This is a genomic window from Methanosphaerula palustris E1-9c, from assembly GCF_000021965.1.
Taxonomy (GTDB): Archaea; Halobacteriota; Methanomicrobia; order Methanomicrobiales; family Methanospirillaceae; genus Methanosphaerula; species Methanosphaerula palustris.
Map to the genome: position 1 here is coordinate 2,292,673 of NC_011832.1, position 57,671 is coordinate 2,350,343.

49 protein-coding genes and 1 pseudogene (2 of these 50 only partly in view) are annotated in these 57,671 nt (G+C 53.0%); 27 read left to right on the forward strand and 23 right to left on the reverse strand.

Annotated elements, in window-relative coordinates; genetic code table 11:
- The 7 genes from MPAL_RS10800 to cas1 all read left to right on the forward strand — a co-directional run.
- Window positions 1-36, forward strand: the 3' portion of a protein-coding gene (locus MPAL_RS10800; protein ID WP_048145343.1) for a DNA-directed RNA polymerase subunit B''. It extends 1,524 nt beyond the left edge of the window; only the last 36 of its 1,560 coding nucleotides appear in the window; its start codon lies off the left edge, out of view; it ends in the stop codon at window positions 34-36.
- Window positions 33-1,847, forward strand: coding sequence for a DNA-directed RNA polymerase subunit B (rpoB, locus tag MPAL_RS10805; RefSeq protein WP_012618777.1), 1,815 nt, complete (start codon window positions 33-35; stop codon window positions 1,845-1,847). Before MPAL_RS10800 ends, rpoB begins: the two co-directional genes overlap by 4 nt.
- A 13-nt stretch (window positions 1,848-1,860) precedes the next feature.
- Window positions 1,861-4,503: a DNA-directed RNA polymerase subunit A' gene (locus MPAL_RS10810; protein WP_012618778.1), complete on the forward strand. Its 2,643-nt coding sequence runs from the start codon at window positions 1,861-1,863 to the stop codon at window positions 4,501-4,503.
- Window positions 4,504-4,517: 14 nt separating this feature from the next.
- A complete protein-coding gene (rpoA2, locus tag MPAL_RS10815) occupies window positions 4,518-5,690 on the forward strand; it encodes a DNA-directed RNA polymerase subunit A'' (RefSeq protein ID WP_394295849.1) in 1,173 nt (390 codons plus the stop codon).
- On the forward strand, window positions 5,680-5,970 hold the full coding sequence (locus tag MPAL_RS10820; protein ID WP_012618780.1) for a 50S ribosomal protein L30e: 291 nt from the start codon (window positions 5,680-5,682) through the stop codon (window positions 5,968-5,970). The genes rpoA2 and MPAL_RS10820 overlap by 11 nt, the downstream gene beginning before the upstream one ends.
- Window positions 5,971-5,972: 2 nt before the next feature.
- The gene (locus tag MPAL_RS10825; protein WP_012618781.1) at window positions 5,973-6,419 is read left to right on the forward strand and encodes a NusA-like transcription termination signal-binding factor; all 447 of its coding nucleotides are present in this window, start codon (window positions 5,973-5,975) and stop codon (window positions 6,417-6,419) included.
- Window positions 6,420-6,553: 134 nt separating this feature from the next.
- Complete coding sequence (gene cas1 / locus MPAL_RS10830; protein ID WP_158303672.1) at window positions 6,554-7,498, forward strand: CRISPR-associated endonuclease Cas1; 945 nt, start codon at window positions 6,554-6,556, stop codon at window positions 7,496-7,498.
- Here cas1 and MPAL_RS10835 read toward each other — a convergent pair.
- Together MPAL_RS10835 and MPAL_RS10840 are read right to left on the reverse strand one after the other, a co-directional pair.
- A complete protein-coding gene (locus tag MPAL_RS10835; RefSeq protein WP_012618783.1) occupies window positions 7,495-7,767 on the reverse strand; it encodes an acylphosphatase in 273 nt (90 codons plus the stop codon). The genes cas1 and MPAL_RS10835 overlap by 4 nt on opposite strands.
- On the reverse strand, window positions 7,767-11,336 hold the full coding sequence (locus MPAL_RS10840) for a hypothetical protein (protein WP_048145344.1): 3,570 nt from the start codon (window positions 11,334-11,336) through the stop codon (window positions 7,767-7,769). The genes MPAL_RS10835 and MPAL_RS10840 overlap by 1 nt, the downstream gene beginning before the upstream one ends.
- A 245-nt stretch (window positions 11,337-11,581) precedes the next feature.
- Between MPAL_RS10840 and MPAL_RS10845 the strand changes: the two genes are divergently transcribed.
- The gene (locus tag MPAL_RS10845) at window positions 11,582-12,760 is read left to right on the forward strand and encodes a nucleotidyltransferase family protein (protein WP_048145345.1); all 1,179 of its coding nucleotides are present in this window, start codon (window positions 11,582-11,584) and stop codon (window positions 12,758-12,760) included.
- A gap of 43 nt (window positions 12,761-12,803) precedes the next feature.
- Here MPAL_RS10845 and MPAL_RS10850 read toward each other — a convergent pair whose 3' ends face one another.
- From MPAL_RS10850 to MPAL_RS10860, 3 genes are all read right to left on the reverse strand, one after another.
- Complete coding sequence (locus MPAL_RS10850) at window positions 12,804-13,589, reverse strand: CBS pair associated ParBc domain-containing protein (RefSeq protein WP_012618786.1); 786 nt, start codon at window positions 13,587-13,589, stop codon at window positions 12,804-12,806.
- Window positions 13,590-13,668: 79 nt separating this feature from the next.
- Window positions 13,669-14,562, reverse strand: coding sequence for an HhH-GPD family protein (locus MPAL_RS10855; protein WP_012618787.1), 894 nt, complete (start codon window positions 14,560-14,562; stop codon window positions 13,669-13,671).
- 213 nt (window positions 14,563-14,775) lie between these two features.
- Window positions 14,776-15,636, reverse strand: coding sequence for an alpha/beta fold hydrolase (locus MPAL_RS10860; protein WP_330217429.1), 861 nt, complete (start codon window positions 15,634-15,636; stop codon window positions 14,776-14,778).
- Between the two features lie 165 nt (window positions 15,637-15,801).
- Between MPAL_RS10860 and MPAL_RS10865 the strand changes: the two genes are divergently transcribed.
- From MPAL_RS10865 to MPAL_RS10875, 3 genes are all read left to right on the forward strand, one after another.
- Window positions 15,802-17,901, forward strand: coding sequence for a thioredoxin domain-containing protein (locus MPAL_RS10865; protein ID WP_048145346.1), 2,100 nt, complete (start codon window positions 15,802-15,804; stop codon window positions 17,899-17,901).
- A 68-nt stretch (window positions 17,902-17,969) separates the two neighbouring features.
- Window positions 17,970-18,815 (forward strand): ABC transporter permease, encoded by an 846-nt coding sequence (locus MPAL_RS10870; RefSeq protein WP_012618790.1) that lies wholly within the window; start codon window positions 17,970-17,972, stop codon window positions 18,813-18,815.
- A gap of 13 nt (window positions 18,816-18,828) precedes the next feature.
- The gene (locus tag MPAL_RS10875; protein WP_012618791.1) at window positions 18,829-20,091 is read left to right on the forward strand and encodes an ABC transporter ATP-binding protein; all 1,263 of its coding nucleotides are present in this window, start codon (window positions 18,829-18,831) and stop codon (window positions 20,089-20,091) included.
- Window positions 20,092-20,202: 111 nt separating this feature from the next.
- On the opposite strand, the gene MPAL_RS10880 is transcribed toward MPAL_RS10875, so the two are convergent.
- Window positions 20,203-20,868 (reverse strand): class I SAM-dependent methyltransferase, encoded by a 666-nt coding sequence (locus MPAL_RS10880; RefSeq protein ID WP_012618792.1) that lies wholly within the window; start codon window positions 20,866-20,868, stop codon window positions 20,203-20,205.
- Between the two features lie 470 nt (window positions 20,869-21,338).
- On the opposite strand from MPAL_RS10880, the gene MPAL_RS10885 reads away from it, so the two are divergent.
- The 4 genes from MPAL_RS10885 (at window position 21,339) to MPAL_RS17625 (ending at window position 25,802) form a co-directional block, all read left to right on the forward strand.
- Window positions 21,339-23,525, forward strand: coding sequence for a YfhO family protein (locus MPAL_RS10885; protein WP_012618793.1), 2,187 nt, complete (start codon window positions 21,339-21,341; stop codon window positions 23,523-23,525).
- Window positions 23,526-23,989: 464 nt separating this feature from the next.
- A complete protein-coding gene (locus MPAL_RS14690) occupies window positions 23,990-24,316 on the forward strand; it encodes a hypothetical protein (protein ID WP_052292258.1) in 327 nt (108 codons plus the stop codon).
- Window positions 24,317-25,012: 696 nt separating this feature from the next.
- On the forward strand, window positions 25,013-25,222 hold the full coding sequence (locus MPAL_RS15520) for a transposase (protein ID WP_394295850.1): 210 nt from the start codon (window positions 25,013-25,015) through the stop codon (window positions 25,220-25,222).
- Window positions 25,223-25,256: 34 nt separating this feature from the next.
- Window positions 25,257-25,802, forward strand: coding sequence for an IS5/IS1182 family transposase (locus MPAL_RS17625; protein WP_012618795.1), 546 nt, complete (start codon window positions 25,257-25,259; stop codon window positions 25,800-25,802).
- Here the strand turns inward: MPAL_RS17625 and MPAL_RS17030 are convergent.
- Window positions 25,799-25,988, reverse strand: a pseudogene (locus MPAL_RS17030) (IS1634 family transposase); the annotation flags it as partial. The gene MPAL_RS17625 and the pseudogene MPAL_RS17030 sit on opposite strands and share 4 nt — an antisense overlap.
- Before the next feature lie 64 nt (window positions 25,989-26,052).
- Here MPAL_RS17030 and MPAL_RS10900 point away from each other — a divergent pair.
- The gene (locus MPAL_RS10900; RefSeq protein ID WP_012618796.1) at window positions 26,053-26,811 is read left to right on the forward strand and encodes a class I SAM-dependent methyltransferase; all 759 of its coding nucleotides are present in this window, start codon (window positions 26,053-26,055) and stop codon (window positions 26,809-26,811) included.
- Window positions 26,812-26,814: 3 nt separating this feature from the next.
- Here the strand turns inward: MPAL_RS10900 and MPAL_RS10905 are convergent, their stop codons facing one another.
- Window positions 26,815-28,008 (reverse strand): glycosyltransferase family protein, encoded by a 1,194-nt coding sequence (locus tag MPAL_RS10905; protein WP_048145349.1) that lies wholly within the window; start codon window positions 28,006-28,008, stop codon window positions 26,815-26,817.
- Between the two features lie 340 nt (window positions 28,009-28,348).
- Between MPAL_RS10905 and MPAL_RS10910 the strand changes: the two genes are divergently transcribed.
- The 4 genes from MPAL_RS10910 (at window position 28,349) to MPAL_RS10925 (ending at window position 32,783) form a co-directional block, all read left to right on the forward strand.
- On the forward strand, window positions 28,349-29,461 hold the full coding sequence (locus MPAL_RS10910) for a glycosyltransferase family 4 protein (RefSeq protein WP_012618798.1): 1,113 nt from the start codon (window positions 28,349-28,351) through the stop codon (window positions 29,459-29,461).
- Complete coding sequence (locus tag MPAL_RS10915; protein ID WP_012618799.1) at window positions 29,458-30,420, forward strand: GDP-mannose 4,6-dehydratase; 963 nt, start codon at window positions 29,458-29,460, stop codon at window positions 30,418-30,420. The genes MPAL_RS10910 and MPAL_RS10915 overlap by 4 nt, the downstream gene beginning before the upstream one ends.
- A 288-nt stretch (window positions 30,421-30,708) precedes the next feature.
- Entirely contained in the window at window positions 30,709-31,593 is an 885-nt protein-coding gene (locus MPAL_RS10920) for a glycosyltransferase family 2 protein (protein WP_236610479.1), read from the forward strand.
- Window positions 31,594-31,649: 56 nt separating this feature from the next.
- The gene (locus MPAL_RS10925) at window positions 31,650-32,783 is read left to right on the forward strand and encodes a glycosyltransferase family protein (RefSeq protein ID WP_012618801.1); all 1,134 of its coding nucleotides are present in this window, start codon (window positions 31,650-31,652) and stop codon (window positions 32,781-32,783) included.
- Window positions 32,784-32,976: 193 nt separating this feature from the next.
- Here MPAL_RS10925 and MPAL_RS10930 read toward each other — a convergent pair whose 3' ends face one another.
- From MPAL_RS10930 to rfbF, 6 genes are all read right to left on the reverse strand, one after another.
- Window positions 32,977-34,008, reverse strand: coding sequence for a glycosyltransferase (locus tag MPAL_RS10930; protein ID WP_012618802.1), 1,032 nt, complete (start codon window positions 34,006-34,008; stop codon window positions 32,977-32,979).
- Window positions 34,009-34,076: 68 nt separating this feature from the next.
- Window positions 34,077-35,387, reverse strand: coding sequence for a lipopolysaccharide biosynthesis protein RfbH (gene rfbH / locus MPAL_RS10935; RefSeq protein ID WP_012618803.1), 1,311 nt, complete (start codon window positions 35,385-35,387; stop codon window positions 34,077-34,079).
- The gene (locus MPAL_RS10940) at window positions 35,384-37,141 is read right to left on the reverse strand and encodes a thiamine pyrophosphate-binding protein (protein ID WP_012618804.1); all 1,758 of its coding nucleotides are present in this window, start codon (window positions 37,139-37,141) and stop codon (window positions 35,384-35,386) included. Before MPAL_RS10940 ends, rfbH begins: the two co-directional genes overlap by 4 nt.
- A gap of 15 nt (window positions 37,142-37,156) precedes the next feature.
- Window positions 37,157-38,107, reverse strand: coding sequence for an NAD-dependent epimerase/dehydratase family protein (locus tag MPAL_RS10945; protein ID WP_012618805.1), 951 nt, complete (start codon window positions 38,105-38,107; stop codon window positions 37,157-37,159).
- A 50-nt stretch (window positions 38,108-38,157) separates the two neighbouring features.
- The gene (rfbG, locus tag MPAL_RS10950) at window positions 38,158-39,264 is read right to left on the reverse strand and encodes a CDP-glucose 4,6-dehydratase (RefSeq protein ID WP_330217430.1); all 1,107 of its coding nucleotides are present in this window, start codon (window positions 39,262-39,264) and stop codon (window positions 38,158-38,160) included.
- Window positions 39,255-40,025: a glucose-1-phosphate cytidylyltransferase gene (rfbF, locus tag MPAL_RS10955; protein WP_012618807.1), complete on the reverse strand. Its 771-nt coding sequence runs from the start codon at window positions 40,023-40,025 to the stop codon at window positions 39,255-39,257. The genes rfbG and rfbF overlap by 10 nt, the downstream gene beginning before the upstream one ends.
- A gap of 492 nt (window positions 40,026-40,517) precedes the next feature.
- Between rfbF and MPAL_RS10960 the strand changes: the two genes are divergently transcribed.
- From MPAL_RS10960 to MPAL_RS14700, 3 genes are all read left to right on the forward strand, one after another.
- The gene (locus tag MPAL_RS10960) at window positions 40,518-41,690 is read left to right on the forward strand and encodes a glycosyltransferase family 4 protein (protein WP_012618808.1); all 1,173 of its coding nucleotides are present in this window, start codon (window positions 40,518-40,520) and stop codon (window positions 41,688-41,690) included.
- A gap of 300 nt (window positions 41,691-41,990) precedes the next feature.
- Window positions 41,991-42,608: an alpha-1,2-fucosyltransferase gene (locus tag MPAL_RS10965; RefSeq protein ID WP_158303673.1), complete on the forward strand. Its 618-nt coding sequence runs from the start codon at window positions 41,991-41,993 to the stop codon at window positions 42,606-42,608.
- Between the two features lie 42 nt (window positions 42,609-42,650).
- Window positions 42,651-43,706, forward strand: coding sequence for a glycosyltransferase family 2 protein (locus MPAL_RS14700; RefSeq protein ID WP_012618810.1), 1,056 nt, complete (start codon window positions 42,651-42,653; stop codon window positions 43,704-43,706).
- A gap of 9 nt (window positions 43,707-43,715) precedes the next feature.
- Here the strand turns inward: MPAL_RS14700 and MPAL_RS10975 are convergent, their stop codons facing one another.
- The 4 genes from MPAL_RS10975 to MPAL_RS10990 are packed head-to-tail and all read right to left on the reverse strand — an operon-like array spanning window position 43,716 to window position 48,164.
- Window positions 43,716-44,804, reverse strand: a complete 1,089-nt coding sequence (locus MPAL_RS10975; protein WP_012618811.1) for a DNA topoisomerase IV subunit A — start codon at window positions 44,802-44,804, stop codon at window positions 43,716-43,718.
- Window positions 44,797-46,599, reverse strand: a complete 1,803-nt coding sequence (locus MPAL_RS10980; RefSeq protein WP_012618812.1) for a DNA topoisomerase VI subunit B — start codon at window positions 46,597-46,599, stop codon at window positions 44,797-44,799. Before MPAL_RS10980 ends, MPAL_RS10975 begins: the two co-directional genes overlap by 8 nt.
- Window positions 46,586-47,815: a histidine--tRNA ligase gene (gene hisS, locus MPAL_RS10985; RefSeq protein WP_012618813.1), complete on the reverse strand. Its 1,230-nt coding sequence runs from the start codon at window positions 47,813-47,815 to the stop codon at window positions 46,586-46,588. The genes MPAL_RS10980 and hisS overlap by 14 nt, the downstream gene beginning before the upstream one ends.
- Window positions 47,816-47,852: 37 nt before the next feature.
- Window positions 47,853-48,164: a hypothetical protein gene (locus MPAL_RS10990; protein WP_012618814.1), complete on the reverse strand. Its 312-nt coding sequence runs from the start codon at window positions 48,162-48,164 to the stop codon at window positions 47,853-47,855.
- Between the two features lie 47 nt (window positions 48,165-48,211).
- On the opposite strand from MPAL_RS10990, the gene larB reads away from it, so the two are divergent.
- Genes larB through MPAL_RS11010 form a run of 4 tightly spaced genes read left to right on the forward strand, consistent with a single transcriptional unit; the run spans window position 48,212 to window position 51,220 of the window.
- Entirely contained in the window at window positions 48,212-49,000 is a 789-nt protein-coding gene (larB, locus tag MPAL_RS10995) for a nickel pincer cofactor biosynthesis protein LarB (protein WP_012618815.1), read from the forward strand.
- On the forward strand, window positions 49,000-49,506 hold the full coding sequence (locus MPAL_RS11000) for a nicotinamide-nucleotide adenylyltransferase (RefSeq protein WP_012618816.1): 507 nt from the start codon (window positions 49,000-49,002) through the stop codon (window positions 49,504-49,506). Before larB ends, MPAL_RS11000 begins: the two co-directional genes overlap by 1 nt.
- 13 nt (window positions 49,507-49,519) lie before the next feature.
- The gene (locus tag MPAL_RS11005) at window positions 49,520-50,773 is read left to right on the forward strand and encodes a coiled-coil domain-containing protein (RefSeq protein WP_012618817.1); all 1,254 of its coding nucleotides are present in this window, start codon (window positions 49,520-49,522) and stop codon (window positions 50,771-50,773) included.
- A gap of 60 nt (window positions 50,774-50,833) precedes the next feature.
- Entirely contained in the window at window positions 50,834-51,220 is a 387-nt protein-coding gene (locus MPAL_RS11010; RefSeq protein ID WP_012618818.1) for a hypothetical protein, read from the forward strand.
- A gap of 111 nt (window positions 51,221-51,331) precedes the next feature.
- Here MPAL_RS11010 and MPAL_RS15350 read toward each other — a convergent pair whose 3' ends face one another.
- The 5 genes from MPAL_RS15350 to MPAL_RS11030 all read right to left on the reverse strand — a co-directional run.
- Window positions 51,332-51,499, reverse strand: a complete 168-nt coding sequence (locus tag MPAL_RS15350; RefSeq protein WP_083767042.1) for a CxxC-x17-CxxC domain-containing protein — start codon at window positions 51,497-51,499, stop codon at window positions 51,332-51,334.
- A 348-nt stretch (window positions 51,500-51,847) separates the two neighbouring features.
- Window positions 51,848-54,364, reverse strand: a complete 2,517-nt coding sequence (locus MPAL_RS17035; RefSeq protein ID WP_012618819.1) for a PKD domain-containing protein — start codon at window positions 54,362-54,364, stop codon at window positions 51,848-51,850.
- A 67-nt stretch (window positions 54,365-54,431) separates the two neighbouring features.
- Window positions 54,432-55,832, reverse strand: coding sequence for a PAS domain-containing sensor histidine kinase (locus MPAL_RS14710; protein ID WP_012618820.1), 1,401 nt, complete (start codon window positions 55,830-55,832; stop codon window positions 54,432-54,434).
- A 170-nt stretch (window positions 55,833-56,002) separates the two neighbouring features.
- On the reverse strand, window positions 56,003-57,253 hold the full coding sequence (hisD, locus tag MPAL_RS11025; protein ID WP_012618821.1) for a histidinol dehydrogenase: 1,251 nt from the start codon (window positions 57,251-57,253) through the stop codon (window positions 56,003-56,005).
- Between the two features lie 71 nt (window positions 57,254-57,324).
- Window positions 57,325-57,671 carry the final stretch of a DHH family phosphoesterase gene (locus MPAL_RS11030; RefSeq protein ID WP_012618822.1) on the reverse strand. 619 nt of this gene lie beyond the right edge of the window, so 347 of the gene's 966 nt are visible here — the last part of the coding sequence; its start codon lies off the right edge, out of view — the gene reads right to left on this strand; it ends in the stop codon at window positions 57,325-57,327.

The window sequence follows — 57,671 nt, forward strand, 5'->3', positions numbered from 1 at the left end:
CTTGGCGTTGAAGCGCTGAAGGGTGAGATGAGATGAAGAAGTCGAGAGTATTCGTCGACGGCGCGTTGATCGGCCTGGCAGATGATCCGGAAGCCCTGATCGCCGATATCAGAAAGATGCGCAGGTCCGGCACAGTCTCGACAGAGGTCAATGCCAGTTACAAGCAGTATAATGGCGATGTGATCATTCACACCGACCGGGGGCGGGCTCGCCGGCCTTTGATCGTGTTACAGAACGGCAAGCCCCTCATCTCCAACGAAGATCTGGAACGGCTGAAGAAGAAGGAGATCACCTTCCAGGATCTGGTCACCCGTGGCCTGATCGAGATGATCGATGCAGAGGAAGAGGAGGATCTCTATATTGCAATCAACGAGGATCAGGTGACCCCTGAACATACCCATCTCGAGGTCGATCCCTCCCTGATCCTCGGTATCGGGGCGGCCCATGTTCCATTCCCGGAGCACAATGCAAGTCCCCGTGTCACGATGGGTGCAGGGATGGTCAAGCAGGCCCTTGGGTTCTGCTCGGCCAATATGAAACTCCGTCCGGACACCCGTGGCCACCTGCTTCACTATGTCCAGAAGTCCCTGACCCGCACCCAGACATCTGAACTGATCGGTTCAGACGATCGGCCGGCCGGGCAGAACTTCGTCGTGGCCATCCTCAGTTATGAAGGGTTCAACATTGAAGATGCGCTGATCTTCAACCGTGCCTCGATCGACCGCGGTCTCGGACGATCTCACTTCCTCCGGACCTACGAGGGCGAGGAGCGGCGGTACCCCGGCGGTCAGGTCGACCGGATCGAGATCCCCGACACTGAAGTGACCGGCGCCCATGGGGAAGAATACTACAAGAACCTGGACGATGACGGTATCATCAACCCGGAGACGACCGTCTCTGAGAAGGATGTGCTGATCGGAAAGACCTCGCCGCCCCGGTTCCTGGAGGAGCCAAGCAGCGACCTGATCACCGTCGAGAAACGGCGTGACACATCAGTCACGATGCGATCCAACGAGCATGGTATCGTCGATACTGTAATCATCACCGAAGGGGAGAACAGTTCCCGCCTGGTCAAGGTCAGGACCAGAGATCCCAGGATCCCCGAGATCGGAGACAAGTTCGCATCCAGGCACGGGCAGAAGGGAGTCATCGGTCTGATCGCCCCCCAGGAGGATATGCCCTTCACCGAGAGCGGCATGGTTCCTGATATCGTGATCAACCCGCACGCAATTCCGAGCCGGATGACGATCGGACATATGCTTGAGATGATCGGAGGGAAGGTCGGTTCGCTCGAAGGACGCCGAATCAACGGAACCGCCTTCAGCGGAGAACTTGAAGCTGACCTCCGGTCCTCACTGAAGAAGTTCGGGTTCTCACCGACAGGCCGTGAGGTCATGTACGATGGACTCACCGGCAAGCGGTTCACCGCCGATATCTATGTTGGTGTGATCTACTATCAGAAGCTCTACCACATGGTCTCAAGCAAGATGCACGCACGGTCCCGCGGACCGGTGCAGGTGCTGACCCGGCAGCCGACAGAAGGTCGTGCCAGGGAAGGAGGTCTCCGGTTTGGTGAGATGGAGCGGGATGTGATGATCGGTCACGGTGCCGCGATGGCACTCAAGGAGCGGTTGCTCGATGAATCCGACAAGGTGCAGCAGTATGTCTGCGCCAAGTGCGGAATGGTCGCGATGCTCGACCGAAAACGGAACACCACCCGCTGTCTGGTCTGCGGAAGCGAGACAGACATCTACTATGTCGAGATGAGTTATGCGTTCAAACTCCTCCTTGATGAGATGAAGAGCATGGGGATCGCCCCGCGCATGATCCTCGAGGATATGGTATAAGAGGTACTACTCCATGCCAAGCCCAAAACGAATAGGAAAGATAGAGTTCGGTTTACTATCCCCAAAAGAGATCCGCACGATGAGTGTGCGGAAGATCATCTGGGCAGACACCTATGATGATGACGGTTTCCCCTACCCCCAGGGGTTGATGGACCTCTCCCTCGGGGTGATCGACCCGGGACTCAGGTGCAAGACCTGTGACCAGAAGGCAGCGGACTGTCCAGGCCACTTCGGCCATATCGAACTCGCCAAGCCGGTGATTCATGTCGGCTACACCCGACTGATCCGGAAACTGCTGCGGGTCACCTGCAGAGAGTGCGGCAGACTGCTGCTCAGTTCCAGCGAGATCGAGAAGGTCACGATCACCTCTGAGGAAGACCTCACCGGGGATGTCCTCTCTGAGAAAGACATCAAGAAGGAACGAACCTGTCCGCACTGCGATGAGCAGCAGTTGAAGATCAACTTTGAGAAACCAACGACCTTCTCAGAGGTGCTGCTTGAGGACGGGAAGAAGGTCGAGCACAAACTGACCCCTGCAGACATCAGGGCCAGGCTCGAAAAGATCCCCGACTCCGACCTGCGGCTGCTCGGGATCAATCCCGATGTGGCCAGACCAGAGTGGACGATCCTGACCGTGCTGCCAGTGCCGCCGGTCACGATGCGCCCCTCAATCATCCTCGAAAACGGACAGCGATCAGAGGATGACCTGACCCATAAACTGGTCGACATCATTAGGATCAACCAGCGGTTCAAAGAGAACCAGGATGCCGGCGCCCCCCAGTTGATCATTGAGGATCTCTGGGAACTGCTCCAGTACCATGTGACCACCTACCTGGACAACGAGGTGGCCGGATGCCCGCCTGCCCGCCATAGAAGCGGCAGGCCATTAAAGACGCTCTCGCAGCGGTTGAAGGGGAAGGACGGACGGTTCAGAGGATCCTTGAGCGGAAAACGTGTGAATTTCTCTGCTCGAACGGTCATCTCGCCAAACCCGAACCTCTCGATCAGCGAGGTTGGGATCCCGATCGGGATTGCAAACGAGATGTCGGTCCCGGTCCGGGTGACCCCCTATAATATTGAAGAACTCAGGGTCTATGTCAGAAAAGGGCCGAACAGAGAGGGTTTGAAGGACATCTGTGGAGCCAACTATGTGATCCGACCTGACAATCGCCGGCTCAGACTCGCCGATGGAAACCTGGAGACGATCGCAGAGCAGATCGAACCGGGCTGGACCGTCGAACGGCAGCTTCGCGACGGGGATATCGTCCTCTTCAACCGTCAACCATCTCTACACCGCATGAGTATCATGGCTCACCGGATCAAAGTGATGGAGGGAAGAACCTTCAGGTTGAACCCGGCTGTCTGTCCTCCTTACAACGCCGACTTCGATGGCGACGAGATGAACCTGCACGTGCCGCAGACTGAGGAAGCGAGGGCAGAAGCTTCGATCCTCGTCGCAGTCCAGCAGAATATTCTCTCGCCCCGGTTCGGAGGCCCGATCATCGGAGGGATCCATGATCACATCTCTGGGATCTTCATGCTGACGCATGACCTCCGCTGGTTCGCCAAGGATGACTTCCTGTACCTGCTGAAGTATTACGACTTCGATCACATGCCAGAGCCTGGCAAGATCGAGAATGGAATCCCGTACTGGTCCAACAAGCAGGTCTTCAGCATGATCCTGCCGAACGAACTGAACATGGTCTTCAAGGCCAGTTCCTGTGCGAACTGTGATGTCTGTGTCAAGGACCAGTGCGAGCGGGACGCCTTCGTCCGGATCCTTGAAGGTCAACTGATCACCGGGACGATCGACAAGAAATCGATCGGTGCGTTCGATGGTGAAATCCTGAACAGGATCATCCGGCAGTACGGTATGGAGCGGGCGGCCAAGTTCATCGACGATATGACGAAACTCTCGATCAAGGGTATCATGATCGACGGATTCTCGTTCGGTATCGACGATGAAGATCTCTCCAAGACCGAGTACGGCCAGATCGATGAGGTGCTCGACAATGCGACCACCGATGTGAACAGGCGAATTCGGATCTACGAGGACGGACAGCTCGAACCAATGCCAGGACGGACACCTGAAGAGACGCTTGAGATGCAGATCATGCAGGTGCTCGGCAAGAGCCGAGACCGGACTGGTGAGATTGCTGGGGCCCACCTCGGGCTCGGGAACAGCGCGGTGCTGATGGCTGTATCAGGAGCCAGAGGGTCGATGCTGAACCTGACCCAGATGGCCGGCTGTATCGGCCAGCAGTCCGTTCGTGGTGAGCGGATCGTGAGAGGATACTTCGGAAGGACTCTGCCGCACTTCAAACGGGGAGACCGCGGAGCAGATGCCCACGGATTCGTCAAGCACAGTTATAAAAGCGGGCTGAACCCGACCGAATTCTTCTTCCATGCCATCGGTGGCAGGGAAGGGCTGGTGGACACTGCAGTCAGAACGTCGCAGAGCGGGTATCTGCAGCGGCGGCTGATCAATGCGTTGCAGGATCTGAAGGTCGAGTATGACGGAACGGTTCGAACCACAGGGAGACGGATCATCCAGTTCAGATACGGAGAGGACGGAACAGACCCCATGCGGGGATCGTTCGGGGACCCGGTCGATGTGAAAGGTATCATCGAGAGCGTGCTCAAGGAGGAGGTCTGATGTTACCACCGGAAATGGAATCTGCCATCGATGCAGCGGCGCTCCCTGATCTAACCAAGAAACAGATTAGAGACACCCTGGATGGGAAAACAGTCACCGAGGAGGAGTTTGCAAAAATTCTGAGACTCGTCGAAGGTGAGTTCAAGAGCACCAGAATCGAACCGCTCGAAGCGGTCGGTGTGATCGCTGCCCAGTCGATCGGTGAACCGGGTACGCAGATGACGATGCGTACCTTCCACTACGCAGGGGTGGCTGAGATCAACGTGACGCTCGGTCTGCCTCGTCTGATAGAGATCATGGACGCCCGGCGCGAACCCTCAACGCCGACGATGACCGTCCACCTCTCAGACGAATACAACAACGACCGTGACAAGGCCAGGATGGTCTCCTGGCAGATCGAAGCCGCACCCCTGCATGAGTTCGGGGACATCATCACCGACATGGAGAACATGCAGGTGCTGGTCAAGCTGAACAAGGCGGTCTGCGAAAAGCGAAAGATCTCAGTCGATGTGGTCAGCGAGACTGCACCCCGGAAGATCCGGGAACGGCGGCATTACCGCGACTTCGAGGCAGAGGCGAATATCGATGAAGCGATCATCACCTTCACCCCCAAGGATCGTGAGAGTTATCAGAACCTCTTCCAACTCGCAGAACACGTTCGGAACGTGATCGTGCAGGGGATTGATGATATCGAGCGTGTCGTGGTCAGAAAAGAGAGCGGAGAGTATATACTTTATACTGAAGGCTCCAACCTTAAGGATGTCTTTGAGGTTGCTGGCGTCGACACCTCCCGGACCCGAACCAACAACATCAGCGAGATCTCGCAGGTGCTTGGCATTGAAGCGGCCAGGAATGCGATCATCGCTGAAGCTCTCAGCACGCTGGGAGAACAGGGTATCAGGGTCGATGTACGGCATATCATGCTGGTCTCAGATATGATGTGCATGGATGGGGAAGTCAAGCAGATCGGCCGTCACGGTATCGCAGGTGAGAAGGAGAGTGTCCTCTCAAGGGCCGCCTTTGAGGTGACCGTGAACCATCTTCTCGACGCAGCAGTCGCAAACGAAGTTGATGAACTGAACGGTGTTACAGAGAACGTGATTGTGGGCCAGCCGATCCAGCTCGGAACCGGAGATGTCAAATTAATTGCAAGGCCCAGAAACCAGGAGAATTCTAATGGATTTTAATGCTTCACTCAGAAAGGCCATCAAGACAGGCGATGTCCTGCTCGGCCAGAACTCTACAGCAGAATGTATCAAGGATGGAAAAGCCCAGATGATCGTCGTCGCAGCAAACTGCCCGTCCACCTATCGGACCATGCTGGACGAACAGAACGATGTCTACGTCCACACCTATGAAGGATCGAGCATGCAGCTCGGAAAGGCATGCGGAAAGCCGTTCATGGTCAGCGCACTCGCCATCGTCAATGCCGGCGAGTCGGATATCATCAGTCTCAAGAGGGCGTAACTATGGGAGAAGTTCTGTTAACAGAGGACTGTATGCGCCTGATCTCACAGTTCGAAAGCCTGACCGGTGCAGGCAGCCGTGACTGTGTGATCGATGATCGGAACGAACGTATCATCTACGTGATCAACCCCGGCGAAATGGGGCTTGCGATCGGCAAGAAAGGGGCCAGCATCAAGAAAGCCTCCGACGTGATGGGCAAGCGGATTGAGGTTGTCGAATACTCCGACGATCCCGAACAGTTCATCAAGAACTGTTTCCTTCCGGCCCAGGTCGTCTCGGTGGAATTCGAGGAGAGCGAAGAGGGGCCGGTCGCCCATGTCGAGGTCAGAGAGGAGGACCGTGGGATTGCGATCGGAAAGGAAGGTAAGAACATCTTCAAGGCCAAGCGTCTCTCCCAGCGGCAGCATGATATCGCTGATGTTCAACTCGAACAGAGCGAGATCAGTTAAAACCTTTTTTTCATCGATCTTCAGACGATCACCGTCATCGATCGAACTGTTTTATACAAGAGTACTCGAAGAGGTACATCAGGTGTATATCAACAGTGTCCCCAAGATCCTGCAGTAAGCTCCCCTGGCTGGTCGTGTCAGGCTACGGTGCCCATATCAAGTCTACTCCCCGTTTACTTATCGTTCAGAAGAATGGGACCACCACCGAGTACCCGATCGGAGATGTGCACCACCTGCTGGTGGTCGGTGGGCATACGATCCATTCGGCAGTGTTGCAGCATATGCAGAACGCAGGAAACTGGGTCTCTTTCTTCGCAGCTGACGGCACCCCCGTCGGGCTTATCCGACCCCCTGAAGACAGGGTCGATGAACAGGTCCGTGCCATCCAGCGGCATGCCCCTGCCCACAGTTATGCACTCGGGATCACCAGAGCCGCACTTGGGAGAAGACTGCAGGTGATCGGAGAGACGACCGTGGTCACCGGGGAGAGCCCGCTCTATCAGGGGGAACTGGAGGTACTGCAGGACGCGCGGCAGGAACTCGAATACCTGGTCACTCTCGATGAGATACGCAGGCTCCACCGGCTGGCCACCGACATGTACTATGAGATCATGGCCCGCACGATCCCCAAAGGAACCGGGTTTCGGCGGAGGACAGCCCGGCCGTACATGGATCCCGTAAACACGATGCTCTCGTTCTCATATGGGATTCTCTCCGGAGTCTGCGCCGTTCATCTGGCAGGAGCACACCTGGATGCCAATATCGGCCTGCTTCACCAGGGGGAACGAGCACTAGTGAGGGATCTTACAGAACTCTTTAAACCGCAGATGGTCGACCAGCCCATCTTCGCCCTGGTCAGACAGGGGATCACTGCAAGCGATTATGAGATTGGGGAGAGCCGGTGCACCCTCTCGGACGCACTGATCCGGCGAATGCTACTGCACCTACAGACATCGATTGAAGTGACAGCGATCGGCAGACAGGTAGAGATGCTCGCCGATGCGCTGATCAGGAATCGCGAATTCCAGATCCTCGACCCTGCAGAGTTCTTACCCCGCATCCCCCTGAAAAACCATTAAAAAAGACCGCGCCTGATAGAAAAATCCTGAAAATCAGCCCCCTCAATCTCATGCACCCGGATATCCCGGATGATCGCACGCGGACAGCTGTACAGCATCGATATAAACTTCTCCAGGATCACCGCCTCCGTCACCGCATAGACCCTGACCCTGCCATCGGTCATGTTCATCACCTCGCCGTTGATGATCAGGGACTCGGCTATCCGCTTCACACAGGCACGAAATCCGACGGACTGAACACGGCCAGTGATCAGGATCTCGACACCCATCACAGGCGGAGCTCCTGCATCACCCTGATCACCATCGCCAGTTCATCGAAGATCAGATCACGCTGCTTGAACTCCCGGATACTGGTCGCAGCCTCGCCGGCCATGTCCATCACATCCCCAGACCGGCCCTCGTCGCCAGCGGCAAAGACCCGTAGAGCGATCTCCCCAAGCACGTAGACCCTGCGTGAGAGGGGACGTATGATCCCTGCAGCTGTGATTGCGGCAGTGAGCATCTTCTCAGCCAGATTCTCCTGCCCTGCTTCGCGTGCACTGATATAGAGGTCAGTATAGAGTTTGGCCTGGAGAGCCCGATCTGAAAGGGTGTGGAGTATCCGCTCAAGGGAGACGATCATCCCCTTCGTAAACTCCCCCGAGAGAATCTTCCGCCGTGCATCCAGCACACTGGTGGAGACCAGATCACGGGGGAGGGACTCATATTCAAGGTTCATCCTCCGAAGGGCTTCAGCCCTGATATCATCGTCCTCGATCGAGCGTGCGACCGCGACGGCCCGTTCGCGATATGCCGGATCAGGCCTCCGTGCCGAGATCATCAGCAGTTTCTGGACCACGGCCTTCTTCACCACCGAGACGATGAACGGGATGTTGATCTCCTGCAGCGCTGCCTCCGCCCGTTCCAGAAAGAGATCCGCATAGATATACTCTCCAGAAGACTCAGCGATCGGCACCACGTCCAAGAGAGCGATGGCTCGTTCATAGGGGGATGCGATCGTCTGGATCGACACCGCAACTGCCTGGAGGATCTCCCTGCACTTCACCGGATCCTGACGAACCATGTTGGAGATCGCGATCAGAGCTTCGATGTAATCCTCAGGTGTTCGGATCTCAGCAACGATCTGCATCGCCCGGGCAATATTCTCAGGGTTTTTATTGGTACTGTTGAGGGAGACGATCGAGAGAACCAGCTGAACACGCACCAGCGAGTCTTTCTCAGGCTCGACCCCTGGCAACAGGTCCATCGCCTCTGAAAGACAGGCATATGCCTGCTCCTCATCAGATCGGACTAAGAGTGTCGCCACCTCGGCCAGCAGCAGCACCCGCTGATAGACCGAAGAAAGGGCTTCAGTCAGGGAGCGGACGTCCTTTAAGATATCACCGGCACGGTCCGCTTTTCCATTCTGCAGATACAGATCCGCCAGCGTGCACATCCCGGAGAGACGGGTGTAGACATCCCGGATCTGCTCGTTCAGACTGTAGGCGAGGTTCAGAATCAACTCTGAACTACCGGCCTGGTCCAACCGCATCAACAGGTACGAAAGGATCTCATACGAGTCGGTGGAGTCAAGCAGTTCGGTGATCTCCCGGAGGCCCGAGGCGATACGAGAGATCATCGCATCCCGCTCGCAGGGATTCTCGATCTCCAGCGAGAAGATCGTCAGCGGGACGAAGAAGTTCATGTTGGTGGACTTGTCGGCGTACTGCAGGATGATATCGATCGAACTGGCGATCTTCAGGGAGACCAGTTGCTTCTGCTGGGACTGCTTGAGGAGCGAGAGTGCCTGCCGGAATGGACGAATCTCCTCAATAAAGTCTGAGGTGTCACTGATCGTTCCGGCCTCCTCCAGGGTCAGACAACCGACCCGGATATAGTTCTCGATGATCCGCTCCATCAGTTGGTGACGGAGCGACGGGTCATCGATCGTCTCAAGGATCTGGGTCGCCTCGTCCAGGGCATACGGGGCCTTCTCGATCAGGGCGTACCGGATCATCCCCTGGATGATCTTTCCGATCGCAGAGACCGCATACTCCTTATCCAGCAGCGATGTAGACCAGACCTTCATCCTCCGAAGCAGGTCAAGGTCGGACTGTTTGACGGCGAGGAGCGAGGCCGCCTCGATCACATTGAAGAGCGCCTCCGAACGGGTGTGTTGCCCCTCAATATTACAGGAGAGTCCGATCGCCCGCTGCAGGAAGTCCCGGCTGCTTTGTTCGACTCCGATACTGGTCAAATTCTTGATGATCGTCGAAACAGCCCGTTCTCGCAGGGTCAGATCAGTGATCCCTTCAGCAAAATCGATCAGAATCCCAGGGTCCTGCGAGGTCAGGAACCCATGCTCGATCAGGATCCTGATACAATCACAGACCAGATGATCGCTTCGGGGATGCAGATTGGCCAGGGCCTTGACCGCAGCACTGTGCTCGGTCAGCACTCCGAACGGATGATCCTTGCAGAGTTCAAAGACCGCCCGATAGATCGCAATCTCAGCATGGGACGACTCCATCTGTGAGAGCACCTTCCCGGAGAGGAGGTCCACCTCATCGCGGATCACCCCTTCCTTGAGCAGCCGGACCACCGAGTCGTCGATCTGCGAACGGTAGGGATAATCGATCGGAAATATCCTTCCAAAGACCTCAATAGCACTATAGAACTCCCCGATTCGGAGCAGCGTGTTGGTGAAGTGGAGGTAGGTGTGCAGCCCGGTGGCACGATCGCAGATATCGTCAACCAGTTCGATGATGGCCATCAGGAACTGTGCATCTCCAGTCTTCTCAGCGATCACGATCCCTGAGTGAATGATCTCCTTGAGCGGGATCTGTGCGGAGTCGACGATCCGACCATTGAACTCAAGCGCCTTGCGGATGTACCAGAGGTCAGAGGTCATTTCGGCCTTCTTTAAGAGTCTGATAACCAGGTACCGCCGCGACCCGGGGATCTCCCGTTCCAGTGAGATCAACGTCGAATAAAGTTGGGATTTGTCCCGAACCCGTTCGAGCAGTTCCTGGATCAGACATTCAAGGATCTCGGTCTGGCGGTTAAGCGGAAGGTCTGCGAACGATCCGACGAAACTCCTGATGTCAGCGATATTCCGGCCGAGCGGGGATCGCCAGGTGAGATCGATAATACCGAGCGTACAGTTGATCCGACGGATCTTCTGCAGAATCGTCGAGGCGCTCCTGATCGCATCGATGATGATCGAGAGATCCCGCTGTGCAACCCCGATCATGACCATCGCGGTCACAATCTCACAGTGAAGGTCGGCCCTCTCTGAGACATCCCCAATCTCCTCTACCAGGTTGAGCGCAGATTGATGGAACCTGATATTCCGCGTCTCGATCCCCCAGGCGATCAGAGAGGGGACGATATCGATCAGCAGGGCCGACCGGTACTTCCGGAAACTGATATGGGCGAGGAGGCCCATCCCCTCCTCGATCAACACCGGGTTCTTCGTCCGCACCCCTTCCTGCACCAGGGCCCTCGTCACCGAGGAGAGAACCTTGGACTGGTGACTCTTCCGGTCGAGCCGGCTGGAGAGGCTGATGATTGCGCCGATCCACTGCTGGTTGGCGGTGCTGATGTACTGGTCGACCATCCGTCTGACCAGGGACTCAATCTCCTCACGTGACAGTTCCATCAGGGAGGAGAAGAGTTCGGGCTCGTCCCGCAAAAATCCGGCCTCTTCAAGGCGGGTGTTCACAGCATGGACCAGTTCAGCCCGCTCCTTTCTCTTTGCGACAGACTCGATCTCTATCAGGGCCTTGTTCATCAAGGGATAGTCCCGCTGCTCTATCGCCCCTTCGATCTTTTGCTGAAGAACTGATACTGAAGACATCGACACCAATCAATAGGTTTATACTTCATCATTATATATCGTAAATAGTATTAAAATTTTATCTTTTTTTATTTACTACATTTCGACTTTAAAACAGATGCAAACTGAAAAATCACCACATATTTTGATTTTATCCAATAAATTCTGGGAGCCCACGAGACTGAGCCCACCGCACCTGAACCCCATGGCACTGGAGAAAACTCAGCCAGAACACCATTAAACGTCATGAGCAACTACATGTGAACATGAAGGTCTGTATCATGTGCGGAGGAGAGGGGACCCGCCTCCGTCCACTCACGTTTGAGCGTCCAAAGCCATGTATACCCATCGTCAATCGACCCTCGATACAGCACCTCGTCTCGCACCTCTCCAACCTCGGTTTCAACGAGGTGGTGATCACCCTCGGGTACATGGGGTCGTCCATCGAGGAGGCTCTCGGCGATGGTTCCCTTTATGGCGTGGACATCACCTATGTCCATGAGAAGGTGAAGATGGGAACTGCAGGAAGCGTAAAGAACGCCCAAGAGTACCTGGACGGGCAACCATTCCTTGTGGTCGGAGGGGATCATGTCACCGATCTAAACGTCCTCGAGTTCTACCGCGAACACCGTCGTGGTAACCATATCGCCACCATCGGGCTGATCAGCATCGATGACCCCTCTGAGTACGGGATCGCAGAGATCGATGTCAGTTACGAGATCAAACGATTCAAAGAGAAGCCGGCGCCAGGGGAGATCTTCAGCAACCTGGCCTCGACCGGGATGTACATCTTCAACCCCGAGGTCTTCGACCACATCCCAGCCGGCACCAAGTACGACTTCGCCCGCGACCTCTTCCCTGCCCTGATGAATGAAGGGCATGTTCTGAAGGGCTGGCTCGCCCGGGGCAACTGGACCGATGTCGGGAGTCCCAGTTCGTTGCGGGTCGCCGAACGGTGGAAATTGCAGGAGATGTCAGCCACCAACATCAGCGGCAATCTGGCGATGAAGGGAGCCCATGTCCTCGGACCGGTCCAGCTCGGGGACTCGATCTCGCTCGGTTCCAACACCCGGGTGATCGGGCCGGTTGCGATCGGGGCCGGGACGATCATCGAGAAGGATGTGCTGATCGGTCCGTACACCTCGATCGGCGAGGACTGTCATATCAAGGCCAACGCCAAGATCTTCTCTTCCTCCCTGTACAACCGGATCGTCGTCGGGAAGAACAGCACGGTCAGCGGTTCGATCATCGACAATGACACCGTGATTCGGGAGGACTGCAGCATCGAGAACGACACCGTCATCGGTCCGCGGGTGATGATCCAGCGCGGGGTCGTGATCCACTCCAAGACCCGGCTCTGGCCGGAGACCGTCATCCCCGAGGGGACGATCGTCAAAGAACATGTGCTGAATAAAAAGTTTGATCCCCGGTGCGAAGGATCCTAGAGATCCAAAAACATCCTTAAAAATGAATGGTCCGTTCCGGACCTCACACTCTTTTCACAAGCCGATGGGTCAGGGCCACCAGGGGGTGGCGGGCATAGTCGAGCACCTGAATATCGTCGAGTGTCTCAAGGTGCATCGACCGGGCCGTCCGTTCCATCCCGAGCTCGATATCTTCAGTAAACTCGATGATATAGGCATCCAGCGCCGACAAACCGAGCCTCTTCGCCGCGATGGCCCTGTGATGGCCATCGACAAGGATGTTCTTCCCCGGCCGACTGACCACGATCAGCGGTTCTGCGAGCCCTTTCCTGATCTCGTACATTCGTCCTTCCAGTTCGTCCTCATAGATCTTGGACTGTGTCGGGAGGAGGCCCTCAATGGGAACCGAGCCTCGCCGGAGCGTCGGCTCGATCCCGTACAGCTTCTTCAGCGTCGTGATGAAGTTGAAGACCTTCTCAGGGGAGACATGCTCGATCTGCGAGCGGATCACATCCGAGTTCGAGACGATCCCGACCAGGTGGTTCTTCTCATCCACCACCGGGAGCTTCTGGATCCCTGACCTGAAGATGACCCGGGCTGCATCATTGATGCTCATATCCGGGTCAGCAACGATCAGGTGACTGGACATCACCTCTCTGACCTGCGTGGACGGATGGGCGAAGAGGAGATCCCTGGCTGCAATGTACCCGACCACCTCACCGTTATCTACCACCGGGAACCCGTCGTGGTTGGTCTTCCGGATCTTCTCAAAGACCTCCCGGACGATTCCCTGCGCATCGACGGTGACGACATCATAGGTCATATAGTCCTTGACCCGCTTCTTATCCATTACAGTATAATTATGGTCTCATTACTTGAATTGATCGATGTCAAAACCGATCGCTTCCAGTTCTCACCGATCCTCCAGTTCATGACCGGATCCTGACCAGTTCGCCCTCGATCTCAAGGAACCCCTCCGTCTGAAGGGCCAGAAGCAGCCGATCCACGCGAACAGGATCCTCGCCAAGTTCACCGATCAGGTCTCTGCTGCTGGCCGGCCCGATCCCGAGCAGGCGGAGGAGCCGGCCCCGCACTTGCCGGTCTGATCCCTCAAACCGGGACTGTTTCGAATAATGGGCGCTCTTCCGGTTGGGGTTCGGATGGTTCGCGGCGATGAAGGTGCCAAAGTCCATCAGGGCATAGTACCACTCACGAGGGTTCTCTCGATCGAGTGTCCGCTCAACCAGCGGAAGGATCTCTCCGTCGGTGACTCCATCCCGGTCTGCACAGAAGTAGTGGATGAAGACCCGCCGGATGTTCGTCTCGATGAAGACGGTCGGACGGTTGAAGGCGAAGGCGACGATAGATGCAGCCGTCGCCTTTCCGATCCCAGGCAGGGTTACGAGGTCGGCGGGATCCTCTTTGAGATGCCCGCCCCAGTCAGCAACGACGATGCCGGCCGCCCGGTGGAGGGCAACAGCACGCCGGTTATAACCTAGTCCCTGCCACCGGTCGAGCACCGACGAGAGCGGTGCTGCCGCGAGGGTCTTGAAGGTAGGAAACGCCCCGATGAACAGGGGGTACTTCTCCTTCACCCTGTTCACCTGTGTCTGCTGAAGCATCACCTCCGAGATCAGGATCCTGTACGGGTCCCTCGTCTCACGCCAGGCCATCGGGCGTCCATGAGCATGGTAGAACGCCCAAACCATCTCGACAAAGAGGGATAGGGTATCTGAAGTCGGCCCTGACGCCGCCAGAGCCTGGTAAAACAATCGGTCGACCTCAATATCAGCCCCGGTCAGCAACGCGGTCTGTATCTCCACACAGAGAGATTACCTCCCCGGGGCTATATCAATGGCCATCGCTGCAATTCACCAGTGGTCAAAAAAAGAGATCATCCCATAATCCTTAGGAGGAGGATACACACAACCATGAGAGATCCTCAAAAATTTGACTCTTGCGACCGGGGACGCACATCGCGCCCAGCGATCTTCACAACCATCAAGCCGAATCTTCTTGATCAGCAGGGCTTCTCTTCAGGTCCCGGTCGAGGGACCAAGGAAGTCCAGCAGAGCACGGTTCAACTGTTCGGCGTGAGTCCAGTTCAACCCATGCGGCCCGTCCTCGACGACCACAAGTTTACTCTCCTTTACCGCCTCATGGGTGCGTTCTCCTGTGACGGGAAGCGGGCAGATCCGGTCGCTGTCGCCGTGAACGATCAAGGTAGGCACATCGATGTGGGCGAGATCTTTTCGGAAATCAGTCAGCCAAGCCGAGATACAGTCCAGCGTGCCCTTGGGAGAGGCAAGAGACGCAACATCCCAACTGAGTTGAATGGCCTGGTCGCTGATCAACTTTCCACCAAGGACGTCAACATTATAGAAATTCGAGAGGAACTGGGAGAGGAATGCCGGCCGGTCAGCGATTACCCCCTGCCTCAGCCCTTCGAAGACACTGCTGTCCACCCCATCAGGATTGTCCGCAGTCTTTAACAGGAATGGCGGGATTGCAGAGATAAAGACCGCCTTTTTGACACGCTCGGATCCATACATACCGATATATCGGGCCACCTCGCCGCCACCCATGGAGAAACCAACCAGAACCATATCCTGAAGACCAAGTCTATTCACGAGAGAGTGCAGATCCTCAACGAAGGTAGTGTAATCATAGCCAAATAGCGGCTTGTCAGAGTTTCCAAATCCCCTGCGGTCGTACGTTATCACTCGGTACCCCGCATCGATCAGAATCTGTATCTGTTTCTCCCATGAGGCACCTGACAGAGGCCATCCATGAATCAGTACAATCGGATCCCCTGTTCCATGGTCCTCATAGTAGAGATCAATATCTCCTGAGTTTTCCTTACCTACAGTAATATAAGGCATAGATTCTACCACCATACAATTTTATGGACCGAATCATGTGCTGATTAAATAAAAATCTTTGGATAGAGCAATATATATAATCGAAAAATATCCAGAGGGCCGCCCAATCATCATGCTGCAGGATATGATGGATTGATGCATACAACAAACTCATATTCCCCCTCTGCCAATCAAGGGGATATGACCACACCCCCAGAACATCAGGCAGCACCTCCGAACCGGCTGATCGATCAGAAGAGTCCGTACCTGCTGGCCCACGCCCACCAGCCGGTGGCCTGGTTCCCCTGGGGGGAGGAAGCGTTCGCCAGGGCGGCAGCCGAGCAGAAACCTGTCTTCCTCTCGATCGGGTACGCGACCTGCCACTGGTGCCATGTGATGGCCGAGGAGTCGTTTATGGACCTGAAGGTCGCGGCCCTGCTCAACGACTATTACATCGCCATCAAGGTGGACCGGGAGGAGCGGCCCGACATCGATCAGGTCTACATGGCCGTCTGCCAGATGATGACCGGTTCAGGCGGCTGGCCGCTGACGATCATCATGACTCCCGACCGGCGGCCATTCTTCGCGGCCACCTACATCCCGAAGATGAGTCGGTTCAGGGGGACCGGGATGCTCGACCTGTTACCAATGGTCGCACAGGTCTGGAGGGAGAAGCCCGGCGACCTGATCGAGGTCGCCACCCAGGTTGTTGAGGCACTTCACCAGCCCGCCCGTGCCGGCGCCGGCCCTGAACCGACGATCGACCTGCTCATTGCCGGCTACCGCGGGCTGGCTGCCACCTTCGATCCAGTCAGAGGCGGGTTCGGGGACGCCCCCAAGTTCCCGGCCCCCCACAACCTCCTCTTCCTCCTGCGGTACTGGAGGCGGTCGGGGGAGCCAGTTGCCCTGGCGATGGTGGAGCAGACCCTGCAGGCGATGCGGCATGGCGGGATCTACGATCACCTGGCCGGCGGGTTCCACCGCTACTCGACGGATGGCGGCTGGAAGGTGCCGCACTTTGAGAAGATGCTCTACGATCAGGCGATGCTCGTGATGGCTTATACCGAGGCTTTTCTGGCGACCGGTAACCGGGAGTACCGGAAGACCGCGGAGGCGACGATCCAGTATGTCTTACGTGACCTGGTAACCAGGGAGGGGGGGTTTGCCGCAGCGCAGGACGCGGACAGCGAGGGGGAGGAGGGGCGGTATTACCTCTGGACGCTCGCGGAGGTCAGGGGCCTCCTGACCCAGGATGAGGCCGCTACGTTCACCACCGCCTACCAAATGACAGAGCGAGGGAATTTTACCGACCCATCCAACCCAAAACTGACTGGCAGGAACGTGCTCTACCGATCTCCTGATGCCCCCCTGCAGGACCCTGACCTCCATCTCGTCGCCGCCGATGCGAAGCTGGCGGCGGCCAGGCGAGAACGGGTGCCCCCCCTGACCGACGACAAGGTGCTGACCGGCTGGAACGGGCTGATGATCGCAGCGCTGGCCAGGGCCGGGCGGGCCTTCGGGGTGGCAGATTATATTGACGTAGCCGGCAGGGCCGCCGACTTTCTGCTCGGTACGATGCGGGATCAGGGCGGCCGGCTCCTCCACCGCTACCGGGACGGCGAGGTTGCGATCAGTGGACAGGCAGAGGACTACGCCGCCCTGATCTGGGGGCTGCTCGATCTCTACCAGGCAACGTTCACGGTCCGTTACCTCGCCGATGCGGTCGAGGTGATGAAAGAGTTCACCGCCCGGTGCTGGGATCCGGCAGGGGGCGGATTCTTCTCGGCGGCCGAGGACGCGACCGATCTGATCGTCCGGCAGAAGGAGCAGTACGACGGGGCGATGCCGTCGGCGAACTCGGTCGCCTTCATGGATCTGCTGCTGCTCGCCCGGCTGACTGGTGAGCCGGCATACGAGGAACAGGCCGAAGAACTCGGCCGGTTCATGACCGGGGTGGTCGAACAGTCGCCCCTGATCGCTACTTTCTTCCTCGCCGGCCTCGACTTCGCCCTCGGCCCTGCCCAGGAGGTGGTCATCGTAGGCGATGAGGGGGCAGTTGATACCACGGCGATGGTCAGGGCGCTTGCAGAGCGGTTCCTACCGTCGACGACGGTGCAGTTCAAACCGGCGGCCGCCGGCGCGGAGGACCTGACGACTGTGGCACCGTTCACGGCCTCAATGGAGAGAAAGGACGGGAGGGCCACCGTGTATGTCTGTTCTGGGCAGTCCTGCGCTCCGCCGGCTGTGGGAGTGGAGGCGATGCTCGAGGTGATCGAGGGGGGCGGAAGGATCATCTTCTGACCAGCGACCGGATCCGTTCTCCCTGCAGATTTATCAGATCCTACACCCAACTTTAGTCCACGTTATCCATGACCAGCACCGCCCATCACGAAGAACAGGTCCCGACCCTGATCATCCGCCCGCCGCGGAAGTGGGTACCGATCGACTTTCAGGAGATCTGGGCGTACCGGGAACTGCTCTACTTCTTCACCTGGCGGGATGTAAAGATCCGGTACAAGCAGACCGGCCTCGGGTTCGCATGGGCGATCATCCAACCGCTCTTCACGATGCTTATCTTCACGCTGATCTTCGGAGGGTTCGCACATATCCCGTCCGACGGGATCCCGTACCCACTCTTCAGTTATGCGGCGTTGTTGCCATGGACCCTCTTCGCCGAGGGAATGACCAGGTCGACGAACAGTATGGTTGTGAATGCCCCCATCATGACCAAGGTCTACTTCCCGCGGCTGCTGATGCCGATCTCAGGGATCATGTCGCCGCTGGTGGACTTCTGCATCGCGTTCCTGATCATGATTGCGATGATGTTCTACTACGGGTTCATGCCGACACTGAACGTGGTCTTCCTGCCGCTCTTCCTGCTGCTCGCGATCGGAACCTCGCTCGGGGTCGGTCTCTGGCTCTCGGCGCTGAACGTGCAGTACCGGGACTTTCAGTACACGGTACCGTTCCTGATCCAGATCTGGATGTACGCCTCGCCGGTGGTCTACCCGGCCTCGATGCTGCCGGAGAGCCTCCGGGTGCTATATGGACTGAATCCAATGGCCGGCGTGATCGAGGGGTTCCGGTGGGCCCTGCTCGGATCTACGCCGCCGAGTGCAATGATCCTGGTCTCAGTCGGTGTGGTCGTGGTGCTGTTGGTGTCGGGACTGTTCTACTTCAAGAAGATGGAGCAGTACTTCGCGGATCTGGTGTGAACGGAGGAAATGAATGTCAGATGATGTCGCGATCAGGGTAAAGAACCTCGGCAAACGGTATAAGTTGGGGCAGCAGACTGGGGGGTACAAAACCATGGGTGAGACGATCACACGGCTGGTAAAGTCCCCGTTCCGACGATTTCAGCATCAGGACTCAAAGAAGATAGACGGGGCCGACGCCTTTTGGGCTCTGAAGAATATCTCGTTTGAGGTGAAGAAGGGAGAGGTGATCGGATTCATCGGGAGGAACGGAGCCGGCAAGTCGACACTGCTGAAGATCCTCTCCCGGATCACGGCACCGACCGAGGGGACGGTCGAGGTGCACGGCAGGATCGGATCGTTACTTGAGGTGGGAACCGGATTTCACCCTGAGTTGACCGGTCGGGAGAACATCTTTCTGAGCGGTTCCATCATGGGGATGAAGAAGGCGGAAATCGATGAGAAGTTCGATGAGATCGTGGAGTTTTCCGAGATCGAGAAGTTCCTCGACACCCCGGTGAAACGCTACTCAAGCGGGATGTATGTCAGGCTTGCGTTCGCAGTGGCAGCACACCTGGACCCAGAGATTCTGATCGTGGACGAGGTCCTCGCCGTCGGAGATATGAAGTTTCAGAAAAAATGCCTGGGAAAAATGAGTGATGTCGCAAAAGGTGGACGCACCGTCCTTTTTGTGAGCCACAACATGGGTGCGATGACCACGCTCTGCAAGACGGGATTCCTCCTCAGCAACGGCTCGATTATCAAGGAGGGGGAGATCAAAGAGGTCGTTGCCCATTACCTGGACCAGATGAAGGATCGGACCGGGCAGTACATCAGGGATGCTTCAGAACCGATCAAAAAACTGGCGATCTCACGGGTGACGCTTCAGAGGGATAACGAGGTCGTAACCCGGTATTACAATAAGGATGTTCTGAACGTCACTATCGATATCATCGTTAAAACTGTGGTGTTTGGAGCACAACTCGCAGTCGGACTGTACACCGGGAGTGATGACTGCATCTTCTCGACAACCAATCAGGACTGGAGTGAAGAGAAAGAGATCCTCGAACCCGGGATATACCGCCTCATCTGTCCCATTCAGTTGAATACATTGAGAAAGGGAAGTTATTATATCACCATCTCCTCCTCAGTGCCGGCAGTCGAAGTGCTGGATACGGTAGAAGACCAGTTGCTCTTTGAGATACTCGATGAGCCGGCATGCCTCTTACAGTTAGGCCAGGGCCGAAGCGGCATGATATTGCCCATCATCCACTGGTCGATCGATAAGACCGCATGATGTCACATCCAGAGGTCATGTGAGCGGATCGGGAAAATAGTATCGATTGGTTTGTGTTGAGCGAGTTTCTGTAGACTCAACAATTCCCCCTCGGTTTCTGATAAGGAAAACTCATTTTTTGATAAAGGGTACCAGTGCCATCGTATTGTTTTGTACTTTCTTTGATATCGTAAAAGGTCCATCCCAACAACCATTGATAAAATTCCATTCGACCTGATATCGGGAGAGTATAAAGGCCAGTTCGTCGAACGACCACTCTCTCAGATGCCAGTAATTCTTGGGAGTTCCGTCCGGATTCGTATTTTCAGGAAGTTTATTAGGGGTGCTTATAAAAACACCTTTCTTAGAAACCCGCACCATCTCCTCGATCAGTGCAGAATAATCCACTACATGCTCAATAACATCAACACAGGTGACGATATTAAAAAAATTATCGGGATAGTTTAGATGATATCCATCGTACAGGTTCAACTCAACCAAGCGCGGGTTTCTTCCAACGAGGGTCTGTTGACAATATTCATATGTCTTTTTATCGACATCTACCCCGTATGCTTCACGTGCTTTTATAGAGAGGATGTTCAATCCGTAACCCAGTCCAAATCCAACATCAAGCACCTTTGCCGACTCATCGAGATAGTTATTCAATGCAAAAAAATACGCCTCAATCTGGACAGGTACGACTGAGCCAATCCCCACTGTTGTTGTATACTCCTTCGGGTCAGGTTTTTCAGGCGTGGGCTTTTTGAAAATTTTTGACATCAAATAGTTCCATTTCATATTTTTCTCTCCATTTTCAGCCGAGGAGGTTCTTTCCCGGATTTATTAAAATATACGTTAGTTTTTTAATTATTTCAATCATCAGCCCTATTTATCGGCTCAAGATCTCGCCGCTCTGAATACTCAGTTAAAATACTCAGTGAAAAAATTGTCCTTAATTTATCCATTCACCCGTTTTTCGTTCTCTTTGGCAATCCCTAGTTTTAAGTGAAAATAGTCCACACGACGTTAAAGGTCAATCGGACAGCCTCACAGATAACAACTGAATATTAGTGAATCTGAACGCGCAGTTCACGATTTTTTTTGACCCGATTTCTCAGGTGAAGCCTGTGTCAGAAACACCGTCATCTAGTAGTTTTATGAAGAAACGAGAAGGTATAAGAGAGTAAAAGAACCCGGGGATCCTGAATAAGATTATAGTGATTTCAACAAAGCCTATTTTAGTTTTTATTAACATTTACTAAACGGTTATGTTCCATCCAAAAAAATTTCCAATTGTTAGAATTATTCTCCAATATAAAGAATTTATATTCCTATTAGGGCTATCTCTTGTTTTCTTTTATAAAATTTTTCTTCATTCCGATCAGATTATTTTCCCTGCAAAAGATGTAATAGCACAATATTCTTTCTGGAGATCTTTCTTTGCAACGAATATTCTAAATGGATCCGGTCTCCCTCTCTGGAACCCGTACGTTTTTTCTGGAACACCCTTCATAGGAAATCCTTTATCCAGCATGTTCTATCCCATTTCATGGTTTTTTGTCTGCTTCAATCCTGATACCCTCTTTGGATACCTCTTTCTTCTGGATATTTTTTTAATTGGAGCATTCACATACATTTATGGTCGAACAATCAATCTAGACAAATATTCGGCACTGATATCTGCAGTTATTTTTATGTTCTGCGGAGCGATTACCCCCAGAATTTTTGCCGGCCATCTTGCAAATCTCGATGCAATCGTATGGTTCCCATTGGCTCTGATATTCATTGAACAGACATTTAAAAGAAGCAGGATTGTATATAGTTTTCTCGCTGGTATTGCATTAGGACTGATGTTCCTCACTGGAAATATCCAGTTTGCATTGTATGGAGCATTTACGGCACTACTCTATCTCGTAATCCGAACTATTGTAATAGATGATTTGCCCACGACAAGACAAAAAATAACTCATATCGTGGTTGTTGTTTTTTTATCAATTTGTATTTGTGGTCTGATATCAGCCGTTCAACTTCTTCCAACATGGGAATTTTCACATCTCTCCAGTAGAGGAGAGGGAGTAAGTTACGATTTTTCTACAGAGATATCTCTACCGGTACAAAACATCTTCACCTTGTTTGTCCCAGATTTATATGGACCTCCAACGACCACTCAAAATTATTGGGAATTTTCATTTTATATAGGAATTTTGCCGTTAATCTTAATTATAATTGGTCTCATGTCTCATCGGACAAAATACACCGGAATTTTCTCATTTTTTGCTATATTTTCACTCCTATTTTCTGCTGGTAGATTTTTTCCAATATATAGTTTATTTTTCCAATTTATTCCTGGGTTTTCCATGTTTCAGATTCCATCAACATTGTTATTCGTATTTTCTTTTTCATTATCGATCCTCGCAGGGTTGGGATGTGACTTTATAATCAACAAAAGCCACGGTTTTCATTCCAGGTATTATGATCTAACAAAAAATATTCTGATGAATACTGCCTTGTTTTCCATGATGATAGGCATTTTTGTGATGATCATAATTTCAACATTTTATATACTATACAAAAAAGTCGGCGGCATATTATATGTCTGGAATATGCTTCACATTACAGATATCGGGACTATTTACCTAATAGTAGATTTTCTTGTGTTTATCTTCTTTTTTTATGTCAGCGTTCTTGTGATTTATAATAAGGATGCCTTCAAAGATCCAAGATTGTTTAAAATTATATTGACTACAATAATCGTTGCAGATCTATTCCTATTTGGTGCGAGATTTATTGACACGAAGGACCCAAATGAAGTATTCAAAAACCCTGATTTTATTTCAATTTTTAAAAGCGAAGGAGACAGTTATTTTCGAATTTACGATGAAACCGGAATAATTGACCAGAACATAGCTCTCCGCAATAAACTGTATCTCGTAAACGGTTACGATCCAACGTATTTAAAGAGATATCAACAATACTATCTCAGATCACAATCAGGGGATATCAATACAACATATAGCTGGAAACAGGAAAACGGAATTGAAGATCTCGATATTTTAAGATCTCTCAATGTGAGGTACATAATTACCTCACAACCTCTAAATCTAACAGGAATTGAGATTATTCAAAATAAATCTCCTTTTATCTACCGGTTAAATTACACTTATCCTAGGGCATTTCTCGTCCCAGTTTCCGAGTTCAATTCAACAAAACCGGATAGGCTCATCCCTGCTCATATTATTGATTACTCCCCCAATAGGATCACAATACATACCAACAGTTCTGAAGATGTGTATCTCGTTACGAGTGAAATCTACTATCCTGGATGGAGTGCCGAAGATGAAGCCTCGAAAATAGAAATAGAAAAATATCAGGGCATTTTCAGATCAGTTCGACTCAGTCCCGGAGAACATAATATCTCGTTTTCCTATTTCCCAAAGATTCTCACATTCGCCTGAATTTTATATCCTCAGTACTTCGCTAATTTTGTATGTGCTGATAAGATGCGTAGATTAAAGATGCGTAGATTATTGAACTGAGGAGGAAATCACAAATATAAATGGAGTGCAAGATACCCCCGGTATGGTCCCACCCAACCAAAGCAGACCTTGCACTCAAGGAAACTACGTCTATCCAAAAGAATGCTGTGGTCTTGCCGTTATTGCCCTGAACTCCCATGTGAGTAATCCTATTCAAGGACCCCTGAACCAGACAACCATCTTTCAGATATTCATTGAGCCCAAACTCCGCAGTGATTAGGGCATAGTTTCCTGTCTTCGTTCTCTTTTCTTGATCCACGAGATTTATGGGAAGATCTTTAAATTTCATATTCCCTACTATTCAAACAAGTGAAAGAATAGAATCCCGAGTGGTTTATGGAATAAAACGCCAAAAGAGAAGTCGGAATGGGGGATATTCCCTAATGATTGAAGTGTTTGGGATTGAAATGGCCAGAATGCAGCAGTCCATCCATTCGATCAGTACGATGCTGAAAAAGAGTTCGTGTGAAACATCACTTCGGTATCGTCTTGCCAAACTCCACATGGATGACCTCGAAGCCGTGAATACCATAATTCTGACGCACCAGGTCTCCTCCATCCTGACGTCCGGAGAGGCAGACACCTTTGCCATCGATTACACCAACGACCCGTATTATGGCGAAGTTTCATCAGAGAACGAGGGATACATCATCCTAAGTCAACTTAAGAAATCAACCAACGACTTTATTCATACATCACGATCTCTGTGATCACCCGGAACCACCAGGTGACCCTGGCGGCCTATCCCATGACAAAGGGCACTTCCAAGATCACATATATCACTGTCTGGACGGGATCACGACAAAGAACTTGAGGATCCAAACACATTATCTAGACAGGGGGTTCTACACACGAAAAGTGATTGACTTCATGACGACCGTTCAGGTTCCGTTCATCATTCCGGTTAAAAAACACAATCGAGCGATGAAACAACTCCTGATTGGAACGAAATCACGGTTTGGAGAATATATCATGCGTGGAAAAACGCAGTTCCACCTGAAGATTGCAATCGCCGTAACCTATGCAAGGAAAACGGGGAAAGCATGGGGTCGAAAACCTCAGATATGTGGTTGGCATTCCCGGGAAAACTCAGCGGATTCACGAGAACTATAGATCTGGATTTGCAATCAAGTCATATGCAGGATCCGAAACTTGGTCAAACCCGTACATCAACTCGAAACCCTGTGATCCGATACCTCTTCGCACTTATTGCGTTTCTTCTTAAGAATCTCTGGATGACAGTGCTCTGGACACGATTCTCACCCGTGAAACAAGGTCTGCGGACTATCGAGATGGGTGAGTTCAGGTTTGATCAGTCCATGTTGTATATTGGGGAGGCTGTGCAAGTGACTTTAAAGATTGTCAGGAAAATTCCTGCACTTTGAAAACCGGGATAACCAATCGAAATTGATGATGATCTCTGGGATCTTATTAGCCCCTTACTTCCCCCACAAAAGCCTCCAACGGGTCGCCCACGCGCTGATGAGCGTGGTTTGATCAATGGCATTCTTTACGTACTTTCCACTGGTTGCTTCTGGACTGACGTTCCCCGACAATATGGCACTAAATCTACAACACACCGGTTTCACTTGTTACTCAGTACTCAGGGGAGATAGGACCAGATCTTTGCCCTAATCCGAAACCAAGGCTATGATCTCTCACAGCTCGATCTCTCCTGTTGTTCGATCGATACTACCACGATCCCCGGAAAAAAGGGGATTGTTAAGATTTGAAGGACTGGATCGAATTCAAGGCAGCAAAATGAGTGTTCTCGTAGAACGGCACGGTAGACTGCTCGCCTGCATCATTGCTCCAGCGAACGTGCATGATGCAATGACGTATCATCCGACGTTGACGGTGTTTAAAATTCAAAGGCCGATAGGAAGGCCGATCATACGACCACAGGAGATTCTCGTAGATGCAGCGTATTATACCCTCGCAATAAGAACAATCAATCGCAGAAGGGGAATTAAGACAATGATCCCAGTCAATCGGAGAAATCATAGGCGACCAAAAAGGGGACGATCGTATCAATTCGATCCCATAATCTACCGTTCTCGAAGAGCAGTTGAACGATTCTTTAGCTGGGTCAAGGCATTCAGAAAAATCTCACCCAGATATGAGCGGCTCGAAGAATCATTTCGAGGACTGGTCATCATCGCCTGCATACTGATACTATGGAGACTTTTGGGATGAGTGCAGTTAAGTACTGAAACCATAAGTGGTTTGATTTCAATCTCATTTTTTTAGAGAATTGAAAATCTTCCCGAAGGAGTCTTTTTTTCGGTAAGTTAGAAGAACCTCAGCAAATGTCAAATTCTTACTTGATTTCAGGCGAAAAAATCACTCTCTGCGGGGTATGATATTTTCTTCAAGTAGTTTATTCTTTCAGTGGCAAAGTCAGGTTACAAAGCCTTTTTGACTGGCGCAAATAAATACAACTACGATGCCTGAAGAGAGAGCAACAATCATAGATATTTCTCAGGAGAGGTGGAAAACAGCCCAAAAATTTGAGTTGGAATTTGCCCAAAATACCATTGGATCCGACGACGATTGGAATCTTTGGTGGATGGAAAAATATTCAAACTATTCATTTTTAGAAGGAAAAGAGTTCCAGAACGTTCTGGAGGTGGGATGTGGACCCCACACAAACGTTCGATATATTCTCCCAAAGATCACGGTCGGGAAGATCTGGCTGGAAGATCCTCTGATTCAGTATTATATCACCCATTATCTGAATCAGTGCCCATCGACAACCGATATGATAAAATCATTGATCAAAAAACCGTCTAAGAGAGTGAACTTCTGCCTGGAACTGTTTTCAAACCTATCCTATTCCGTCGACCTGAGTTCTGCCAAGCTGGAAGATCTCCCCTACAAAGATAGTCAGATGGATCTCGTCATATGCATAAACGTCTTGGACCATGTCAATAATTATGACTCATGCATGTCTGAGATGAGTAGGGTTCTCAAGAGCGGTGGTATCCTCATCCTGGGACAGGATCTGACAAATGCAGAAGATCTCGTGAATTGCCCCGAAGTTGTCTCCGATATCGGCCACCCCATTAAGGTTGATCACACAATTCTTGACGACACACTCTCCAGATCATTTGAGACACTCACCCGAAAGGTCCTTCCACGGGAGGAAGGGAGGAATCCAGAGGCTCATTACAGCACATATCTGGGCGTTTTCCAGAAAAAATAAAATTCAGGTCTTTGAAATAGAATCAATCCCCCTGTTTTTTCCGGATATCAACCCAACTAAAAATTTTTCGTATTCGTTTGAGAAGTTCTCCCGAGTATGATATTTATTGGCATACTCCCAGGATCGCTTCGCCATCTCCTGCAACCGCTCAACAGGGAGTGAAGAGAGCGAGGAGACCGCCTCTCTGATCTCATCAATAGAACACTGGTTCAAGATGATGCCAAATCCATCCACCGTTACCCCAGATTGATAACTAATAACCGGAATGAGACCGGCATGAAGAGACTGGACCACGCTACCGGACTGGCCCTCAGAGCAGGAAGGGTAGATCAACCCGATACAGGTCCTGATGATGCTGAGAAACTCCAGACTGCTGACGTCCAGCCACCCGAGCGTATGAATATTCGCAGTATGATACAGTTCCTTTTGGTACTCCCCACAGAAGTCGGATTCTGTATCTACCTGACCACACACATAGAGATGATGGTCAGGCATTGAACTGAACGCCTCAAGGACGAGATCCAGTCCCTTATGAACCATCCCAGAATTCCCCAACCACAAATAATTGTTGCGACACTGTGCGTAGTCCTTCTCAGGGATCTCTGGAAACGTCATAGTCGCTGTGATTGGGATCTGACAAAGTGATTTTCCTGCGTACTGAAACGTACTGATCGTAGCCTCATTCCCCAAAATAGTGGCACAATCTGCGAACTCTATACCAAAACTTGGAGGTACAGTCCGTCTGGGGATCAGGGTGGCCTTCCTTCTCCCCTGAATATCCAACAACCGATGATATTCCGCCGAATTTTGAAAAAGCCAGTGTGATCCCGTGATATGTAAGATCATGTAACAGTCGCGATTCAGGAGAGGAACGAGCCGCTCCATATTGCAGTGAATATCGATAAAGAAGGAATAGTGCTTTTCTGGAGTGAACGTTGAGTTATCCCAGTCTATGATATCAATAGCATATCCATGTTTACTCCAGAGATGTGCCATCTGATAGCATTCCCACCCATTCGTATGAGTGGTTGGAATTTCATCCGAAGAAGAGTACCCGAACGGATCGGTGATGTATGAGAGTAATACGTTTCCTTTGAATTCACCTTCATTTTTCAGGTGAATCATATCTCTTTGATTGGACCTCAGAAGTCCCGAAACGATAGCAAACAGAGTTGAGAAAATTTTCATTTGTTTCATATCTCAATTGACATTCATGAAATATGGAGATTCCCCCAAGATGTCGACAGATATTCCGGTCATAGGATTCACAGAGAGAGAGATCGCAGCAAAGGGGGAGAGCGGCGGATAAAATGAGATGGTGGATCCATATTCCTATAATTTCAATTTTTTAAGGAAGCCTGATTGAATCGGTGATATTATTTTATCCACACAGACCACCCCAGTTGAAATAAGAAAATATCGACACAAAGTATCTCATGATAAGCGACGAAAGATATGAGAGAGACTGGATTCACTCCGGATCACCTGGAGTGTTTTTTTACTCTGTTCATCCCAGTTTACCGATGAGGGATATGAAATGAAGGCGCTCTACGATCATCAGATATTTGAAAGACAGACATTCGGGGGTATTAGCCGGTATTTTTTCGAACTGATGAACAGATATTACCAGAATAATACAGTAAATATTAAACTCTCACTCATCTACTCTGATAATCACTATCTGAAAGGTGCTCCATTCTCTCATCACCTCTCATCTCACCAGGTCCCGTCACTTCCCGGAGAGAGGGGAAGAAATCTCCGGAGAAATCTCCTTTTTACTGCGAACTTTCACTGGAGCAGACGCCAGATCGCAAAAGGAGACTATGATCTTTTTCATCCTACCTATTACGATCCATACTTTCTGAATTACTTAAAGGGGCGACCGTATGTTCTGACCGTGTATGATATGATCCATGAATTGTATCCTGAGATGTTTGGAAAAGATTTCACCACTGTTCAAAAAAGGATCGTTGCAGAAAGGGCGGAGGCAATTCTCGCCATATCCGAGAGCACTAGAACTGATATCATCAGATTATTTGATATCGACCCAGCACTTGTAAAGGTGGTCCATCTCGCCACATCGTTGGGAGATGTGAAACCAGATACGACACTGACACTTCCTCAGCGATATATCCTCTTTGTCGGAAACAGGACAGTCTATAAAAACTTCAACTTCTTCATCACCTCCATCTCACCCCTTCTGAAGAAAGATCGATTTCTGCATGTGATCTGCGCAGGAGGAGGGATGTTCTCCGAAGCCGAAAAAAACCTGCTGAAAGAACTCAATATCAGTAAACAGGTGCTCTACTATACATTCAATGACAGCATGCTCTCACAGTTGTATGCCAGGGCAGAACTCTTCATCTTTCCATCCCTCTACGAAGGCTTTGGGATCCCCATCCTTGAAGCGTTCAGCTGCGGCTGCCCGGTTGCGGCGAGCAATACCAGTTCTCTCCCCGAAGTCGGGGGAGATGCTGCACGATACTTTGATCCGATGAGCGCCACATCGCTGGTTGATATAGTAGAAGAGATTGTATACGACAAACCACTTCAGGAGTCACTCAGAAGGAGAGGATATCTACGGTTGAAGAACTTCTCCTGGGAGAAGACTGCAGAAGAAACAAGAAAGATCTATGAGATGATTGTATGAAAACAGCGATTATCACCGGGATAACTGGACAGGACGGTGCGTATCTCAGTCAATTATTACTGAAGAAGGGATACCGGGTTATCGGGTTTGTGCGTAACAGCAAGGGTTCCTCTCTGACTAAACTCTCCTACCTCAGAATCACAGATCAGATCATCTTCGAGGAATGCAATCTGCTGGATCTCGTAAACATTGTCGGATTGCTGAAGCGATATAAACCGGATGAGATCTACAATCTGGCAGCCCAGAGTTCGGTCAAGGCGTCATTTGACCAGCCGATCGCCACCATCGAATTTAATATAATCTCAGTGATTAACCTGCTTGAGGCGATTCGGCTCGTCGACCAAAAGATAAAATACTACCAGGCATCGAGCAGCGAGATGTTTGGCAAGGTCGACGATCTTCCGATCACGGAAAATACCCCCATGCATCCCCTCAGCCCATATGCAATATCGAAGGCTGCAGCCCATTGGATTGCCATCAATTACCGGGAGAGTTATGGAATATTCACCTGCTGTGGCATTCTCTTCAATCACGAATCAATTCTGAGAGATAAGAATTTTTTCACAAAAAAAGTGATCAACGATTCAATCGAGATCTCACGATCCCAGAGGGGTGTATTACGAGTTGGAAACATTGATATCCGGAGAGATTTCGGGTACGCCCCCCGATATGTTGAAGCGATGTGGTTGATGCTCCAGCATCCAACCCCTGACGATTATATCATCTGCTCCGGTAAATCCATCCAACTCCGACAGATCCTCCATCATATCTTTAAAAGACTGGGAATTGATCAGAACAAAATAATAATCGATGAATCCCTCTACAGGCCCACAGAGATCGAGAATATCTACGGGGATAATTCGAAAGTAAAAAAAGTTCTAGGCTGGGAATATACCACTGATTTCTTCGAAGTGATCGATATTCTCATCGATGAACAGTTAAAATATAAGACTGAGTAGACAAGAGATGACATATCTCTTAATCGAGTAAAAATGTCCGGAAAAGAAGAAATGAACCCATCATGTGGATGCTCCATAAGTACTCTTTTTTAGATCATTTTACCCACCATCCAAAGAATATCCTGGGAGGAGCCGTATCTCTTCTCACAGGATTGGAGACGGGTAATTCTGGCAGGTCTCTGGATTTGCATTCTAATCGACATCTTATGCAGAATAAATAAATCGGACTCACTCCAATTTGATAAGAGGAACGATGCAGGATTTTTAGAGAATATGGTACCATCCTCAATGACAAATACACAGTTGATCGAAGAGCAGGGAATCTCGATACTTCTGGGAACATATAACCGCAAATCCTTCCTGGAATCTACCATCCATTCCATCAGAGAAGAGATGGAGCCTGGAAAAATCCCCTATGAGATCATCGTGGTCGATGGCGGGTCGACGGACGGCACCCTCCCCTGGCTAATGAAACAACGCGACATCATCACCATTGTTCAACACAATCACGGCCAGTGGAGAGGTAAAACCATCGAACGACAATCATGGGGATATTTCATGAACCTTGGATTCAAGGCCGCTCTCGGGAAGTATATCTGCATGGTCAGCGACGATTGTCTGATCATACCCGGGGCGATAACCAGGGGATATGCTCAGTTTGAAGAATGTGTCAAACGGGAAGAGAAGGTGGGAGCTCTTGCATTCTTCTGGAGAAACTGGCCGGAAGAGAAGAGGTACTTCGTTCAAAATTTTTTCGGAAAGGTCAACGTGAACCATGGTATGTATCTTCATAAAGCCCTGAAAGAGGTTGGATATGCAGATCAGGATACCTACCGATTTTATGCCGGGGATGTCGATCTGATCTTCAAACTGGACCAGAGAGGGTATATATCAATTGCATCCAGCAACTCATTTATTGAGCATTTCAGCCATGCAAATCCATTTTTACGAACTGTCAATATGAAAACGATGGACGATGACATCAAGAGTTTCATCAATAAATGGAGACAGGTGCTTCCAGAGTATAATTTCACCGAGCAGAATCGATGCCACCTGCTTGAGAGTTCATTCATTGATCCCGACAATACAGTCCAGAAATGGAAGGCACGAATGAATGTAAAGATATACCTGTTAAAAAGAACGGTCAGTGCGCATCTGTTCAATTTAAGATGATTATTGAAGGACAACTGAAGGAAATAGGATTATCATAACATTATTATCTGGAGAACATGAACCATAAAGTCGGCATTTATCCCAATCCATTCTCTGGGGGAGAATGGAATACCTCCTCACATCCTCTCTTCCGAAGAATTTCACGCTCGCTTGAGGATAATAGTTGGAGTGTGGCGGGGATTGAACTCGAAGACCTGTTAAACCCAAAATCTCTCACTGAATCAGAAATTCAAATTCTTCACATGAATTGGACGGAGTCCCTCACGGAATATTTCATCACCAACGGGAAGAAGAACCTGTATTACCGGTTGTTATACTCACAATACTATAGATTCCTGCCAGAGAATCTGATACTCTCCAGAATAAAGCGAAGAATCGATCGGTGGTTCGCACAGTTGTCCAGCGAACAGATCCCGATCATCTTCGAAATCCACGAATTGTATTCCTATGGTTTATCATCTTTCCCAATCCTCTACTCGGTCGACCTCTATCTGAAAGAGCAGATGTATAAGAATGCGAAAGGAATCATTATCCACGAACAGTCATGTCTCCCCTTTATTCTCAAACAGTACTCCCGTGAGAAGCCCTATGTCGTTGCACCTCTGGGAGATTATGCCGAATTTCATGGACCTATCCGCGAAAAAACAGAAGCACGGCAATCACTGGGGTTGAACCAATCTGGAAGGGTTCTGGGATATGTAGGAACAGTCCGCCCCAATCGCAATCCGGCAAACGTTATCCGATCGTTTTTAAAATATGGAAAAGCAAATGACCGGTTGATCATTGCCGGCCAGGGCATGGACATCTATGCCAATCAAAGTAAGGATCCAAGGATCGTCACCTATTCGGGTTTACTCTCCAATGAAAAAATCAGAGACATTATCTGTGCCTCCGACTTCATTGTGAACGATGCACAGAAATATATGACCTCTGCAATTATCCGGACAGCACTGAGTTACCATACCCCGGTGATCGTCAATCCCTATGGTGCTGCAGAGGATATGGCACAGGGGGCCGCAATCTATATTCAAGACGATGATGAGCCGGTAGATGATGCCATCGAACGGGCACTCACGATGAACATAGAAGAGTACACGACCCTTGTCCAGTCGGCGAAGGAGAGGAACGCAGAGAGAACGTGGGATAGAACTGGGAAAAACCTGGTGAATTTTTTTGAAAAGATGTCTTAAAAATCATTGGGATATTAGCGTTCATGTGAGATATCCCTTCATTCGACATTCCGCAGTAAGCATATTTTCGTCAAATTGTTAACCCAATTAGGTGAATAATTTTTCAGTTGGGAGAAAAATAACCCAAAATGATCAACGATTCTCCAAAAATAGCCTTACTGCGGAACGTGGGGTCCATAATATTCACTGATTGTCATGTTAAGGTATCTTCGCGAAAATAGCAGAGATTATACCACCACAATCTGCTCCGGTTGATTGATGAGGGATACATCTTTTTCGACCATTGTGCATGATGAGATGCGAGAAGATATTTTCTGTGTTTGAGTAAGTATTTCATCTGAGTATTTGCACTAATGGCAAATGATCTCATAAAATGTTTAGCAGTGGCTCTCCTGAGAGGGGGGGGCAGATAGTCCTGATAGGTATTGATAATATAACAGATATCTTCGTATTTTTTATCGATCAACTCAACCGTGTTATTCTGACTGTAGGATCCTGATTTAGAATGGATGCGATATGCCAGCAGAGGTTGTTGAACATATCCGATCGGACCCTCCAGGGATATGCGAAGCCACATATCCCAGTCGACGGTGTGCATGACAGAGGGATGAAAGCCACCAATTTTTTCATATATCTCTCTTGGCACGACGACCGATGTCGAATAGATAAAATTCTCCTGCACTAACAAAGGGAGCGCCATATCGATCACACCGTTCGGGAAGTCAGGGATCGCAGGCTTATAGAGAGAGGTCTGCTGATCCCGATCATCAATATGTATTGCCTGGGAAAAGACCAATTTTACCTCTGGATGCTGGTCGATAAATTGCTGGTACACTTTATAAAACCCCGGCAAAACCCTGTCATCGTCATGAAGAATATGCACGTATCTTCCGACTGATCTCCTGATACATGTCGACCAGTTCTCCTGAAAGTCGACCAGATGGGGTTGTCTATAGTATAAAACCCGAGAATCCCCAATTTCTCGGACGAGTTCAGCAACATTCAACTCAGGTGAAGAAAAATTATCGATCACCTCTATCTGCATGCAGTCTTGACCGGGATCCTGGTCAAGAACACTTTTAATCGTTTTCTCCAGATAATTGACGCGATTATGTGTTGGAATCATTACACTCCAGAAAGGCCTACGTACAGTATCGGGGAGTGGATCGATCGTCGGGTAGCGCATTGTATTCAATATATCACCTGGGAGGTTGGTTGTCGACATGACCAGTCTCTCCTTCTGATTAAAAAAAGGAGATCCGGATCTGTTTGACTCTTCAGCAAATATCTCCTCTATCTCGTTTTCATGAACTGTTCTACCACGGTTTCAAGATATGCCAGTTTCTGGCTGTTGATTCCCGGATAAACCCCGATCCAGAACAGATTGTCCATCACCAGATCGGTAGTGGGCAGAGGTCCTGCAGAACGATACTTCATATCTGCATACGCCGGCTGCTTGAGAAGATTCCCCCCAAAGAGCATCCGTGTAGCGATCTTATGATCCTCCAGATACCGTACGATATCATCACGACAGAATGGTGCTTCTTCCCGAACAATAATGGGGAAACCAAACCAGCTTGGATCCGAGTTCGGCGTCGCCTGAGGAAGGATCAGAACGTCCTCGTATTTCTTCAGCACTGCATGGAGCACAGCAAAATTTTCTTTTCGTCTCTCAATAAATCCCGGTAATTTCTTGATCTGCTCGACCCCAATAGCCGCCTGCATATCGGTAACCTTGAGATTGTACCCAATATGAGAGTAGATGTATTTGTGATCATATCCCTGAGGAAGACCTCCCAGCTGCCAGTCAAACCGTCGTCCGCAGGAGTTGTCACAACCTGGATCACACCAGCAGTCCCGCCCCCAGTCGCGGAAAGAGGCTATGATCTTTTTGAGCAGCGGATCGCTGGTGAGGACCGCACCTCCCTCGCCCATTGTGATGTGGTGTGCCGGATAAAAACTGCAGGTAGAAATATGACCAAATGTTCCAGTGAATTCTCCCATGTACCTGGAACCGAGGGCATCACAGTTATCTTCGATGAACCAGAGATCATATTTTTCCACCATCTTCATAATGGTGTCCAGATCTACGGGATTCCCCAGCGTATGCGGAACCATAATTGCCTTAGTCTTGTCAGAGATCGCATCTTCGATCCGATTTGCCTGAATATTATAGGTTCCCAGTTCCACATCCAAAAATACCGGGACCAGATTATTCTGGAGGATCGGGTTGAGTGTCGTGGGAAAACCACAGGCGGTGGTGATGACCTCATCACCGGAATTTAATCTCTTCTCCCCGAGTTTAGGTGAAGTGAGTGCAGAGACAGCGAGAAGATTAGCTGAAGAACCCGAGTTCGTCAGGAGACAGTAGTTCACGCCCAGAAATGCGGCCAGATCATGTTCAAACTGATCTGCATAGCGCCCGGTGGTGAGCCAGAAATCAAGCGATGCGTCAACAAGGCTGACGAGTTCTTTTTCATCATAGACCCGGCCGGCGTAGGGAATGTATGAGGTACCCGGGACGAACACATCCTGTTTCTTCAGATCATATAATTGTTTTACCCGGTCAAAGATTTCAGAGCGGATCTCTTCTTCGGTCATCATAATTTTTCTGGCTCCGGCAGTATTTCAATGAGCATCTTCGATCTCAGTTCCTCTCTTGATAGCAGGGGCTCCTGATCTTCAACAGGCCGATTGACAGCCAGTTTTGGAAGGGCACGGGACCTCTCATCGATACGTACCTCCAGAAAACCGGGGTGCATATCAGATAAGGAATTGCGCAGTGCATGATCAATCTCATCATTGGATGAGATCTGCATCGATGGAATCTTATACGCACGTACCACATCCAAAAAATCAGGGTTGCTATACCCAATACCTGATGATTGGAACTTGCTGTCGAGATATTGTTCCTGGAATTGTTTGATCATCCCGTACCCGTTGTTATTCAACAGAATGATCTTGATGGGAAGGTGGTGATGATAGACGGTCTGGAGCTCCTGAATGTTCAGTTGGAATCCCCCGTCACCAGTGATGACGATGATCTGCCGCTTCGGTCCTGCAAAGGCAGCACCAATCGCCATCGGCAAAGCAGAACCGATCGAGGCCATGCCCCCCTCAGTTAAAAACCGTTGCGCTCCTCTGATCACAAGACTCTGGGCGGCCCACATCTGAATCTGCCCGACATCCACACAGACTATGGCATCGTCCATCAGGTCTTCTGACAGCAGATGCAAGAAATAATTCGGGTCAATCGCAGAGGTTGCGGGTTCTTTGAAATCCGGATAACTCCGCTTATACTGATTGATCTTCTCCAGCCACGGGATATAGGGTGTCGGAATCTTTGAAATATCAGGATGAACGGTGATCAGTTCCAAAAATTGCCTGACATCAGCTTGGACCGAGAAGTGTTCCCTGATCTTGCTATTCAATTCCAACGGGTCGATATCGACATGAACAATTGTTGCCTTCCGTGCAAAGGTTTCCGGCCGGGTTCCGGTCTGGCGAGTATCGAATCTGGTTCCGAGAGCAATGACCAGATCTGCATTTGCAATTGCCAGATTTGCATAACGATTTCCATATGTCCCGATCATCCCGATAAACAGAGAATCCTCATGAGGGAAGGCATCCAGTCCCATAAGAGATGTAACCACTGGAATTCCGGTGACATGGGCAAACCGTATGAGATCCTCAGTTGCATGCGAGGACCGCACACCACCCCCCGCAAGAATGACGGGTCTTGTTGAAGCTTTGATGCTACTGCAGATCTGATCGAGAGTATCCTCTGAGGGGTTCCCTTTCGGAGATCCCCTCGAATACCCCTTGAGAGAAGGTGGATCGATAGCAGCCCGCTGGATATTCAAGGGGATATCCAGAAGGACCGGCCCAGGACGGCCATCTACCATGAGTGAATATAACTCTTCCAGTGTAGAGCGAATACCATCTGCATCCTGCACCAGCACTCCCTTTTTCACAATGGGTTTTACAATGGATACTATGTCGGTCTCCTGAAATCCGATCTGTCGTACCGGTCTGTCAAATTTATATTCATAGGTGTTCACCTGCCCGGTAATATATAGACAGGGAATTGAATCAAAGAAGCAGCTTCCAATGCCGGTGATGAGATTCGTTGCACCGGGACCGCTGGTTGCCATCGCAACCCCGAATTTTCCGCTCACCCGGGCATATCCTTCAGCTGCGATGGCCGCAGCCATCTCATGATGCATGGAGACTGTGGTAATATCCGTTCGCCCATATAATGAATCGAGCAGATGCGCTAACGCTCCCCCACAAACTTCGAAGATATGGGTGATCCCCTGTTCTGCAAGAGAATCTATAACATAATCGGATAATTTCATACAAACTCCTATTCATCAGGTGTACAATTTCATATTCTCTTTAAACCAGTTAATTGTTCTTTCCAGCCCCTGATCCAGCGCAAATTTCGGCCTCCAGTTCAATTCAGATGCCGCGCGCTGGATATCTGCCTGCCAGAAATCAGGTTCGTGCTTCCAAGATTGGGGCAGTCCAGGTGCACAGGTCAGATCTTCTCCGAGGAGACGAAGGATTGCATCCGTCACGGCACCGACGGTGTTCTGCATACCCGAACCAACATTGTAGATCTGTCCATGCGGATGCTTGAGCGTCAGGGCAGACTCATACGCCGCGATCACATCGTCAATAAATATAAAATCCCGGACAAAGTCCCTGGATGCAATATGTGGAGTCTGTTTCTGCAACGCTGCGAGTATTATCGAAGGAACTAGACGCGACTTCTGTTCATAGGGTCCATACGGGGAGAAAAGGCGAAGTGTTACAACCGGAAGATCCTCAGTGAACGCAGTTTTCTGGCAGAACAATGTCGCAGCTGCCTTTGACACTCCATAATCAGTAACCGGCTCGAGGATATCCGATTCCTTCATGGGTATATTCTTTATCCCATATTCAGAAGAGGATCCGGTATTGACAAAGAGATCACAATGGGCAGGGTTGCAGCACCGCAACAGATTGATCGTTCCGGAGATATTCGATTCGATTATCTTTTTCGTATCCTTTTGAGCGGCATTTCCCCCATAAACAGCAGTATGGAAGATGATATTTGGACGAATCTTCTTAAGAGATTCATCCAATTTTCCGTATTCACCGAGATCAGCATGAATCACCGAGACATCGTTGAGAATATCCCAAATTCGCCACGTATCGGAGGTGTTGCGGATATTTATGTAGACATCCGCCCCCTCCTGAAGCGACCGCCGCACCAGATTTGAACCAACAAATCCTGTAGCACCGGTTATGAATATTTTTTCATCACATAATGATCTCATTTTTTCTCCACAGATCAAATTCAAGATTGGAATGAATTAAAAAGGATATCCTACTCCACATTATCTGCGTCGTGCATGTACATTGCAATCTGGTCAAGAGAAAAGTTGTACATCTCTTCAGCCCGAGAGAAATCGGCCATATACCACTCTATAGTTTTATGGATCGCATCGTCTATGGAATAAACAGGCTTCCACCCCAATCTTGTCATCGACTTGGCGATATCCAGTTTGAGGAAACACGCCTCATGCAGATTATTCTGTTGAGGCATATTCTCCCATCTCCCGATACCCCACTCCCGGAAGATCTTTCCAGTGAGCGTCTGGACATCCACGTTGTTGGAATAATATGGACCAAAATTCCATGCACCAGAATATTCCCCAGGATACTCCTTCATTCTCTGCGCAAGGAGGAGATAGCCGAACAGGGGATCCAGCACGAATTGCCAGGGACGTACTGCAGTGGGGTTACGAAGCAGCATCGTCTCCCCGTTCACAAGCGATCGCACACAGTCCGGGACGATCCGATCATCTGCCCAGTCCCCACCACCGATGATATTTCCGGCTCGTGCTGACGAGAGAGCACACAGTGGCTGTGATCCATCCGGTTCGAAGAAACTCTTCCGGTACGAAGCGATTACAATCTCGGCAGCACCTTTGCTCGCGCTGTAGGGGTCATGGCCGCCAATCGGATCGTTCTCCCGGTAGGCGTAATCCCATTCCTTGTTCTCATAACATTTGTCGCTGGTGATACAGACACAGACCGTCGGATGTTGAGAGACACGGATGGATTCAAGAACATTAACCGTCCCCATGACGTTTACATTGAACGTTTCACGTGGACTTTGATAGGATGCACGAACTAGGGGCTGGGCAGCGAGATGGAACACAAAATCCGGGCGGTATTCATTGATTACCCGATCCAGTTTTGTTTGATCCAGGATATCACCTCGAATATCAGTAATACGGCGGGATAATTCTGTCTCTTGAAAAAATGAAGGATCTGTTGGCGGGTCGAGGCTGTATCCGATCACGTGTGCCCCCAGGGATTCAAGCCACAAAGCAAGCCAGCCACCTTTGAATCCGGTATGACCGGTTATGAGAACCGTACGTCCACGGTATGTTTCCGCCAGTTTATCTGAGATGCTCATCAATCCCATACCTTCCACGGTGCTTCACCGGTTGCCCAGGTCTCTTCAAGATATGTCATATCGCGCAGGGTATCCATCGGGTACCAGAAACCGTCATGTCTGAATGCAGAGAGCTGCCCCTCTTTTGCCAGGGTTTCAAGGGGGACCCGCTCCAGGATGGTCGCATCGTTCTCCAGATAATCAAATATCTTCGGCTCGAAGACAAAGAATCCACCATTAATATATCCCCCTTCACCCTGCGGTTTCTCTAAAAAGGATGTCACACGGTTTTTTTCTATCTCAAGGACACCAAACCGCCTCGCCGGCCTGACCGCGGTAAGCGTTCCGATGGTCCCGGCAGTCTCATGATAGTGGATTAACTTCTGGATATCCACGTTGGACACACCATCGCCGTATGTCAACATGAACCGTTCGTTCCCGACATATCGCTGGATCCGTTTCACCCGTCCGCCAGTCATCGAACTGTCGCCAGTATCGATGAGCGATATCTTCCAGGGTTCAGAGGAGTTCTGATGGGTTTCAATCGAATTATTTTTTATATCGATTGTGACATCGGATCGATGAAGACAATAATTGGCAAAATACTCCTTTATCATATAGCCTTTGTATCCCAGGCAGACAATAAACTCGTTAAAACCATAATGAGAATAAATCTTCATGATATGCCATAAAATGGGCATTCCTCCGATCTCTATCATGGGCTTGGGTCTCACATTGGTCTCTTCACTCAACCGCGTGCCCAGTCCCCCGGCAAGGATTACCACTTTCATTTTTGTATCACCGTTATCATGAAGTCATCAGAGATTCATATACTGAATAGAATAAAAACCGATCTTCAGCAGTTAATATATCGACTAGCGATTTTAAAAAATTAAGGTTTTCTTACTCTTTTGTTGGTGTTTATGAGATAATTAATATCCTAGGTCACCTGCTGTATTCATATTTGACGGGGTTTTCATGAGACCTACCCCGGGAGATCGTATTCTACCTAGAATAGGGAGGTCGTGCAACTACCAGTTACGGTCCACAAAAAACAAAATCGGTAGATCTGATTGTTTTACACACTCTCCCCACCTACAGATCTTCGGATCGTCTATGAGATGGTGGTGGAGATCGATGACCCACCATTTTTAAAGGAGGTACTAAATTGTTGTCCATTCATTTGAGTGAATTGGGAAATACTGACCCATATTTATGCCATAAATCCCTAATTTTATCAGTAATCCCCCAGATACTCCTCTCCAGCGGGAGATGAGATATTCATGAAGATTCTCCATACCGTAGAATGGTATTATCCAAGCCTCGGTGGTGCTCAGGAAGTGGTCAGGCAGCTCTCCGAGCGGATGGTGAAACGCGGCCACGACGTGACGGTGGCCACCACAAAGATGGCCGAACGGACGAGCAACACCATCAACGGAGTCCACATCGAGGAGTTCGACATAGCCGGCAATACCGCCAGGGGGATCACAGGGGAGGTGGAACGGTACCAGCAGTTCCTGATCGAGAGCGACTACGACATCATCCTCACCTATGCAGCCCAGCAGTGGACAGCCGATCTCTTCTTCCCGCTCATCCGAGAGAGCAGAGGGAAGAAGGTCTTCGTACCCTGCGGCTTCTCAGGGCTGTTCACCCCAGAGTACGCCGGTTACTTTGAATCGATGAAGACCTGGATCCAAAAGTACGATGCCACGGTCTTCCTCTCGAATGATTACCAGGACATCACCTTCTTCAGAGAGCATGGAGGAGAGAACGCTCTGATCATCCCTAACGGAGCCGACGAGGAGGAGTTCAAAAAACCCTCTTCTGTCGATATCAGGGCGGTGCTCCATATCCCGGCCGATCATCTCCTGGTGCTCCATGTCGGCTCCCATACCGGCCAGAAAGGGCATCGGGAAGCGCTGGAGATCTTCCGGAGAGCGAAGATCAGGAATGCGACCTTCCTGATGGTGGCCAACCCGATCGGTATCGGATGTACACTCAGGTGCCGGGCGACCGGACTCCTCTTCCGGCTGAACCCGCTCGAAAGACTCCGTCACCGGCAGATGATCATAACCCCTCTCCCCCGGGAGATGACCGTCGCTGCATACAAGACAGCAGACCTCTTTCTCTTTCCATCGAACATCGAATGCTCTCCGATCGTCCTCTTCGAATGTATGGCTTCAAAGACCCCGTTCCTGGTGACTGACGTGGGGAACTCGAAGGAGATCATCCAGTGGTCCGGCGGCAGCGGGGTGCTGCTCCCCACCACAAAAGACCAGAACAGATTCAGCACCGCTGACATCCCCGGATCGATGGAGATGCTGGAATCTCTGGCTACAAACCGAGAAGAGAGGGCGCGGATGCAGGATGCCGGCTACCAGGCATGGTCGGAACGGTTCACCTGGGAGAAAATCACCGACGCATATGAAAAACTCTACTCCTCATTATTGGATTGATATAAAAACCACCAGATAGATACTTTACAGATGATTATTGTCAGGCTGAAAGGGGGACTCGGAAATCAACTTTCTCAATACGCCCTCGGAAGGAAAATCGCCCACCTGCACAATACCGAATTGAAACTGGATACAACCTGGTTCACAACCATATCTTCTGATACACCGAGAACCTATCGTCTCAATAATTACAATATCATAGGAACCATTGCGTCAGCAAAAGAGATTCAGCTGATCGAACGGGGGCGTGCACAAGGAAGGGGATACCTACTGTCGAAGATCTCAGATTTGCTGACCCCTATGTATCGACGAACATATGTCCGGGAACGAATGCACACCTTTGATAAAGCAATTCTGACAGTGCCGGACAATGTCTATCTAGACGGATACTGGCAGACTGAGAAATATTTCAAGGATATCGAGGAGATCCTCCGCAGGGAGGTCACACTCAAAGATGAACCGGATAGCATCAACCTGGAGATGGCAGAGCGGATCCAGGCCTGTCACTCGGTCTCTCTCCACGTGAGACGGGGAGATTACGTCTCAAATCCCACAACCCAGCAGTTCCACGGCTGTTGCTCCATCGATTACTATAACAGGGCGATCTCCCTCATTGAAGAGAAGGTCGACGATCCCTCCTTCTTCATCTTCTCCGATGATCTCCCATGGGCTAAAGAGAATCTGGATATCCCCGGAGAGAAGACATTCGTCGCACACAATGGTCCTGAAAAGGAGTACTGCGATCTCTGGCTGATGAGCCTCTGCCAGCACCATATCATCGCCAACAGCAGTTTCAGCTGGTGGGGGGCCTGGTTAGGCCAGGATGCAGAGAAGATGGTGATAGCTCCCAGGCGATGGGCACTGTCAGAGAGTTTCGATACCAGTGATATCATTCCGGACTCATGGATAACAATATGAGGAGTCCGGGGATCAGGAACACCAGAGGAGACAGTCATATCCATGGAAATAATGCCCAAGATCAGCGTGGTAATGCCGGTATTCAGAGGGGAACAATACCTCAACGAGGCACTGGAGAGTATACTCCTCCAGTCCTTCACCGACTTTGAGTGTATCATCGTATGCGATGAGCCGACCCCTTCAACCAGGCAACTGCTGTCACGGTGCCAGAGCGAGGATACCCGGGTGAATGTGATCTATCACGATGAGAGGATCGGGCTGATCGCATCGCTGAACCTCGGGTGTCGGAAGAGCAGAGGGGAGTACATCGCCCGGATGGATGCAGATGATATCGCTGAACCGGAACGGTTTGCCAGACAGGTCCAGTACCTTGACCAGCACCCCAAGGTCGGCGTCGTGGGTAACCAGGCCCTGTTGATCGATGAAGAAGGGACGGTCATCAGAAGCGTCACCCTGCCCACCGAACCGGTGGTGATACGCTGGCATATGCTCTTTGAGAACTGCCTGTATCATCCCTCGGTGATGATCAGAAAAGAGGTGCTCGACGAGGCCGGCTCGTATAATGAAGAGGCAACCGCCATCGAGGACTTTGATCTCTGGTCCAGGATCCAGAGGATCGCAGACCTTGCCAACCTTTCAGAACCGTTACTGCGGTACAGAGTCAATCCCGGTAGCATCACCTTCAACAATCTCCAAACCCAGAAGACGACTACAGCAGAGATCCAGTTCGCTGAGATCGAACGGTATCTCCAGAGAGACCTGACCGAACAGGAGAGAACGCTGCTCCTTGACCTCATACTGATCAGGCCTCTGGAGTCCAACAAAGATCTGGATGAACTCATCACCCTGCTGGACCGTATTCAGCACAGTTTCCTGGAGAAAGAGAGACCCTCAAAGGATGAGAGGCGTGCGATCCAGAGGGATCTCAGCCAGCAGATGCTGATCATCACCTATCTTGCAAAAGGGGCCTCACCATTGAAAAGGGTGAGAACAGTCCTGAAATGCTGGTACCTGAACCCCTGGTTGCCGGCGACGCTCGTTCATCTCGTCAAACGATACCTGGTGAAGGATCGTGTGGTGAAGAGCGCGACTGCATGATCTCACCCATCACAACACCCCCATCTCGCTCAACCGTGCCGGCAGGTACTCCTTCGTCACGTAGTCGAGCCCGCGGGCCGCGAAGGCCTGCTGTTCTGACTTGATCCCTATCTCCAACTGCCGGCCGATCTGGTACCGCCAGTACTCGGTGTCGAACCGGGGATCGCTCAGCTCCGACTTCAGGGCCAGCACGTCCCGCTCGGAGAGCGTGTCGGATGGGAGATCGTAATCGCTGATATCGCTCGGCTGAACCCCGATGAACTGCGCCTGGGGGGTTGCCAGCAACTCAGACATGTGCGCACTCTTGATCGAACCGTAGGCCACCGAGGCGTAGATCCGGTACGACCAGGGGTCGCCGTCGGTGAAGACAGTGATCGGGAGCTTGAACTTCTCATGGATCATGTGCAGCACCCGCCGGGTCGACCGGGCCGGCTGCCCCTTCAGATGGACCAGCACCGCCCCGTACTCCTCGTCGAACCCGTTCTCCTGCAGCCGGGCATACATACCACCGGTCTCGATGGCGATGACGAACTTCGCGTCATGGTCGACGAACTCCAGATTCTCGACATTGTTCGGGATCGCGTACCCGGCTTCGCCGACATCCTCCTGGCAGTGGATCTCCTTGACCCCCCGCCGGGTCATCTCTTTGAGGCGGATCGGCCCGAAGACCGTCGCCCCGTCCTCCTCAGGCCGGAGATGGAACGCCTCCCGCTGCAGCATCGTCAGGATCTCGAGATCCTCGATCAGCAGGTTGCTCTCGTCCTGCGCATGGAATTTCGCCTTTTTCCACCCCTCGGAGATGTAATACATCTCTCTCAAGGTCGACGACCGGTTCTCGATCAGTTGCTGCTTGAGAAATCCGATCACATACGACATCTTCAGCAGATGCAGCGCACTCTTGGCTGAGTGAGCCGATCGAAGGGATTCCCGTTCTCCATACTTCCAGACCTCGCTCGTCTCGTCGAAGGCGAGGTTCTGCTTGGTCCTAGTCGGCAGCGAGATGGACGGAACCACCCCGCCAACCATCTGGTCATACCAGGCCTCTGCTATCCTGAGCAGTTCCTGCCGTGCCTGCGCATCGAGCGCTTCCTTAGACATCGAGATCCACCACCACTTTCATCTGTTCAGAAATGCCGCGCAGGTCCAGCGATCCGCCGCCGGCACCGGTATAAGACGCCTCCCACCCCTGCCCGGGGGGGAGAATTACCCGCCAGACCCGCGTGAAGGTATCGTCCAGCGGGGAGACGAAGTCCGGCGCCGGAACAGCGTCGAGGGCCGGGTCAGTCGAGATGTCATAGACCTGCACCTCAACGTCCTTGGCGGTGTAGTTGTGGACTGAGAGGACGACCCGGCCGGTCGTCGTCCGCTTCCGGGCCACCACCTTGTGCATGATCTGCCCCTCGATCACCGTCAGGTCCGGCAACGGCTTCTCGACGATTTCGCTCACTTTCAGGGCGATATCAGGGATGATCGCGCAGATCGCCCGGGCCCGGTCTTCCTGCAGTTTGGTTCGGTCTCGCCTGGAGATGAACGCCTTCAGGTCTCGCCCGAGATCCTGGAGGGCGAGAACGATCTCCTTCTCGATCTCTGGGATCGAGGCGATCGCGTCCTTGGACTCCGAGGTGAACGGGACATTGGTCGAGGCGACGTGGACCAGAATCAGCACCGGCCCCATCGGCAGTCCCTGCTGCCCGATCCCGTAGGCCTTCCAGTTCACGCCGGCGACCGACTGGGTGATCGCACAGGCCCCCTGCTGATAGATCAGGGGGACCCGGTTGGCGAACCGCATGATCTGCCCGTTCCCTTCGGGCGGGAGTTTCCCGCCGTACCCGAGCGCGGCCTCGACCATGAACGGGTGGCCGGAGAAGACTGATGAAGGCCGGGTCCTGGCCTTGACAAAGTCCATCCTGAACTCGGCTTCCAGACCCCTGACCATCAACTCCTCCCCGATCGGGGAGAGGCACTGGGAGGTCGGCGGGGCCGGCACCTTCACCTGCTGCATCGCCGCGAGCAGGGACCGCTGCTGGTCGGCGTTCAGCCGTTTCACCTGGGCAGCCGGACGGAGGGAGGCGATCGAACAGATCTCCTCGGCCGTCTTCTTCCCGACCCGGGAGAACTCTGAAGTCAGAAATTCGAGCAGCGGCCGGGTCTCCCCCTCGGCCATTCGCTTCAGCATCCCGAGTTCGATCCCGTACGGGTGCGGTTTGATCGCCTTCGGGCAGACCAGCACCTCGTTGCTGACCCGCTCGGAGGTGAAGGGCTCGCCGTCGATCTCGGCCCGGATTCGGGCGTGCGGGTTGACGACCCCCGTATACCGGAGGTACTCGATCAACCGCTTCTTTGCCGAGAGGGTGCTCGTGAACTCGATCTCGACCCGGGTTCCATGGGTCCGATCCCAGGGAACCTCCTTGTTGGAGAGGACCTTCGGCTCGTTGGTCGCGACCTTGATCTGGATCTCCATCCGGACGGCCGGCGTGGCCGGCCCAGTCCTGGTGGTGACGACAGCCGGGGTACCAGAGGTGAGCTGGGCGTAGAGGACCGCCGCACTGATCCCGATCCCCTGCTGCCCGCGCGACTGCCGGATCTGATGGAAACGAGAGCCGTAAAGCAATTTTCCAAAGACGAACGGCACCTGTTCGGGCATAATCCCCGGGCCGTTATCCTCGACCATGATCCAGAAGAGATCCCCGGTCTTCCGCTTCACCTCGATGTAGATGTCAGGGAGGACCTCGGCTTCCTCGCAGGCATCGAGAGCGTTGTCGACGGCCTCCTTGATGGTGGTGATAATCCCGCGGGTCGGGGAGTCGAACCCAAGCAGATGTTTGTTCTTCTCGAAGAACTCGGCGATCGAGATGGAGCGCTGTGAGGATGCCAGATCCTCAGCGAGAACCATCGATCACCGTCCTGACCGCCAGGTCGATCGTCACGGCGGTCTGCGTCCCGGTGGCGAGGTTCTTGAGAGTGACTGTCCCGGTGGCGACCTCCCGCTCGCCGATCAGCACGGCGAAGTCGGCCTCCTTCGCAGCCCGGGCCAGCTGGGCCCCGAGCCCGCGATCGGAGAGGTCGAGGTCGGCGCGGATGCCGGCCGTCCGAAAGGCGTTTGCCACCCGGAATGCAAAGGGCCGGCCCTCGGCCGTGGAGACGACCCCGACGATCTTCTGCTTTCTGGTCTGGACCTCGCCGAGTGCGACCATCACCCGGTCGAAGCCGATCGCAAACCCGACCGACGGAGCATCGTCCCCGCCGAAGACCTGCGCGAGCCGGTACGCCCCGCCGCCGACGATCTGGCTCTCGGCCCCGAGGTTCTTCGCGAACCCTTCGAAAACCATTCCTGTATAGTAATCCAGCCCCCGGGCGATCCCGAAGTTGTACGAGTAGCGAACACCGGTGGCGTCGAGCAGCGCTGCCATCTCCCGGATCCGCCCCTCCTCAGGCAAAGGACCGGTGACCGCGAAGGCCTCGTCCAGGGTCTCGGCCGCCAGCAGCCGGGTGAGCGGGTCGGTCAGGGCGGCCAGTCCGGCGGTCTCCAGGTAGTCCTTGAGGCCGTCGAACTCCTTCTTGTCGAGGTAGGCCATCACCTTCCGCCGGACCTCCTCGCCTACATCGGCGAGCAGGTGCTTCATCAGCCCGAGATGACCGATCTTCAGGTCGTAGTCAAGCCCGCTGGACCGGATCGCATTATCGGCGACCAGGATCACCTCGGCATCGGCCGCTGCGGTATCGGCCCCGATCAGTTCGACCCCGAACTGCCAGAACTGCCGGTACCGCCCCTTCTGAGGCCTTTCGTACCGGAAACAATCGGCGAAATAGCACCATCGGAGTGGCTTTGCGAGCACCCGGGCCTCGTTCACATACATCCGAAGGACGGCCGCGGTCAACTCGGGCCGAAGTGCGAGATCCCTGCCCCCCTTGTCCTGAAAGACATACATTTCGTCGATGATCCCCTGCCCTGACCGCATCGTGAAGAGGGAGAGGTCCTCAAAGATCGGGGTCGCGACCTCGCGGTACCCCCAGCGTCTGACCGCCTCGCGCATCCGTCCCTCGATCATCCGCCGTGCTTCCATCTCGTCTGGTAAAAAGTCACGTGTGCCGCGTGGTCGCTGTACCATGAATAAACTCCTGTAATTTAGACTCCCGATTGCCCGCTCACTTCTTCTGCCGGCGTTTGACCGCGCCGAGTAGCCGTGGAAGGGTCTTCTCGTCGGTCCAGACCTTTTCGTGTTCGACCCTGCCCTGCAGATAGAGTGCGAGGAGAACCAGCCCGAGGCCGATCAGTTCCACTGATTCGTTCCAGGCTATCCCAGCACCGAGCAGGGCGAGGGCTGTATAGAACACCCCCTGATGGGCTCTGGTCCGGTAGCCGGCGAGACCGGTTCGAAGATAGAGTCTGGAATCGCGCAGCCAGAGGAAGAGGGTGACCGCTGCACCGAAGGCCCCGACAGAGAAGAGATAGCTCATGGGAATATACCTATTAGTATGGACAGTCCCCTATCTTAATTCAGATCATGCAACCGAATCAGACGCTTGCAAGGGTACTTGCCGGATACAGGGACGGTTCTCTCTCGCTCGATCGGGCGGTCGAGGAGATCGAGGGCTTTCGGATCGGGAAGGTCGGGGACCTGGCCAGGCTGGACCTCGGCCGGAGTGTCCGGTGCGGGATGCCTGAGGCGGTGCTGGCCGAGGGGAAGACTGCCGCAGGTCTGGCCTCGATCATGCTGGCGCATGCGAAAGCGATCGGCAGAAGCCTGGCGACCAGGGTCAGTCCGGAACAGGAGGCGGTGGTCAGGGCTGCCGTCGAGGGGACCGGCCTCACCCTCACCTCCCGGCCGGAGGGGGGAGTCCTGATCCTCTCCGACGGGAGAGAGCTGGTCAGGACCGGCGGAAAGGTCGCGATCATCACGGCCGGAACCGCCGACATCCGGGTCGCCGAGGAGGCACGGCTGGTTGCCGAGGAGATGGGATGCGAGGTGATGACCGCCTACGATGTCGGGGCCGCCGGGATCCATCGGCTCTTTCCTGCGCTGCAGGAGGTGATGGGCGCTCACGTCTTCATCGTCGCCGCAGGAAGGGAAGGAACTCTGCCAGCGGTGGTGGCCGGCCTCGTCGACCGGCCCGTGATCGGGGTGCCGGTCTCAACTGGGTACGGTTACATGGGAGCCGGACAGGCCGCACTCGGCTCGATGCTTCAGTCCTGCTCGGTCCTCTCGGTCGTGAACATCGATGCAGGGTTCACAGCCGGAGCCTTTGCAGCCAGGATCGCGAATCTGGCGGTCGGCGATCGGGAGGAGCGATGATGGGCAGGGCCTTCTACATCGGCCGGTTCCAGCCGTACCATTACGGCCACCAGTCGGTGCTCAAGCGGATCGCAGAGACGGCCGACGAAATCATCATCGGGATCGGCTCGGCCCAGCTCTCGCATGAGGTGAACAACCCGTTCACTGCCGGCGAGCGGGTGTTGATGATCACACGGGCGCTCGCCCACCTGGACTGTCCCTATTATGTGATCCCAATCGAGGACATACAGCGCAACGCCCTCTGGGTCGCGCATGTCCGGTCAATGACCCCTCCCTTCGACCGGGTCTATTCGAGCAACCCGCTGGTGGTCAGGCTCTTTGCCGAGGTCGGGATCTCGGTCGAGTCCCCGTCGATGTACGAACGGGAGACCCACTGCGGCACGGCCATCCGCGAACTGATGCTGAACGGAGAGCCCTGGGAGGACCGGGTGCCGCCGGCGGTGGTCTCGGTGATCCGGGAGATCGACGGGGTGGAGCGGCTCCAGCAGATCGCAGGTAGTGATTGAAGGAGGACTTTGGATGTTGAAGAGAATTCGGGAACTGTTCAGAGGGAAGGAGGAGAGCGGAGAGGAGACGGTCAACCTCGACGAGGTGAGCGGACTGTTCGATACGTGGACAACCGAGATCGCCGCCGAACGGGAGGAGCGGACTACAGACGACCAGCAGGTGATCCGGGAGGCAGTGACCGCGCTCGCCGGCCAGGTGCAGGCGCTCGTCCCGGCGGAGCCGACTGATGAGGTCCACCCGAAACTGGCCCAGGTGACGCGGGTCTCGCTGCCTGCGTTCCAGAAGGCGATGGAGGCGGCCCTCGCTCACCCCTTGGGAACCGACCCGGCCCTCTTCTACACCGAGGCAGCGGATCTGCTCAAGTGTGCCATCCGCGCCCAGCAGGGGCAGGGGAGGTACCTCCGCGCCGTCCTCCCCGATGAGATGGACGGCATCAAGGCGTCGATCGCCGAGATCGGGCGGGCCATCAACAGGATGACCGCGGTCTTCGCTGATGTGAACCCGCGGTGTGACCTGATCGATCAGGCGCGGGGGACATCCCGGCGACTGATCGCTGCGGAAAAGAACGTTGATACGCTCAAGACCCTCGCCGCTGAGGAGCGGTCGAGGGGAGCGGAACTGCGGCGTCAACTGGCGGCGGCGGAGGAGGAGCGTACAACCCTCGAACGATCGACTCCCTATCAGGAGTACAGGGCACTGGCCGATCGCCTGGTACAGGAGGAGGGGGACCGAGACGCAGCACTGGCCCAGGAAAGGGCGATCGCCACCACCGCCGGCCACCTCTTCAAGAGGGCTGGAAAGACATCCGGACTGGTGCAGGCCCGCCGGGACCTCTTCAGTGCAGCCGAAGAGCGACTGGAGGATCTCTGTCTGGAGGATCCAGTGATCCTCTCGGCCGCCACAGAGGCGATATCGATGGTCAGGGATGGGGGACTCTCCCTGAAGAACAGGGAAGAGAAGGCGCTCTTTTCAGAAGCCAGGGAGACAGAGCAGATATTTGCAGAGACAAAAGCAAAGGTCAGGGAGACCGGCGCCGTTGTGGCTGCGACTGAACGAGTCATCGACGGATCAGCAGCGGGCACCCGCTATCAGGATCTGCAGAAGCAGGTGCGGTACCTGGAGAAACAGGCCCTGACCGCCGAACAGAGTGCCACCGACGACGAGGAGCGGACTGCGGCAGCTGAGGCGGAGGCAAAGGCTGCCAGAGAGGCACTCACCACCCAGCTCGCCACCATCCGGGGCCATCCGGTGCTGCTGAATCGGTGACCCCAGGGACACCAGAGGGGAATACCATCTTTTTTTCATCCACACGTCGATACTCTGCTGATGAGTGACGAGCAGAGAGAAAGAGATCCGCTGATCAGGGGCCTCAGCCTATCCGTGCCGGCGGTCTCGTTTGGAAGTATCATACTCAATGTGTTTCTTCTGGAGATGGGGCTGATATCAGACATAGGGCCGTTTGGAGCCGGACAATTTGTAGCGTCGATCCTGCTGGCAGCGCTGGCCTGGATGATGCCACGCAAGGATATCGTCTCCCTGATGGCACCGATCTATGCCCTGCTAATCTTTGTAGTACCCCTCGACCTGAAGCCCAACCTGCTGACCCAGATCCTCTTTGCAGCCTCCATCAGCGTGCTCGTCATACGATTAAACCATTCGTTCAGCCAGCCTCCGACGAAACGGCCGTTTGAGCCGATCGAAGATGAAGAATAGAGAAAACAAGGAACCCTTTCCCAATTTTTGGATATTTTTTGTATCCGATGCATGGAACTGTAGAGCATTCGCTCCCGGTCCGAAATAATAGAAATAATAGAAAAAATAGAATTAGAATCTGGGTGTTCTGTGATTTACCAGGCAATCCCTGCAGTAAACAGGTCTTCCTTCGGTTGGCTTAAATGGAACTTCGCACTCTTTTCCGCAATCTGAACAGACTGTCTTTGTCATCTCTCTGGGACCAAAGTTCCTTGGACCACCAAAACTTCTTTCGCTCATTATTGACACTTACAGATATATTGATCTGCATTACATAGAACGTCGGGACCTGATATAAAGTATCCTCTTGTACCTAACAGTAATTTCGTTCCAGAGCCTCCTATACAGTTTTTTCCTGTATTCTTCACCAGAAGTCCAATCGAAGAGGTGCCGGACCGGCGAGAGACCAGGGCTGGATTTTGAATCCGATTCTCGCCCCCATCACAAAAATAACAGTACAACACGGTCAGATTTCAGATCGAGAGAGGGATTAAATGGAAAGGAGGGCCAGGTCAGGTTGACAGGCGCGTCCGCACAGGTCCCATCGGCCAGCGATCAGGAGGGGTGGTCGACTCTCCACTCACGACCCTACACCCGGGGAGGGATCACGGTCACCACGTCCTCCTTCGTGACCACCGCCCGGTCGTCTGCGGTTCTGGCCTGCAACGAGACCGTATAGGCACGGGCGCCATGATAGGTGTGCGTTGGATTCTGCTCCTGCGAGGTCTCGCCGTCACCGAAGTTCCAGTACCACCCAGTCGGGCTCCCACTTGAAAGGTCGGTGAAATGGACCGTCAACGGATCAGTACCTGAGGTATGATCGACACCGAACTGCGCCTGCAGCGGGCCGGCAGGGGAGGCAGTGGCAGTCGCAGTCGGGGCGACCGTGGGCTGGCTACCAGCACCTGTCACCATCACCACATCCTCCTTCGTGATCACCACCCGGTCGTCTGCGGTTCTGGCCTGCAACGAGACCGTGTAGGCACGGGCGCCATGATAGGTGTGCGTTGGGTTCTGTTCCTGCGAGGTCTCGCCATCACCGAAGTTCCAGTACCACCCAGTCGGGCTCCCACTTGAAAGGTCGGTGAAATGGACCGTCAACGGATCAGTACCTGAGGTATGATCGACACCGAACTGCGCCTGCAGCGGGCCGGCAGGGGAAGCGGTGACGGTCGCAGTCGGGGTGACTGTGGGCTGGCTACCTGCACTCGTCACCGTCACCACATCCTCCTTCGTGATCACCACCCGGTCGTCTGCGGTTCTGGCCTGCAACGAGACTGTGTAGGCACGGGCGCCATGATAGGTGTGCGTCGGGTTCTGCTCCTGCGAAGTCTCGCCGTCACCGAAGTTCCAGTACCACCCGGTCGGGCTCCCGCTCGAGAGGTCGGTGAAACGGACTGTCAACGGATCAGAGCCTGAGGTGTGATCGACACTGAACTGCGCCTGCAGCGGGCCGGCTGGAGAGGCAGTGACTGTCGCAGTCGGGGTAGGCTGATCGCCGGCCGTCGATACCGTCACCATATCCTCTCTGGTGGCCACCGAACTGCCACCGTCGTTACTGGCCTGCAACGAGACCGTGTAGGAGCGGGCACCGTGATAAGTGTGCGTCGGGTTCTGCTCCTGCGAGGTCTCGCCATCACCGAAGTTCCAGTACCACCCAGTCGGGTCACCGGTCGAGAGGTCGGTAAACTGAACCGTCAGCGGATCAATCCCCTCGTCGGCTGAGACACGGAAGGCTGCGACCGGCGCCGCCACCGCTGCAGATACTGAAATCAGATCCCGCTTCAACAGCACACTCTGACCGGCGTTGTTCATTACGGTCAACATGACCGGATAGGTCCCTGCTTTTGTGTAGATATGGGCTGGGTTCTGATCAGAGGAGACCCCACCATCGCCGAAATCCCAGGTCCATCCTATCGGATCCCCGGTGGAGATATCGACGAACTGGACCGTCAGCGGAGCCTTTCCGGCTTCAGGCGTGGCCCGGAAATCCGCAGCCGGCTTCTCGAGCGGACCGGAGACCGTGATCAGCCGGTTCATCACCTCGTAATCCTCGCCGGCACTGTTCTTGACTCTAAGCGTGACTGTGTAGACCCCGGGTTCGGTGTAGAGATGAACCGGGTTCTGGACGGTCGCAGACTCCCCGTCTCCAAAGAGCCAGAACCACTGGGTCGGGAGACCGGTCGAGGTGTCCAGGAAACTGACCGAAAACGGAGCCTCGCCGGACGTGTTGGAGACACTAAACCCGGCATGCACCGTGGACGAGGTCCCTCCGGAGGCATGAAGCGGGAACTCGTCGAACATCCCGCCTCCGATCGGATAACTCCGGTCGCAGATCCCGTCGCCATCAGAATCCGTCATCGTCTGCGAGAAGCCCTTCCCGTTTGGGGCGGCCCAGAAGTTCCCACCGAGGACATTCCCACCAGTGATTGTAGTCCCATCCTCCCGAGGGGTGCTCCAGACAATCCCCGATACACCATCCCCGGTCAGCACGTTCTGGTCACAGTCCAGATAGTTATTGGTGATGGTCAGGTGGCTGGCCTCATAGAGATACAGCCCGACGAGAGCGTTCTGGGCCAGAGTGTTGCCGGTCACCGCTATCGGCGCTGACGAGGAGGCGAAGACCATCCCGTACTGGCCGGCCGTCACGGTGTTCCCCGATACCGTCGACCCGCCGCCAGGGTTCAGTACCACTCCATAGGTATTGCCTGAGAGGGTGTTCTCCTGGATCGTCCCTGATGCATCCCAATAGTAGACCCCGTAGTACCAGTCGCTCAGGTGCAGGTTCTGCACCTTGACATTGGAGAGGGAAACGGATCCATGGACCAGCACACCACAGGAGGAATCCCCCCCCGACCCTTCGAGGGTATGTCCGTTCCCCTCGATCGTCACATCAGAACAGAGGATTCTGATACAGACGCCAGCGTCTCCTGCCGAGATATCCTGATCGAGCTGGTAGGTACCCGGCTCGGTGATCACCATCGGCCCGGTCACCGACACTGCAGAGGCTGACCCAAAAATTAGCAGCAGCATCGACAGCACCAGCATCAGCAGCAGCGCACTACGAACCAAACGAATAGATCCTTTTTCCAGCAGAATATTCATGATCCAACAACCTCACAGAACTGGGATCCCCTTGCAAGGATCTGGTGAAACAACGCAATAAACGTGTCTATTCCACTCCAAAACCGTCTAGATCCGACCCCGGGACCAGGGAGTCCCGGAGGTACCGCTTCAACGTGAACGAGATCGTTGTCCCGGATGCAGGATCCCCCTCGATCCGGTCTGTAACCGAGATCGTTCCGCCATAGCGTTCGATCAGGATCCGGGTGATGTACAGCCCCAGACCCCGCCCGCTCTTCACGCCGAGACCCCGCGAGTAGCGGTAGAAGAGGGTCGACCTCTGGGAGAGTGGGATCCCGGGGCCGTTATCGGTGATGGACACCCAGACCCGGTCCTCCTCCTCGACAGCACGGATCGTCACCTGCACCCCATCCCCACCGAACTTCAGGCTGTTCCCGATCAGGTTGGTGAAGACCTCAGCGATCAGGTCGTCTGCACAGACCACGGCGTGGGTCCCCTCAAACTTGACCCCGGGCTCACCGAGACGGGTGATCTCCTGTTTGATGATATTCTCTATGAAGATCGGTCGGAGACGGGCCTGATGCTCCTCATGAACCCGCCGTAACGTGTTCACGTTCCGAATGATCTCAATCCCCTTCTGGATCGTCCGGACCAGGTGATCGCTTGCCTTACTCTCTTCTTTCTGGTCCATACTGACCAGTTCGGCGTACCCGAGGGCTGCCATGTTCATATTGTTCAGATCATGGGTGACGATATCGAGCAGCAGATGCTCCTCCTCATGCATCCGTCTGATCTGATCCTGCTCCTCCATCTGTCGGCTGATATCGGCAAACGTGATCAGCAGCGCCCCATCAGGAAGCCGGTGTCCATTCAGGATCACCCAGCCCTCGCTGCCATCGAGCCGGCGGAACCGGGTGTGGTGGTGGGCGATCGAACCCTCAATAGTGATCCGCCCCCCCAGGTCACCGCACGTTGAGAGGTCATCCCAGATCGCGGCGATCGAAGAATAATCCAGGGTTGTCTTCTCCGGGTAACCGATCAGTTTCGCCCCCGCTTCATTCAGTTCTGCTCTCTTGGCCGCCTCATCGATCAGCAGGATCCCCATCTCTACCTCGGTCAGGATGGTTTGATACTTGAACTCCTCTTTCAGGATCCGGTCTGCCAGGTGAGAGACGATCGTTCCGGCAGAGATGAAGACGAAGAACTGCATCAGGGTCGGCACCGGTTGGACCGGGATCTGCAGGGAGACGATGTACATCAGCCCCAGAAAACAGAACGATGCCAGTGTCGAGATGATGATCCCTCGCTGGGGCGAGAAGAACGAGATCAGCACGATGAAAAGGTAGAAGAGGTTGGTGATGATCACCACCAGTTCGTTCCCTGAGATGTACAGGATCAGGTTGGCAAAGATGATCGTCAGCACTGCAATCCCGAGCACCACATACTCCCGCAGTTCCTGTTTATCACTACAGGTAGTACGCATCTCCATGTACAATGCTGTATGATTGTGTGTATTTAATAATACTGAATTTTCTAACTCTACCGAGTGCAAGGGATCCAGATAATAGAAGACAAAACTGAGAAAAGTTGATATGCCGGCCAAATTTGCGAACGATCGCCGAACCTGCCAGGAAAAATGATTGATAAAGATTGGGGAGATCAGGATCTGCGCCGCACCCGAACTGACTCGGCGTGGGCAGAGAGTCCTTCAGCCTCGGCGATCGTCTCGACCACGTCTCCAATCGTCTCAAGCCCGCGCCTGCTGATCATCTGTACGGTCGATGTCTTGCAGAAGTGATTCACATCGAGCCCTGAAAAACGGGCTGCATAACCTGCCGTCGGCAGTACATGGTTGGTACCGGACGCGTAATCCCCACAGGCCACCGGGGCGTACGGGCCGATGAAGATCGAGCCCGCATTTCGAATCGAGCCAAGGGCGGAGAGGGGGTCGGCGACCTGGATCGAGAGGTGCTCGGGGGCGACCGTGTTGACGGCCTCGATTGCTACATCCAGATCGCTGGCGATCAGGTAACCAGCGTTGTTGAGGGACTGCTCGATGATCGCCTTCCGTGGGGCCATCAGTAGTTGCCGACCGACCTCCTCACCGACCTCCCGGGCCAGGGTCGGGTCTGTGGTGATCAGAAGACAGGCAGCGTTTGGGTCATGCTCGGCCTGGGCGAGGATATCGGCAGCGACGAAGGAGGGGGTCGCAGTCTCATCGGCCAGGATCGCGACCTCGCTCGGACCGGCCGGGAAGTCAATCTCGGCGTACTCCCGGAGGAGCATCTTAGCCGCCGTCACATAGACGTTTCCCGGCCCGACGATCTTCTGAACCGGTTTTATCGTTTCGGTGCCGAGTGCCATCGCGGCGATCGCCTGTGCCCCGCCTGCCCGATAGATCTCTGAGACACCGGCGATATCAAGGGCAACCAGGGTTAACGGGTGGATCGGCGGCGGCGAGCAGCAGCAGATCTCACCGACCCCGGCGACCTTCGCGGGAATAGTGCACATCAACGCCGTCGACGGGTACGAGGCCCGCCCGCCGGGGACATAGGCTCCAACCCGTGAGAGCGGCGTGGTCTTGACCCCAAGGGTGATGCCCGGCTCCACCTCAGAGAGCCAGAGGTCTTTCGGGCGCTGCAGTTCATGGAAGACCGTGATCCTGGCAGCCGCCTCGACAAGGCTCTCGACCACCTGCTCGTCGACGAGGTCGTAGGCCTCCTGCTGCTCCTCCTCACTGACCCGAATTCCGTCCAGTTTGACCCGATCGAACCGGGCGGCGAGATCGATCAGGGCACGGTCTCCAGACTCCCGGACCTCGCCGATGATCCCCTGCACGGCATCCTGAACCTGCGCGAGGGTCGCCCTCCGCTTCATAGTCCAGTCATTGATCTCCACCGCCTTCCACATAGGTGAACACGTCTGCATAAAAGGATAAAAAAGGTGTTGCAGCGTTCACATCCCGGAGAGGGAAAGACAGGTCAGTAGTCAGCTGCAACCACTGCAAATTCAGCGAACCGGCCATTCCGTTTCAACAGCCAGTAAATGAACGACTCGAGCCTGGAGAACTGAAACGACCCGCCGGCTGCATTCGGATGACCGCCACCCCCGAACTTCCGGGCGATCAGATGGCTGATCGGCGGCACCGACCTGACCGAAAACCGGCCGTTCCCGTTGATAATCACCTCAATGTCGGTGTTGAAGTGCTTCCGCACAGCGGCCGCGGTCTCGCTCGGGTAACCGTACAGTGGTGCGAACGCGATCGTATACTTACCGGTCAGGATCCGAGTATGCCGGATCGACCGGGCGATCATCCCGTCCATCTCCC

What these genes read in the sequence shown, in the direction of transcription:
- rpoB (WP_012618777.1), top strand. Translation starts at nt 33, where the DNA reads ATGAAGAAGTCGAGAGTATTCGTCGACGGCGCGTTGATCGGCCTGGCA.
- MPAL_RS10810 (WP_012618778.1), top strand. Translation starts at nt 1,861, where the DNA reads ATGCCAAGCCCAAAACGAATAGGAAAGATAGAGTTCGGTTTACTATCC.
- rpoA2 (WP_394295849.1), top strand. Translation starts at nt 4,518, where the DNA reads ATGGAATCTGCCATCGATGCAGCGGCGCTCCCTGATCTAACCAAGAAA.
- MPAL_RS10820 (WP_012618780.1), top strand. Translation starts at nt 5,680, where the DNA reads ATGGATTTTAATGCTTCACTCAGAAAGGCCATCAAGACAGGCGATGTC.
- MPAL_RS10825 (WP_012618781.1), top strand. Translation starts at nt 5,973, where the DNA reads ATGGGAGAAGTTCTGTTAACAGAGGACTGTATGCGCCTGATCTCACAG.
- MPAL_RS10835 (WP_012618783.1), bottom strand. Translation starts at nt 7,767, where the DNA reads ATGGGTGTCGAGATCCTGATCACTGGCCGTGTTCAGTCCGTCGGATTT.
- MPAL_RS10840 (WP_048145344.1), bottom strand. Translation starts at nt 11,336, where the DNA reads ATGTCTTCAGTATCAGTTCTTCAGCAAAAGATCGAAGGGGCGATAGAG.
- MPAL_RS10845 (WP_048145345.1), top strand. Translation starts at nt 11,582, where the DNA reads ATGAAGGTCTGTATCATGTGCGGAGGAGAGGGGACCCGCCTCCGTCCA.
- MPAL_RS10850 (WP_012618786.1), bottom strand. Translation starts at nt 13,589, where the DNA reads ATGGATAAGAAGCGGGTCAAGGACTATATGACCTATGATGTCGTCACC.
- MPAL_RS10860 (WP_330217429.1), bottom strand. Translation starts at nt 15,636, where the DNA reads ATGGTGGTAGAATCTATGCCTTATATTACTGTAGGTAAGGAAAACTCA.
- MPAL_RS10865 (WP_048145346.1), top strand. Translation starts at nt 15,802, where the DNA reads ATGACCACACCCCCAGAACATCAGGCAGCACCTCCGAACCGGCTGATC.
- MPAL_RS10870 (WP_012618790.1), top strand. Translation starts at nt 17,970, where the DNA reads ATGACCAGCACCGCCCATCACGAAGAACAGGTCCCGACCCTGATCATC.
- MPAL_RS10875 (WP_012618791.1), top strand. Translation starts at nt 18,829, where the DNA reads ATGTCAGATGATGTCGCGATCAGGGTAAAGAACCTCGGCAAACGGTAT.
- MPAL_RS10880 (WP_012618792.1), bottom strand. Translation starts at nt 20,868, where the DNA reads ATGAAATGGAACTATTTGATGTCAAAAATTTTCAAAAAGCCCACGCCT.
- MPAL_RS10885 (WP_012618793.1), top strand. Translation starts at nt 21,339, where the DNA reads ATGTTCCATCCAAAAAAATTTCCAATTGTTAGAATTATTCTCCAATAT.
- MPAL_RS14690 (WP_052292258.1), top strand. Translation starts at nt 23,990, where the DNA reads ATGATTGAAGTGTTTGGGATTGAAATGGCCAGAATGCAGCAGTCCATC.
- MPAL_RS17625 (WP_012618795.1), top strand. Translation starts at nt 25,257, where the DNA reads ATGATCTCTCACAGCTCGATCTCTCCTGTTGTTCGATCGATACTACCA.
- MPAL_RS10900 (WP_012618796.1), top strand. Translation starts at nt 26,053, where the DNA reads ATGCCTGAAGAGAGAGCAACAATCATAGATATTTCTCAGGAGAGGTGG.
- MPAL_RS10905 (WP_048145349.1), bottom strand. Translation starts at nt 28,008, where the DNA reads ATGAAACAAATGAAAATTTTCTCAACTCTGTTTGCTATCGTTTCGGGA.
- MPAL_RS10910 (WP_012618798.1), top strand. Translation starts at nt 28,349, where the DNA reads ATGAAGGCGCTCTACGATCATCAGATATTTGAAAGACAGACATTCGGG.
- MPAL_RS10915 (WP_012618799.1), top strand. Translation starts at nt 29,458, where the DNA reads ATGAAAACAGCGATTATCACCGGGATAACTGGACAGGACGGTGCGTAT.
- MPAL_RS10920 (WP_236610479.1), top strand. Translation starts at nt 30,709, where the DNA reads ATGACAAATACACAGTTGATCGAAGAGCAGGGAATCTCGATACTTCTG.
- MPAL_RS10925 (WP_012618801.1), top strand. Translation starts at nt 31,650, where the DNA reads ATGAACCATAAAGTCGGCATTTATCCCAATCCATTCTCTGGGGGAGAA.
- MPAL_RS10930 (WP_012618802.1), bottom strand. Translation starts at nt 34,008, where the DNA reads ATGTCGACAACCAACCTCCCAGGTGATATATTGAATACAATGCGCTAC.
- rfbH (WP_012618803.1), bottom strand. Translation starts at nt 35,387, where the DNA reads ATGATGACCGAAGAAGAGATCCGCTCTGAAATCTTTGACCGGGTAAAA.
- MPAL_RS10940 (WP_012618804.1), bottom strand. Translation starts at nt 37,141, where the DNA reads ATGAAATTATCCGATTATGTTATAGATTCTCTTGCAGAACAGGGGATC.
- MPAL_RS10945 (WP_012618805.1), bottom strand. Translation starts at nt 38,107, where the DNA reads ATGAGATCATTATGTGATGAAAAAATATTCATAACCGGTGCTACAGGA.
- rfbG (WP_330217430.1), bottom strand. Translation starts at nt 39,264, where the DNA reads ATGGGATTGATGAGCATCTCAGATAAACTGGCGGAAACATACCGTGGA.
- rfbF (WP_012618807.1), bottom strand. Translation starts at nt 40,025, where the DNA reads ATGAAAGTGGTAATCCTTGCCGGGGGACTGGGCACGCGGTTGAGTGAA.
- MPAL_RS10960 (WP_012618808.1), top strand. Translation starts at nt 40,518, where the DNA reads ATGAAGATTCTCCATACCGTAGAATGGTATTATCCAAGCCTCGGTGGT.
- MPAL_RS10965 (WP_158303673.1), top strand. Translation starts at nt 41,991, where the DNA reads ATGTATCGACGAACATATGTCCGGGAACGAATGCACACCTTTGATAAA.
- MPAL_RS14700 (WP_012618810.1), top strand. Translation starts at nt 42,651, where the DNA reads ATGGAAATAATGCCCAAGATCAGCGTGGTAATGCCGGTATTCAGAGGG.
- MPAL_RS10975 (WP_012618811.1), bottom strand. Translation starts at nt 44,804, where the DNA reads ATGTCTAAGGAAGCGCTCGATGCGCAGGCACGGCAGGAACTGCTCAGG.
- MPAL_RS10980 (WP_012618812.1), bottom strand. Translation starts at nt 46,599, where the DNA reads ATGGTTCTCGCTGAGGATCTGGCATCCTCACAGCGCTCCATCTCGATC.
- hisS (WP_012618813.1), bottom strand. Translation starts at nt 47,815, where the DNA reads ATGGTACAGCGACCACGCGGCACACGTGACTTTTTACCAGACGAGATG.
- MPAL_RS10990 (WP_012618814.1), bottom strand. Translation starts at nt 48,164, where the DNA reads ATGAGCTATCTCTTCTCTGTCGGGGCCTTCGGTGCAGCGGTCACCCTC.
- larB (WP_012618815.1), top strand. Translation starts at nt 48,212, where the DNA reads ATGCAACCGAATCAGACGCTTGCAAGGGTACTTGCCGGATACAGGGAC.
- MPAL_RS11000 (WP_012618816.1), top strand. Translation starts at nt 49,000, where the DNA reads ATGGGCAGGGCCTTCTACATCGGCCGGTTCCAGCCGTACCATTACGGC.
- MPAL_RS11005 (WP_012618817.1), top strand. Translation starts at nt 49,520, where the DNA reads ATGTTGAAGAGAATTCGGGAACTGTTCAGAGGGAAGGAGGAGAGCGGA.
- MPAL_RS11010 (WP_012618818.1), top strand. Translation starts at nt 50,834, where the DNA reads ATGAGTGACGAGCAGAGAGAAAGAGATCCGCTGATCAGGGGCCTCAGC.
- MPAL_RS15350 (WP_083767042.1), bottom strand. Translation starts at nt 51,499, where the DNA reads ATGAGCGAAAGAAGTTTTGGTGGTCCAAGGAACTTTGGTCCCAGAGAG.
- MPAL_RS17035 (WP_012618819.1), bottom strand. Translation starts at nt 54,364, where the DNA reads ATGAATATTCTGCTGGAAAAAGGATCTATTCGTTTGGTTCGTAGTGCG.
- MPAL_RS14710 (WP_012618820.1), bottom strand. Translation starts at nt 55,832, where the DNA reads ATGGAGATGCGTACTACCTGTAGTGATAAACAGGAACTGCGGGAGTAT.
- hisD (WP_012618821.1), bottom strand. Translation starts at nt 57,253, where the DNA reads ATGTGGAAGGCGGTGGAGATCAATGACTGGACTATGAAGCGGAGGGCG.